Genomic DNA, 56526 nt, shown 5'->3' on the forward strand with positions numbered 1-56526 from the left:
AAGCGCCGGGGGCGTGTTTCGCTGCGTTGGTCAGTCCTTCTTGGACGATCCGGTAGCAGGTTCGTCCGACGACGTCGGACGGAACTCCCGTCACGGTGGTGGTGAACGTGACGTCCAGTCCCGATGTGCGGGCGTCGGCCACCAGGTCGGGGATTCGCTCGAGGGAGGGTTGTGGCGGTTCCGGGCGGCCCGGGTCGGCCCGGAGCACACCGAGGACATCCCGTAGTTCTTCCAGGGCTTGGTGGGAGCCGTCGGCGATGCCGCGGACCAGCACGCGGTTCTCCTCGGCGGTGAGGTCGCCGCGGTGGTCCAGCACTCCGGCCTGCATGGCGACCAGGGAGATCCGGTGCGCGAGCACATCGTGCATCTCGCGGGCGATCCGGTTCCGTTCCAGGGCCCGTGCCTGCGCCGCTCGTGCGGTCTGTTCCCGTTCCGCGCTCTCCGCCCGGTCCCGCAAGGACCGCACTTCGACGCGGCGCGCGCCGATGGCCATGCCCACGGCCACCGCGATGCCCGCGGTCAGCGCCGGGAACGTGAGTTCGAGCCACCACGAGTCGGACGTGCGCTGGACCGGATAGAGCCCGCCGGTGAACTGTGACGCGGTCACGAAGGCCAGCCCGACGACCCCGCTCTCCACCGGACGGCGACGAGTGGAGAGCGAAACCAGCGCCAGAAACGCGGCGCCGGAGGCGAGTGCCGACGCGGTCGAGGCGATCGCGACCGCCATGGCGACGGCGAGCGGGAACCGCCGCCGCCATATCAGCGCCGTCAGGCAGCCGAGAGCCACCAGCGGATCACCGATGAGGAACCACGAGCCCGTTTCGCCCGTCTGCCTCCGCATCAGCACACCGATGGAGAGCCAGAACGGTATGCCCGCTGCCGCTGCCGCCGCGAGCCGCCAGGTCTGCTGCCACCACCCGAGCCGTGGCGCGACGTCCGTGTTCACCTGGTCATTATCGCGAGACCGTGCGGCCGGTGAATCAGACCCAGGGGTGGGTGCGCCCTCGACCAGAGTCGAATCACCACCTCGCCTCAGGTCGCAGACGGTTCGAACCGCCGGGCCGATGTGCCGACCGCGCCGCGCGAACAGACTCGTTCACGTGCCGAGACAACCGGACACGAGACGGAGAGACGCGATGCGCCAGGGTGGCTATACGGCCCTTGAGGCGGTCGGGTTGGTGATCACAGCCCTGGCCGCCCAAACGGTGATCCGCGGTTTGCTCGACCACGACTCCGAGCTGCTGTGGGGCATCGTCGACTGGGTCCCTGGCGGCCTTACCGGCCGGCTGATCCTCCTCGGATGCATCGCGCTCGTCGGAATGGTGGCCAGTGGCTGGGCACACACCCGCCAGCGACCGAACACCGGGCTCTTCGGTAATTCCGCGGGTGGCCGCGGCCGAGGAAAGCTCTGACGGCATCCGTGACGCCCCGGCTCGCCCCTGCGGCATGTGCGCCGACGCGCTCCGGGGAGCGGACTCACCGTGCTCGCGCTCAGCCCGGCCGCCCTCGGCCTCCACACCCTCGCCCGGATCGACGTGCTGGTCCGCAGGAACGGCCGGCGGCGGGGCCGTAGCCCGCCCATTCCGGCGCCCCCGTGCGCCCCTCAGGAGAACAATCAGATGCGTAGAAAAACTTTGCCCCTCGCCCTCGCCGCCGCCACGGTGGCGACGACCGCGGTGGCGCTGACCGTGATTCCGGAAGTGTCGGTGGCGACGCCGGACGCGGCGACGACGCCGGACACCGTGCGGTGGGGCCCGTGCTCGGAGAAGGCCGACTCACCCCGTACGGCCGCCCCATCCCGCCTCGAATGCGCGACACTCAAAGTCCCGCTGGACTACCGCAATCTTGACGGCCGACAGATCGAGATCGCGATCTCCCGGCTGGCGAGCGCGAAATCCTCGCAGCGCCGCGGCGTACTGCTGACCAATCCAGGCGGCCCCGGCATCACAGGACTCGGTTACCCGGCCGCTCTCACCGCCTCAAAACTGCCGCAGGAAGTGCTGGACTCCTACGACGTGATCGGCTTCGACCCGCGCGGCGTCGGCCGCAGCACGCCGGTGACCTGCGATCTGACACCGGAGCAGCGCAAGCGCGGCAATCTCCCGCCGTACGCGCACACCGCGGCCGATGTCGCGCGGGAGGCGGGGCACGCGCGGACGATCGCCGAGCAGTGCGCCACCTCTCGGACGGCGTGGATGCACCCGCACACCACCACCGCGAACACCGCGCGCGACATGGACCGTATCCGGGCGGCGCTGGGCGAGCCGAAGCTCTCGTACCTCGGTGGGTCCTACGGCTCCTACCTCGGTGCGGTGTACACGACGCTGTTCCCGGGGCGCAGCGACCGGATCGTGCTCGACAGCAACCTGGGCCCCGGCGGTTACGACGTCACGGCCACGCGGTCGCTCGCCCGGGGAATGGAGGACCGGTTCCCGGACTTCGCGGCGTTCGCGGCCGCGCACCCCGAATACGGTCTGGGCACCACACCGGGCCAGGTGACCGCGAAATTCTTCGATCTCGCGGAGCGGTTGGAGGCGAAGCCGGTCCGGGGCATCGACGCGACGTTGTTCCGCGGGATCACCTTTGACCGCCTCTACAGCGATGCGTCCATGCCCTTGGTGGCCGAGATGTGGCAGGCGCTCGACAAGGATCGGCCATTGCCGCCCGACACCCCGCCGTCGATGGAAGACATGGAAAACTTCATGTCCGCCCGCTTTGCGGTGATATGCGGCGATAATCGCTGGCCGGAAACGGTCCGCGAGTACCAGCGGAATGTCGCGGTCGACCGGCTGACATACCCGATGCTGGGCGGGTCCTCGGCCGGTATCGGACCGTGCGCGTTCTGGCCGGACAAGCGGGACGAGCCGCCGGTGCGCATCGGTGACCGGGGCCCGTCGAACGTGCTCATGGTGCAGAACGAGCGCGACCCGGGGACACCGCTGGCCGGCGCCCGGAAGCTGCGGCGGGCGTTCGGGAAGCGGGCCACGATGGTGACGGCCGACCAAGGCGGGCACGGTGTCTATCCGTTCGGCCCCAACACGTGCGCGAACGACGCGGTGACGGCATTCCTGACCACCGGACAGCGTCCGGCGCAGGACCTCGCCTGCGCGGCGGAGCCGAGCAAGTAACGGGAGTCGAGGCATGTTCAAGGACTTGCGGCATCGTCGGGCCGTCCAGCGGGTCAAGCCCGGGGATGGGCGAGCACTGAAGCGTTTCCGCTGGTGGCAGATGCTTTCCCGGGCACTGTTCCATCTTCGGCTGAAGAACGACGACGGCCGACAGACGGTCTACGCCGTCGACGTCAGGCATCAGAAGCACTCGTCCTCGTCCGGCAAGGTCATAGCCCACCTGTACCTCGATGGCAGGCATCACGCCGAGTCCACAGTCCCTGCCGTCTTCCCCGTCCAGGGCGGCACCGTCGAAGTAAGGGCGAGCACCTTCGGGCTCAAGCGCTGCCACTACGTCACCGCCGAGGGGGCCGAGTACCCACTCGCCCCGGACCCCCACTCCGCCGAAGGCCGCCGCGCCCGCCTCGACCGATCGCACCCCGCACTGAGCCGCTGGATCGGTTTCCTCTCGGTGACCGTGCTCGCGATCGGCCTGGTGCTCCTGGTCCTTCAGCTCACCGAACAGGTCACCCGGGCTCCGGAGGGCGTCGCCCAGTACGTCGGCACCTTCACCTCGCCCATCGATCTACCGGCCTGGGGCAACACCGTGGTCGGGCTCTGCACCGTGGCAGCCAGCACCGAGCGGGCACTGCGGCTGCGTTACCACTGGCTGCTGGATGGCGGGGCGGGATGAGGCAGTGAACAAAGCCCCGTACCGATCGTGGTACGGGGCTCCGTCGATTGGTCAAACACTATGGGCGCAGACGGGTTCGAACCGCCGACATCCGCCTTGCAAGGCTTCCAGCACTGTCACTGGGCGGCGTGCTCGTCACCGGTGAGACCGCTGGGCTCGGCGTGCTCGGCGTCGGCGGTCTGCTGGAGTTCGATGGGTCTGTCGGGGATTTCCACGGCCGGATCATAAGCCGGTCGTCCACTGCTTCCTGGTCTTGTCCTAGGCTGCCTGCATGATCCGCGCTGTGGCCCTCGACGTTGGCGAGACCCTGATCCGGGATGACCGTGGGTGGGCTACCTGGGCCGACTGGCTGGGCATTCCCCGGCACACGCTCTCGGCCCTCGTCGGCGCGGTCGTCGCTCAAGGGCGCGACAACGCGGATGCCCTCCGGCTCATTCGACCGGACATCGACATTGCCGCGGAGAGGTCCGCCATGGAGGCCGCTGGGCTGGGTGAGCAGATAAGCGAAGAAGATCTTTACCCGGACGTACGTCCAGCCCTTGCCGCTCTCCGCAAGTCAGGCGCGCGAGTCGTGATCGCAGGCAACCAGACGGCGCGCGCCGGGAAGCTGCTGCGAGCACTGGACCTCCCGGTCGACGAGATCGCGACCTCGGGAGAGTGGGGCATCGCGAAGCCGGACCCGCGCTTCTTCGCCCGTGTTCTGGACCTGGCAGGAACCGCACCCGATGAGATCGTGTACGTAGGCGACCATCCTGCGAACGACACCCAGCCAGCAAAAGCCGCGGGCCTGCGCACTGCGCATCTACGCCGTGGGCCGTGGGGTCACCTGTGGGCGGACACGGCCGAGACGGCCGCCGCTGACTGGCACCTCGATTCGCTGCACGATCTCGTACCACTCGCCACGCCATGAGCCGAGCGGCCCCACCGTAGTGGGAAACCGCTCGCTACCGTTCGGAGTGGACGCCCGAACGGAGCATCAGTATGCCCAAGGATCTTGGCAAGCGCGTGGCCTATCAGCGCCGCATCGCTCGCATGACGCAGCAAGAACTCGCAGACGCCGCCGGGGTACACGTCGGCACCTTGCGGAAGATCGAACGCGGAGCGCGGGGTGCTGGCGACAACGTGATGGAGTCCCTCGCCGCTGCTCTAGGTGTCGACCCATCCGTCTTGCTGGGCAGTCGAGACCGGGCGGACGCCCGCGTCCACGCCGCTATGCCGTCCCTGTCCGCCGTCATCGCTGCGTACGAGGGGCCAGACGACGGGCCAGTGCGGCAACTCGGAGAACTCCGCGCAGCAGTGGATGAGGTAGTGACCTGGCGCCTGGCCTCGCAATACGTCCGGATCACACGCCAACTACCCCTACTCATCAGCGAACTAATCCGCGCCTTCCACCTTGCTCCGCCCGAAGAGCAATCCGAGGTGGCCAGCCTGCTAGTTGCCGGGCTGCGAACGGCTGACGCTGTGGCGTACAAGTACGGCGCCCGAGATCTGTCTGCTCGCCTGGTAGATCTGATGCGCTGGGCAGCACCATACGCGGACAATCCACTGTTGGACGCCACTGTCGCCTACGTGCGCACCGAGACCTTCTTCGCCGCCCGTGCTCACACTGCTGGACTGCGGATGCTGCAGACCGCGATCGACAGGGCACCTGCCGGTCGCGATGACGCGGAGACCGCCGCTCAGGGTGTCTTGCATATGCGGGCAGCGGTGATCGCTGGCCGCGCCGGTCTTGCCGAGGCTGCAGACCAACACCTCGCGGAGGCCCTGCGCCTAGGGGACGCTGTGCCAGAGGACGTCTACCACGGAACGGCGTTCGGTCCAGACAACGTCCGCATCCATGAGGTGTCTGTCGCGGTCAGCCTCGGCCGCGATCACGTTCACCGAGCACTCGATATCGCCAACGAGTGGGCGCCGCCAAGTGACCTGCCTGCAGAGCGCCGGAGCGGTTTCTACATCGAGGTAGCCCGCGCCCAACTGTGGTCGGGGCTCCCGCGGGATGCGTTCGAGTCCTTGAAGGTCGCTCGCCATATCGCGCCTCAGCACACGCGCGATCACCCATGGGTGCGGGAGGACGCCGCCACGCTCCGTCGCCTGCGGCGCGCCGACGCGGAGAGCCTCAGCAACTTCGCTGAGTGGTGCCATGCAGGCGAGTGACCCTGGCTGACCCTCGCTGGGTCACTTGTGGCCCTTCCAGCGGAGAACCATCTACCTGTCCACACCGACCAGGCAGATGGGACAGCACCAGCCATGGCCGACCCCTTCAGGGTGCCCGTCAGCGAGCACATCAGCATCGCGCGGCTCCACGGCAAGGCGTGCTTTCGCTGCGGAGCCGTCGCCCGGACGCTGTACGCCGCCGGGCACATCAGCCTCCCCGGCCGGGATCGTGTGTGGCCTGTCGTCGTCTGTGAAGACCACCGCGACCAAGGCGAACCGAATGGCAACTGACTCCTTCAAGTCCCCATCATGGACACCACCGCCCGCTGTGGACGTCGAGGCGTTACCCGCGGGCAAATGGTGGGACGCCGTGCGGGCCGCCCCGACCGTCGGCGAGCGCGCGTTGGAACTGCTCGGTGACGAGACCGGGGCCGTCATCCAGGACAAGCACGGCCCCCTGTACTGGCTCGTCGCCGTGGGCTCCGCTACGAGCTGGCACCTGCGGCAAGTCCGCGTCCTTACCCAGCTCGCGGACGAGAGCACCTACCTCGGCGTACCGCCCGCCTCCTGGACCGAGGGCCCCCGCACCCACTGGCGCGTTCCGCTGTCGGCCGATCACTACCTGACCGACGCCTCCAGGCTGTGGGGCGCATTGGCCGAGGCTGACCGCGCCGAGTACGGGCGCGCGCCCGAGGGGCGCCAACTCTGCTACCACTGCCAGCTGCCCACCGACGAGCCCATTCCGGTCGAGGTGGAGCACAGCAGCGACGTCGGCCGCACCGTCTACGCCTGCCCCCCGCACGCGCCGCTCTACACCAGGCGCCAGCCGCGCAGCCTCACCAGTGCGGCCGCGGCCGCGCACGAGGGGCGGCCCCGATGACGCCCTGCCAGCAGCCCTCACTGCTCCCGGGCATCGAGCTGCCGGACCCCGACACGCTGACCGGGCCCCAGCTGCAGGGCTGGGACTGCGCTCTGTGCGGGCGGCGGCTGTATGCCGACCAGCTGCTCGGCCCGGTCAAGTGGAACAGCGGCAGCACCACCGAAGTGGTCGAGCTGTGGGTGTGCCGACCGCTGTGCAAGGAGGCCACCGGTGCCGCGTAGAGCCGTCATGTACGCGTTCCGCGTTGCTCGCGCTGGCGTGGTCGTTGGCGCAGGGCTGGCGCTGCTCGCGCTCGTCGTCGTGCTCTGCATCGCGGGCACGCCGGCCCCGTAGGCCGGGTGGGCCGTTGGCGCCTGGGGATCCCCCGCCCCGGGCTGGACTTCGTCGCTGACGGCCCACCCCCCAGACACCCTGCGGCCGGTGAAACCAGGCACTGCCGCCCGCCGCAGGGCAGGGACTCCGGCCCCGAAATGGGACCGCGGGGCCGGAGTCCCCTCACAGAAGATCCGCACACGAATGGAGAACCCCGTGGCACTGACCATGGAACGCACGCAGACCCACCCCGTGAGGCCGTTCGGGCTGTCCAAGGCCGTACCCGTCGCCGATGAGACGCTCACCCTGCCGGCCCTGCACCGCTGCCCCGAGCGGCAGATCAGCGTGACCGCCGTGGGGGTGCCGTTCATCAACGAACCGTCCATGAAGACGCAGCTCACCACGACCACGCAGACCAAGGAGGACAGCCAGCTGGCGACCGACACCGAGAACGACACGGACTGACGTCGGCGACCGGAGGATCCTGAATCATGACCGTCCTGGTGCTGACCCGGCCCACTGACGCGACCGCTGACCTCGTCATAGCGGAGCTCAACGAGCGATCCATACCTGTCCATCGCCTCGATCCCGGAGACTTCCCGGAGAGCTTGAGCATGGCGGCCCGGATCGGCCCCGACCACATGTCGTGGGAGGGCGCGTTACGTGGTCAGCACCGGGACGTCTCTCTCACCGACGTCCGGTCGGTGTACTACCGGCGGCCCGCCGCGCACCGCCTGCACCCAAACCTGCCCGAGCAAGACGCCCGGTGGGCCGACGCTGAGGCACGGGCCGGATTCGGCGGTCTGGTGGCCGCACTGCCCTGCCTGTGGGTGAACCACCCCCACCGCAACGCTCTCGCCGCCCTCCCGCCCGTGGCGCTGGCCGCGGCAGCCCGCAGTGGGCTCTTAGTGCCCCAGACGCTGGTCACCAACGACCCGGTCGAGGCCCGGGAGTTCGTCTGCGCGCTGCCCGGCCGCGTCGCCGCGTACAAGGCGCTCGGCACTACCCACCCCAGCGACAGAGACGACCGGCCACAGGCCCTGTGGACGACGCAGGTCCGGCCCGGCGAGATCGATGAGTCCGTCAGGCGCACCGCGCACCAGTTTCAGGAGTGGGTGGCCAAGGCGTACGAGGTCAGGCTCACCGCTGTCGCCGAGCGGCTCTTCGCCGCCGAGATCCACGCGGGCTCAGCCGCCTCCCACATCGACTTCCGGGCGGACTACGACAGCCTGACCTACCGGCCGTGCCGGGTGCCCGAGCGCGTCGCCCGGGGCGTCCACATGCTCACGTTCACGTTCGGTCTGCGATACGTCGCCCTGGACTTCCTCGTTAACCCACAAGGGCACTGGTACCTGATCGACGTCAACCCCAACGGGCAGTGGGGATTCATCCCGGACCTGCGCACACCCATCACCCGAGCACTCGCTGACCTACTGGAGAGGGCCCGTCCATGAGCATCACCGACGCACCATCCGCTGACGAGCTCCGCCACCACATGGCCGACCACCTCGTGAGGGCTGGCTGCGTCCGGTCCGAGCCGTGGCGCGCCGCCTTCCTGAGCGTCCCCCGCGAACTGTTCGTCCCCGACTTCACCGTCCGGGCGCAGGGCACGCTGCACAGGTACAGCCAGGGTGACCCCGCGTGGCTGGCCGCGGCCTACCAGGACGTCTCCCTGTTGACCCAGTTCGATCAGGACGGCACCGCCACCAGCTCGTCCACCCAGCCCTCCCTCATGGCGCGGATGCTCGAGGCCCTCGGGGTGCGGGACGGCGACACCGTGCTGGAGATCGGCGCGGGCACCGGCTACAACGCCGCGCTGCTCTCCCACCGCCTGGGCGCCGACCATGTCGTAACGGTCGACGTCGATCCCGATCTGGTGGCCGCGGCGAGGGCCCGCCTGCGCGCGGCCGGGTACGAGCCCACTCTCGTCGCCGGGGACGGGATGGCCGGCCACCCGGAGCGCGCACCGTACGATCGGCTGCTGGCGACGTGCGGAGTGGGCCGGATCCCGCCCCCCTGGCAGGAGCAACTGCGCCCGGGCGGGGTGATCGTGGCCAACATCGGCTGCGGCATCGTGCGCCTGGTGGTCGCAGCCGACCACTCCTGCGGCGGCCGGTTCCTCCACGGCCTGGCCACCTTCATGAACGCCCGGCCCACCCCCGACACGGTGGGCACCACCGCGGGGAACCTCGTGCAGCCACTGCTGACGTGGTCCGGCCAGACCCGGGAGATCACCCTCCCCGCAGTCCTGGACGCCGTCGGACCGCAGTTCCTCACCTCGCTGCTGCACCCCTCGGTGGCCGACTTCGCTCTGGTGGATGACGAGGGCCGGCAGATCCGGTGTCTCTTCGACCCGGAGAGCTCGTCGTGGGCGCGCATCACCATGACCGGGACCGGAGTCATGTCCGCTCGGCTCGACCACGGCGGTCCGCGTGATCTGTGGGCCGAGCGGGAGCCGCTGCTCACTCAGTGGCGGGATGCCGGGCGGCCGGGGCATGAGCGCTACGGCCTGACCGTCTCCCCGGGCGGGGCTCATGTGTTGTGGCTGGACGAGCCGGACGGCATGAGCCGGCGGCTGCCGGACTAGGTTCACGCGCGGCGTGTCTGAGGGTGCGCCTCGTCTGATCGATGTCATCTGCGGATGTCAAAGACCCCCAACCGGGACCGGCTGGGGGTCTTTTCGCTGGTGGGCGCAGACGGGTTCGAACCGCCGACATCTGCCTTGTAAGGGCAGCGCTCTACCGCTGAGCTATGCGCCCTGGGGGAGCTGTCAGCCTACAGGGTCCCTGGGGTGGTGCCGCAATCGTGAAGCCGGCCCGGGGAGGAGCCCATATCCGGGGCTCGGGCGAGAGAAGTCCGCAGATCGCGAACCGAACCGAGCGCTGTGCTCGTCAGTGTCGGGTGGGAGAATGACATTCGGACCTGGGCGATCCATCGGGAGCGGGTAGTGGCGGCGACATCTGCAGAGTCTGCGGGTCCATCGCGGGAGTCTGCGCGTCCGGGAGCCCGTGTGCGTCGTTCGCGCCGTCCCTCCGTGCTCGGGCTGATGTTGCTGCCGGTGCCGTTGTTGGCGTTGGTGGGGTCGCTTTCGATCGCTGGTGGGAGCGGGGGGCGGCGATGGTTCGGGGGGCGGGGGGAGAGTCAGCGGGCCGAGGCGCAGGCGGCCAAGGACGCCGCGGCGGCGGCGTTCTATGAGCTGGACACGGCGCAGCGGGATCTGCGGATCTCCATCGAGACGATCACCGCCGTGGACGATTCGCCCGCCGCGCGCCGGACGGCGGCCGACTTCTCGGCGCTGGGGCAGCGGATCGACCAGGTCAGCCGGGACTACATCACGGCGGTGGACGCGCATGATCTGGATCGGGACGATCTGGACTCGGCGACGGCCTCCCGGGCCCGCGCCGATCTGACCAGCGCGAAGGACGCGCTGGAGCGCACCAAGGCGGATCTGGACCGGTTCGCGCAGGGGCTGGGGCCGCTGCTGGAGCAGGCCGAGACGCGGCTGGCGCGGCTGGCGCCGGCGGTGGAGCGGGCGCGGCAGGCGCTGCTCGCGGCGAGTAACGCACTGGACGCGGTGCGTGCGTCGGGGCTGCGGGCGGACGATCTGGCGGCCCGGCTGGCGGCGCTGTCGCCCGAGTTGACCAAGCTCAACCAGGGGGCCGGGCAGCACGGTGTGCAGGAGACCCTGCGGCGCGCCGATGACGTGCTGCGCAGGGCGGAGGCGGTGCGCGGGGAGGCCGAGCGGCTGCCGGAGCGGTCGGCGGAGATCGACAAGCGGCTGGTGTCGCTGCGCACCCGCGCCCAGGCGATCACCACGCGGGCCGCCGGGGTCGAGCCCGTCCTCAGCGAGCTGCGCCGCCGCTACACCGCGGCCTGCTGGCAGGATCTGCAGTCGGTCCCCGCGCAGGCGGCGCGGGATGTGGCGCAGGCCGAGGAGAAGCTCAAGGAGGCGCAGGCGGCGCGCGAGGAGCAGCGCTGGCCGGACGCCACCGCGCTGCTGGCCACCGTACGGGCGCTGCTGAACAGCACGGACGAGGCCGTCTCGGCGGCCGGGGACCGGCTGCGGCGGCTGGACGAGGTGTCGTTCGACCAGCAGAAGGAGATCGAGCGCACCCGGTTCGCGATCCGCGACGCCCAGCGGCTGGCCATGGCCGGGCGCTCCACGCCCGATCCGCGCCACGCCCGCCCGCTGGACGACGCCGTGGAGCGCCTGGAGCGGGCCATCGCGGGGCTGGAGGGGCGGCATCCGGACTGGTGGCACTTCCTCTCCGAGACGGAGGCCGTACGGCAGACCGCCGCCCGGGTCGTCCAGGGGATTCGGGAGGAGCGGGGCAGCGGGCACTGAGCGCGCGCGCCAGGGGCCCTGTAGTTCGGGGGGCTGACCTGCGGTTCGGTGGTTATGCTCCTGCCATGCCTCGCTACGAGTACCGCTGCCGCGCCTGCGGCACCACCTTTGAGCTGAACCGGCCGATGGCCGAGTCCTCCGCTCCCGCGTCCTGCCCGGACGGGCACGGCGACACGGTGAAGCTGCTGTCCACCGTGGCCGTCACCGGCGCCTCGTCCTCCTCCGCCTCCCCGGCCCGGCCCCCGTCCGGCGGCGGTGGCGGTGGCGGCTGCTGCGGGGGCGGCTGCTGCGGCTGAGGGTGCACCGGTGTTGAGCTGAGGATCAGCCCGTGTTGAGCTGCGGTTGAGCCGACGGGGGCGGGGGCGGATCCTGGGAGGTACGTACCCGTGCCGCGCCTCCGTACGTACGCGACGCACCCGGATGTGCGCGCGTACGTCGTGTACGCGACGGTGGCGTGGCGTCCGCGGGTACCGCCTCGACCGCGAACAGCGCGAAGCCGAGGTCCGGCGCCAGCAGAAGGAGGCCGGAGATGGCTATGGGCCGCCCCTCCCCCATCGGTCCTCACCCCGCCGGAGTCGCACGGCACTTCCCGGAGCGGATCGGTGCGCACACCTCGCTCGATGAGCATCTGCCGGTCGATCACCGGCTCAGCAAGTTCTATCGCATCGGCGCCGGGCTCATGGGGCTGGTGCTCGTCGCCTTCGGCATCCTGGGCCTGATCGACCAGGTCGGCTTCTTCGACATCGGCGGTGACACGGTCGCCGGGCTGAACACCAACGGCGCGCTGAGCGTGCTCTCCATCGTCATCGGGCTGCTGCTGTGCGTCGGCATGGTCATCGGCGGCAACTTCGCCTCGACGCTCAACATGGTGCTCGGGATCCTCTTCCTGCTGAGCGGGTTCATCAATCTGGCGGTGCTGGAGACCACGTTCAACTTCCTGGCGTTCCGGATGCAGAACGTGCTGTTCAGCTTTGTGGTGGGGCTGCTGCTGATGTGGTTCGGCATGTACGGACGGGTCAGCGGCGGGCTGCCGCATGACAATCCGTACTGGGTGACCCGCCACCCCGAGCAGGCCGAACGCGAGGCCGTCCACGCCCGGGAGCTGATCACCGCGCGCGGGCGTGCCGCCGAACAGACCGGTATGGCCGCCCCGCCCGGCACCCCGCTCACCCCTGGTGCCCCGGGCGGGCCCGTTACGGCCGGTGCGGGGGCAGAGGGTGGCCGTGAGTCCACTGAGCGACGTGGCGAATCCGCTGAGCGCCGTGGGCCCGACGAGGAGTCGGGGAAACGGCGTGGTCAGCCGCCCGGTAAGTGGGGCAAGCTGGATCAGCCCGGCGGCGCCGAGCCCACCGACAAGCCCGGGAGCCGCCGCTGGGCCCGGTTCTTGCGGCGCCGCCCTCGCAGTCGGTGACGCGGGCGGCCCGGCCCCCGTGACGCGGTCGGCCCGGCCCGTGTGACGCGGTCGGTCCGGCCGCCTCAGCCGAGTCGGCGCGCGAGCGTCAGGCCGTCGGCGACGGTGAGCATGACCGCCTCCATCCGGACGTCCGCCGCCACATGATCGTTGAACGCCTGGATCGCGGCGCCCGCGGCCGACGGCGTCGGAGCCGTGACGGCCCCGTGGTAGAACACGTTGTCCGCGACGATCAGACCGCCGGGGTTCATCCGCGGGACCAGCTCCTCCCAGTACGGGATGTAGTTCTCCTTGTCCGCGTCGAGGTAGGCGAGATCGATATGGGGCTCGGCGGGCATCGCGCGCAGGGTGTCCAGCGCCGGCGCGATCCGCAGGTCGATGCGGGCCTCGACACCGGCCTTGGCCCACGCCTTCCGCCCGTACGCCGTCCACTCCTCCGACACATCGCAGGCGATCAGCCTGCCGTCGGCGGGCAGCGCCTGGGCCATGGCCAGCGCGGAGAAGCCGGTGAAGGTGCCGACCTCGACGATGTGGCGGGCGCCGACCAGCCGGACCAGGAAGGCCAGCAGCGGGGCCTGCTCCTCGGCCGACTGCATACCGGCCTGCTGGGGGAGGCTGCGGTGGGTGACCTCGACGAGCTCGCGCAGTACGGGGTCGAGCGGCGGATTGTGCCGCAGGACGTAGTCGTACAGCTCGGCCGTGATCGGTGTGCTCTTGCTCTCGGCCATCGCGGCCCCCTTCGGTCTGCTCGGCTTCCCGGGCGATGTCGCACATGCCGACGTGGTGACTGTAACCCGACGTCACGACAGCGCGGGAAGTTCCGAAGGGGGCCCTGGGCGGGTGGCGGGACGGATCAGTCCCGGCCGCGGGAGACGGCGCGGATGACCTGGCTGCGGGCGCGCGCCCAGGTGACGGAGGAGCGTTCGCCCAGGGCGCGGACGATGGCCTCGCCCGCCGCGACGCCCGTCTCCTCGACCACGGTCACCTGAGGCGCCGTCCAGCCGGCGTCGGCCAGCTCGCCGTGGCCGGGGCGCCAGGCGCGGTCGGCCGCGAGCAGCAGATCGGTGTCGAGCAGCGAATCGCCCGCGGCGAGCACCTCGTCCGCTCCGGTGCGGTTCCTGATCTCGGCGACGGCCGCGCTCTTGGTGAGCGGCTTGGGCACGGCGTAGATCTTGCGGCCCTGCAGGGAGACCGTCCAGCCGCGCGGCTCGGCCCACTGCGTGAGCTCCTTGACGTACCCCTGGGGCAGCAGCTCCCGTTCGACCACGAGATAGGCGAACAGCTCCTCGGCCACCCGCTCCTTGAGCAGCCAGGCGGGGTCGGCGGTGGCGCTGAGGTGGGCGCGCACCTCCTCCAGGGGGGCGCAGGCGTCGCCGAGGGCGGTGCGGACCCGCTGGTTCCAGTCGGTGTCGGGCTCGCCGTTCACCAGCAGCTGGCCGCCGTTGGCGCAGATCGCGAAGCGGGGGGCGGGGCCGGGGAGGCGGATGCGGCGGTACTGCTCGACGGTGCGGGTGGTCGTGGGGACGAAGACGGAGGTGCGGACCAGCTCGGCGAGCAGCCCGGCGGCGGTCTCGGTCATGTACGACAGCGGTCGGCCCTCGTACGTCTCGACGCACAGCAGCCGCGGGGCCTCGGCGTCCGGCATGTCGAGGCCGAGCGCGGCCGCGGAGTAGATCAGGGTGCGGTCGAGATCGCTTGCCACCAGGACGCTCATCGTGCGGCCACCGTTCTTTCGTCTCTGTTGGCGATGCCCGCCGTGTTCGCCTCGTGTTCCGTGCCTGTGGTGTCTGTCGTGCCTGCCGTGGTTACTGCTTTTCCGTCGGCGCCGGTGGCGCCCCGGGTGTAGCGCGGGTGGATCAGACCGACGCAGGTGTACGGGAGCCCGTCGATCTCCTCGACCGGCACTCCGCGCTGCTCGGCGAGCAGCCGCACATGGTCCAGGTCGGCGCCCGCGCCGCGCTGGGCGAGGATCTTCCACGGGACGCGGCGCAGCAGCACCCGGGTGGTCTCGCCGACGCCCGGCTTGACGAGGTTGACGTCGTGGATGCCGTACTCCTGGCTGATCCGCTCGACCGCGGCCCATCCCTCCCAGGTGGGGGTGCGGTCGGTGGCCGCGAGCTGCCCGGCGTCGGCCATGGCGGCCTCGGCGACCTCCGCGAAGCGGCCCGAGACGGTGTCGAGGAAGTATCCGGAGACATCGGAGCCGGCGAGTTCGCGGTAGTACTTCGCGCCGTGGAAGTCGTTCGGGCCGACCAGGTCGGCGCGGAGCACGGTGCGCGATATCAGCCCGGAGACGGTCGAGTTGAGACACGCGGAGGGGACGAGGAAGTCGTCCCGGGTGCCGTAGGTGTCCACACAGCGGCCGGGGTCGGCGAGGACCGCGATCCGCGGGTCGAAGTCCGGATACGGGGCGAGGGCGTCCGACAGCTCGCGGGTGATGGCGCCCTTACCGGTCCAGCCGTCGACGAAGACGACGTCGGACGGGTCGTGGTGGTCCGCCAGCCAGCGCAGCGCGGCGGTGTCGATACCGCGGCCGCGCACGATGGAGACCGCGTAGTGCGGGAGATCGAGCCCATGGGCGTGATGCGCCCAGCGTCGCATCAGCACCCCGACGGGCGTACCGGCGCGGGCCAGCGAGACGAGGACGGGGCGCGGGGAGCGCTCGGCGAGCACGGTCTCGGTGACCGCGCCGACGGCGCGGGCGATCCGGGCGGCGGAGGCGTCGAGGGCGGCCCGGAAGAGCTCCTGGTAGCGCTCGTTCGGCTGGTACTCCACGGGCAGCGACTCGGCGTAGTGCGCGCCCCCGCTCTGGATCGCCTCCTCCCGCTCCTCGGTGGGCGCCTCGAGGGTGACGTGGGAGAAGTCCTGGAGCAGCCAGCCGACCTCTTCGGGCGCGTAGGACGAGAAGTCCGGTCCGCGCAGGGGCTCGTACGACGGTTGGTGCATGGGCGGAGCCTGTCGTTCGGGGGCGGTGCGGGGGGCGGGTGGGGTCTGGGGGCGGTACGCCGGCACCACGGCCAGGACCAGCCGGTCCGTGTGCGCGCTCAGCGCGGCGAGCAGCCCGCCGGGGGCGTGCAGCGCGGGCGTGTCGGCGGTCGAGTCGACGACGGCGACGACAGCGTCGAAGCGGCGGTCCGGATCGGCACCGGGCGCCACGTTGTAGGCGTAGCGCGGCCCGGGGCCGTCGGCGGGCTCGTCGTGCGCGGGGAAGGTCAGCCGGGTGCGGATGGCGTACCCGGGGTCGTCCACGGCGAGCACGGGTGAGCGGGTGGTCGTCGAATACCGCACTTCGGCGCCGTCGAGGACGTCGTCGAGCGCCTTCGCGATACGCAGCGGCGCGTACATCAGCTCCTCGAACCCGAGGACGAGGACGCGGCGGGAGGAGGGGCGGGGCGGCCGGGGCCGGTCGGTGGCACCAGCGCCACCGCCGCCCGGCCCGCCCGGGGCGGCCGGAGCGGGTGCGGTCCGGCACGGGGCCGCGACGGGGTTGTCGGCTGGCGCGGCGGTGTCGTTGGCGGGCGCCGCGGTGCGGCCTCCGGGGGACGCGGGGGCGCCGTCGGCGGGCGGGGTCGGGTCGTCCGGCGCCTTCGGCAGCGCGTTCGCGAGGTTCGGCGCCTGCGCCAGCGCGTTCGCGAGGCGGGTGGCCATGGTGGGGAGTGTCGCTTCCAGGCGGGCGCGGTGGGCGGGGGTGAAGCCGTGGCGGCCGCCGTCCGGGAGCCCTTCGGGCCAGCCGAGGTCCACGCGGGTCACCGCCGGGCCTGCGTCGAGGGTGGCGCCTGCCGGGGGTGCCGTGGGGGCGGCACCTGCCGGGGGTGCCGTGGGGGCGGGCGCGCCCTCGTGGTCCGGGGCGGCCGCCTCGTGTGCGGCCACCAGCTTCGCGCCGCGCTCCAGGACGTCGTCGGGGAGGTGCACCGCTCCGGCCGCGGCGGCGACCAGGTCGACGCGGGCGCCGAGGTCGGCCGCGAAGGCGTCCAGGCGGGCGCGGTCCTCGGGCGAGCGCATGTCCACCAACGCGACCACCACATAGTGGTCGCGGGGGAAGCGGCGGTGGAGGGCGGCGATGGTGTTCAGGACCGTACGGCCCGTGGAGAACTCGTCGTCCACGAGGACCAGGGGGCCCGTCGAGGCCAGGAGCCCCGGGTCCTCGGGGAGCAGCAGATGGGAGGTGGCGTGGCTGTGCTCCTCCTCGAAGCCGCCCACCGTGGCGACGCCCGGGACCGGGCGGCGGGTGGAGTGAAGGTAGGGGGCGAGGGCGAGACCGTCGGCGACGCTGTGGCCGAGCCCGGTGGCGGTCTCCGCGTACCCGAGCACCACCGAGCGCGCCGCCGCCTCGTCGCCCAGCAGCTCACGCACCCGGCGGCCGAGCCGCACGCCCGCACCGTGGACGATGGCGGGGCGCTGCGGGACATGCTTGCCGAGCACGTTGGAGACCAACAGATGCGCCCGCTTGGGGTTGCGCCGCAGGGCGAGCCCCAGCAGCTCACGCAGCTCGGCGCCGCCGTCGCCGCCCTGGCCGCTGGCGTCGTTGCCGGCCTGGCCGCTGTCGTTCCGGCCGCTGACGCCGTTCCCGCTGCTGACGCGGTCGCCGCCCTGACCGCTGACGCCCTCGCCGCCCCGCGCGTCGCCGCCCCGGCCGCCGTCGCCCTCGCCCTCGCGGAGCGCCTCGGCGCCCCAGCCGCCGTCCAGCCGTACTCCCAGCCGGTCCGCGACCCACTGTCCCGACCACACCTTGCCCACGCTCACGCCGCCCTGCGCCTCGTTTCCATCGTCGCTCGTCCGGGGTCCGTCCCGGACCCGGTTCGCTCTACGTCCGCAGGCTTGCCGCCAGCAGTTCCACGAAGCTCACATCCTCCCGGGCCACCCCGAAGACCTCCGCGCGCCGCAGGGTCCGCTCGGCCCACGCCCGGTGCGGCTTCACCTCGTTCATTTTGTTGGTGTACGAGGAACGCAGCACCCCGCCCCCGCAGCGCTGGGGCTCCAGGATGTCCACCGCGTCGCTGAACTCCTCGTGGCTGACGACGGACAGGGCGTGCACGGGGGCCACATGGGTGGGGTGGATGCAGGTTTTGCCCTGCAGACCGTTGGCCCGGTCCAGTTCGATCTCGCGCAGCAGCCCGTCCATGTGGTGCTCGATCAGCGCGGTGCGCAGGGATTCGGCGCGGCCGCTGCTGAAGGGGCTGATCCGTAGCTGCGGTTTGAACATCCGCTCATGGGGCTTGAAGTACTCCCACACCGGTCCGGTGATCGTGAAGCCCGTGCCGTCGGCCCGGCCCAGCATGTTCACCACGTCCGCGATCACGGACGCGATGAGCTGGACGTCGTAGGCGGTCATGTCCGGCGCCCTGCGCAGCCCGTACGCCGAGCACAGATCGGTGACCCCGAGGCGCAGCGCCAGCACCCGCTCGCGGTACTTGTCGACAATCCGGCTGATGCCGCTCAAGGTGTCGGTGCGCGTCTCGCGGTGCATCAGCTCGGGCGATTCGAGGACCGGCATCGCGAAGAGCCGTCGTCCGCCCAATGCCTCGGTCACCTGGGCGTTTTCGGCCGACATCAGCGCCTCGAGGAAGGCCCCGCCGCGCTCCTCGGTGAACTTCGGCAGTACGAATCCGGACAGCAGCCGCACCCCCGCTCCGAGCCGGGTGAGGAGATCGACGATCTGCTCGGGGGTGCGGACCCGGATGAAGAGCAGCGGCAGCGGGGTGCCGGGGCCGAGCCCGGACAGCTCCGCGAACTGCCGTATGAGGTTCTCCTCCGCCCCCGGCACCTCGGCGTCGTCAATGGAGTCCTCCAGGCACAGCACCATGGACACCACGCCGCGACCTGCCTGTTTGACGATGTCCTCGGCGAGGTTGAGCCGGGTCGCCGGGCAGTACAGGGTCGCGCCGAGCGCGACGGCCAGCGTCCGGGCGGGCGAGTCCACGCTGAATTCACCGGGCTCCTGATGAAAGACGCTCGCCCGCACCTCATCCGTCAGATGTCCGAAATGCCGCATCTAACTCCCCGTACTGCCGGTACGCCGCCTCGGCCACACTGACCCGCGGTTGGCCGATAATCGTACGTGCGGCCCTGGGTCAAAAGTTCCCCAAGGGCGTGAAAATCACGTAACCCATGTGCGTCCGCGTGGTGTCCGGCATACCCGCCCCGCCGCCCCGTACCACCTCCCCGCCACCACTCGCCCCGCACCCTGCGTTGTCCCAGCACCCACTGGGAAGGCAGGATTGCCGCCATGACGCAGGCGATGCTGAAGGGATCGAACATCCCGCTGGAGGCCACGGCCATACGCGCGGTGTTGCGCTGGACCCCCGGCACGGACGTACCCGACGTGGACGCCTCGGCGCTGCTGCTGGACGCGGACGACCGGGTGCGCTCGGACGAGGACTTCGTCTTCTACAACCAGCCGAACCACCCCTCGGGGCTGGTCCGGCATCTCCCCAAGAAGCCGAACCAGGGCGCGCTGACGGACACCATCGAGGCCGAGTTCTCCGGGCTGGAGCCCGGAGTGCGCCGGGTGGTGCTCGCCGCGTCCGCCGACGGCGGCACCTTCGGACAGGTGAGGGATCTGAGCCTGCTGCTCTACGACGCCTCGTCCGGTGCGCCGCGCGAGGCGGACGCCGAGCCGATCGCGATCTTCGCGGTGCTGCCGGAGACCGGTAAGGAGGCCGCGCTGATCTGCGGTGAGCTCTACCGGCGCGGCGACGCCTGGAAGTTCCGGGCCCTGGGGCAGGGCTATGAGACGGGGCTGGTCGGGCTGGCCACGCAGTACGGGATCTCGGTGGAGGACGGCGAGGCCGCGGGCGGCTCGGACGGCGACGGAGCCGCGGCCCCGGCCGGGCCGGAAGGCGGCGCCACCCCGGAGCCCCCGGCCACCCCCGCCCCCGAGCCTCTGACCGCTGCCGCTCCGGAGCCCCTGGCCGCCGCCCCCGAGCCTCTGGCCGCCCCCGAGCCCCCGGCCACCGCGACACCCGCGGCGCCCCCGTCCGCCGCCACCCACGCACCCCCAGCGGCCCCCGGCACGCCGCCCCCGTCGTCGTCCGATGCGCCGACCCGGCCCCACTCCCCGTCCCCGGCGTACGGCTACCCGCACGCGGCGTCGCCCGACCCCTGGGACCCGCACCGCACCCAGCCCATGCAGCCCCCCACGGCACACGGCGACAGCGGCTTCGGCTATGTGCCGCCGCAGGCCCCGCCCCAGCCGCCGCAGGCCCCGGCCGCGGGGTATCCGCAGCAGCCCGGCCAGCCCCCGGCGCAGCCCGGCTACGGCTATCCGCCCCAGCAGCCGACGTACTCGACGTACGGCTATCCGCAGCCGCCCGCGTACGGCTATCCGCAGCAGGTGCAGCCGACGGGGCCGGTGTCGCCGCCCCCGCTGCCGATCCCCGTCCAGGTGCCGGACCCGCACTTCGTCCTGCCGCCGCAGGGGCCGCAGTTCCAGAACAGATAGCCCCAGAACAGATAGCTCCGGAACGGACGGGGCGCAGGGCCCGGGACGGGCGGGTCACACCGTGACCCGGCCGCACCGCGGGCAGGCCGGTCACACCTTGGACTTGTAGCCCCGGCCCCACTGGAGGCCCCATCCGTACAGCCGGTCCAGCTCCGCCTGGAAGCCGTAGACGTACTTCACCTCGCGGCGGACCATCATCTCGCCCTTGACGTTCTCGATCAGCACGACGGCGCAGGAGCGGGCCTGCGGGGCCCGCTCGTCGAGCGCGATCTCCACCCGCGGCCCATTGCTCGGATAGAGCGTGACCAGGCCGTGGGTGCGATCGAAGGCGGGGGTGCCGTCGTAGATGTAGACGAAGACGAGCAGTCGCTTGATGTCGTCCTTGTGGTCCATGTTGACGTAGACCGTCTCGCCGGATCCGGAGCCGAACCGGTCGTCCCCGCTGAGCTTGACGTACGGCGCCTCGTTGAGATTGCCGAAGAATTCCCCGAGCGGCTGCACCACACCCTTGGAGCCGCTCTTCAGCTCGTACATCACCGCGAGGTCGAGGTCGACATTGACCATCGCGGGCCCCTGCGCCTGCACCGGCTCGGGCTTGAACATCCGCAGCGGGTGGCGCAACGAGCCGCGCCCCGCCCTGCTGTTGAAGTCCGAGGTGCGCATCTGCCAGGAGAGATTGATCCGCAGATTGCCGCTGGCGGCCCCCTGCTTGGTCAGCGAGATCGTCGATTGCCGCTTGGTCAGCTCGACCACACCGGACGCGTCGCCGCTCTCGAACTCACGCCACGCGGACCGTCCCCAGTTGCTCCAGAACGCCATGGTGCGCACCCCCACCCTTCGTGGCTCCGCTGCCTCAAAGCCGATCAACTGCCGCGGGGCGGCCGGGAGGTCGGAAGACCTCGGCCGCCCCGCTCAGAGCGTTCCTCAAACGCCGCCGCGTCACACTCCCGGAGGTCGGACTCCGGAGGTGACTTCGGTCGGGCTCGGACTCCGGACTCAGACTCCGGAGGTGACTTCCGTCTTGGTTTCCGAGCCCTCGCCCTCGGCCGCCACCCGGCGGTTGCGCACGACCGAGGACCAGTACGAGGCGGCGATCAGCACCACGCCCACCAGGCCGGTGATGACCTCGTTGATCTCGTACTTGATCGTGACCAGCAGGATGGCGGCGAGCGCGCCGATCGCGTAGTGCGCGCCGTGCTCCAGGTAGACGTAGTCGTCCAGGGTGCCCCTGCGGACCAGGAAGACGGTCAGCGACCGGATGTACATGGCGCCGATGCCCAGACCCAGCGCCATCTCGAAGATGTCGTTGGTGACCGCGAAGGCGCCGATGACCCCGTCGAAGGAGAACGACGCGTCGATGACCTCGAGGTAGAGGAACAGGAAGAACGCGGCCTTGCCGGCGAGGCCGGCCACCGAGGCACCGCTGGAGCCACGGCCGCCGCTGCCGTTGAGCTGGGCGTTCGCGGCACTCTTGGCGTCCTCGCCGTCCTCGTCCGCACCCTTGGCCTCGTCGGCCTCGTCGTCGTCTTCCTCCTCCTCTTCGAGCTTGTCCTCGAAGTAGCTGGAGATGCCGCCGACGATCAAGTACGTGACCAGTCCGGCGACCCCGGCCAACAGGACGGTGGCGCTCTTGTCACCGCCGCCGTGGGCCACGTCGGTGGCCACGGTGGTGGCGGAGATCAGCAGCACGACCAGGGCGACCACGACTGAGAACGTGTCCAGCCGGCCCAGCTTGGCGAGCGGCTTCTCCAGCCACCCCAGCCACCTGATGTCCCGGTCCTCGAAGATGAAGTCGAGGAAGATCATCAGCAGGAAGATCCCGCCGAAGGCCGCGATAGCCGGATGCGCCGCCGTGACCAGGTGCTCGTACTTGTCCTTGTCGTTGATCGCGAGATCGACGGCCTCGATGGGACTCAGCTTCGCCGTGATGGCGACGATGATCACCGGGAAGACCAGACGCATGCCGAAGACAGCGATCAGAATGCCGACCGTCAGGAAGATCTTCTGCCAGAAGGCGTTCATCTTGCGCAGAATGCCCGCGTTGATGACCGCGTTGTCGAATGAGAGCGAAATCTCCAGGATCGAGAGGATCCCGACGATCGCGAGCCCCTTCCACCCCCAGAGGACGCCGGCCAAGGCCAGACCGATCACCGTAACGGCGAACGACCAACCAAAGGTTTTGAGGAGCACTGCCAACCCATTCCTTCGTCGTAAGGTCTCCCCCGCGCGCTGTTACGCGGCTTTACGAAACGTTGACTCCGAAGTCTAGAGCGATGCCGCGCAGACCCGACGCGTACCCCTGCCCCACGGCCCTGAACTTCCACTCGCCCCCATAGCGATAGACCTCGCCAAAGATCATCGCGGTCTCGCCGGAGGCGTCCTCGGAGAGGTCGTAGCGGGCCAGCTCCTGGCCGTCCGCCTGGTTCACCACCCGGATGAAGGCGTTGCTCACCTGCCCGAACGTCTGGCGCCTGGTATCGGCGTCATGGATCGAGACCGGGAAGACGATCTTGTCGACCTCGGCCGGGACCTTGACCAGATCGATCAGCAGGGACTCGTCGTCGCCCTCGCCCTCACCGGTGAGGTTGTCGCCGGTGTGCTCGACGGAGCCCTCGGGGCTCTTGAGGTTGTTGTAGAAGATGAAGTACTCATCGCCGAGCACCCGCCCCGACTGGCACAGCAGCGCGCTGGCGTCGAGGTCGAACGGCGCTCCGGTGGTGGAGCGCGCGTCCCAGCCCAGGCCGATGAGCACGTGCGTGAGATTCGGAGCGGCTTTGGAGAGGGAGACATTGCCCCCCTTGGCGAGTGTGACGCCCATGATGCTGATTCCTCCCCGGGTGGTGCGTGGGTGATGCGCGTCCGGCGCCGCACCCCTGCCTCTGGGGCGCGGGGGTGCGGCGCCGGAATGGCCTCGCGCGGAGGCCGCATGCGGCCTCGTACGGGCCCCTGAACAGCCTTGGACGGCCTGTGAAGGCCCTCGACGGCGCTCGACGGCTCGCTCAGACGTTGACGCCGAAGTCCTGCGCGATACCGCGCAGGCCCGAGGCGTACCCCTGGCCGATGGCGCGGAACTTCCACTCCGCCCCGTTCCGGTACAGCTCACCGAAGACCATGGCGGTCTCGGTCGAGGCGTCCTCGGAGAGGTCGTAGCGGGCCAGCTCATTGCCGTCGGCCTGGTTCACCACACGGATGAAGGCGTTGCGCACCTGGCCGAAGCTCTGCTGCCGGGTCTCGGCGTCGTAGATCGACACCGGGAAGACGATCTTGGCGACATCGGCGGGGACGCCCGCCAGGTTCACCTTGATCTGCTCATCGTCGCCCTCGCCCTCACCGGTGATGTTGTCACCGGTGTGCTCCACGGAGCCGTCGGGGCTCTTGAGGTTGTTGAAGAAGACGAAGTTCTGGTCGTTGCCGACCTTGCCCTCGGCGTTGGTCAGCAGGGCGCTGGCGTCGAGGTCGAAGTCAGTGCCCGTGGTGGTGCGGGCGTCCCAGCCCAGACCCACGACCACCGCGGTCAGGTTCGGGGCTTCCTTGGTCAGCGAGACATTGCCGCCCTTGCTGAGGCTGACTCCCACGAGTCCTCCCAAAAAGGTTCGTCAGGAGCACTGCGTGCCCCTTCATCAAAGGTTTCCCATCAGGATCAACGCGTCGATCCTAGTGAGCGGTTCCCAGCCGCTACAGGGTTTCGAGGGCCTTGACGTAGTCGTTCAGGTCCCGGGCGTCGGGCAGACCGTTGACGATCGTCCAGCGCACCACGCCCTCCTTGTCGATCACGAAGGTGCCGCGCACCGCGCAGCCCTTGTCCTCGTCGAAGACGCCGTAGGCGCGGCTGGTCTCGCCGTGCGGCCAGAAGTCCGACAGCAGCGGGTACTCCAGCCCCTCCTGCTCGGCGAAGACCCGCAGGCTGAAGGGCGAGTCGTTGGAGACCGCCAGGAGCTGGACCTCGTCGTTGACGAACGTCGGCAGCTCGTCGCGGAGCGCGCACAGCTCGCCGGTGCAGACGCCGGTGAAGGCGAACGGATAGAAGAGCAGCACGACGTTCTTCTCGCCCCGGAAGTCGGAGAGCCTGACCGACTCGCCGTGCTGGTTCTTCAGCTGAAAGTCGGGGGCCTTCGCGCCGACCTCTATCGCCATGGGGACATCCCTTCGCTCACGTTCGGAAGATCACGTTCGAATGATCATGTGGTGCGCGTCCACCCTACGTGCAGAGCCCCCCTCCGAAAGGGAACGGAGGGGGGCTCTGAGGTGTGGATCCGCCGGCCTCAGCGCTTGCCGCTGCGAGCGGCCTTCGGCGTGACCAGACGGCTGCCCGTCCAGTCCTTGCCCGCGTTGAAGCTCTTGGTCTGGGACAGGCCCGCGGTGGTCGCAGCCTCATTGATGTCGCTCGGCTCGACATAGCCGTCACGGCCGGTCTTGGGCGTCAGCAGCCAGACCGGTGCGCCGTCGTCGATCATCTGGATGGCGTCCACCAGCGCGTCCGTCAGATCGCCGTCGTCCTCTCGGAACCACAGCACAACGGCATCGGCCACATCGTCGTACTCCTCGTCGACGAGCTCCTGGCCGGTGATCTCCTCGATGGACTCGCGGAGCTCCTGGTCGACATCGTCGTCGTAGCCGATCTCCTGGACCACCTGTTCGGGCTGAAAACCCAGCCTCGCGGCAGGGTTGGTCCGCTCCTCCGCGTGGTCCGCGGTCGCGCTCACGGATTGCCTCCTGTCATCTTGCATTCACTCTTCGAGTCTGTGGGGCCCCGCGCGCGTACGCGAGGGCTTGGGCGTAGTCCACACGGGCCGGGCGGATCGCGCAAGTACCCGGCCAGCGATCCCGCCCAAACGTTGACGTGTCGCCGCAACTCCCATCATGGAGGAACGACACGCAACGGCGCGCGGCCGACCGGATTGCCCGAGGATGTCCGGCTTACGTGTGTGTCTAGCCACCCTACGCCGCCCCGGCGCCGAACGGCCGTACGCAGACGACCCCGGTCGTGGGCGTAAGGTTGCGATTCGGCCGTCGCACGCCGAACGGCCGCCGGAGCGCCCGTCTCACCTGGTGATGGTTACCACTCGGTAGAGGTGACGTATCCCGTACCCGAGGTACACGATGGAGAACGGCGCTACAGCAGCAGAGCACGAATCCATGTGCGTGCACAGCACGACCGAAAAGCGAAGGAATAGCGTGGCTTCCGGATCCGATCGCAACCCGATCATCATTGGCGGCCTTCCCAGCCAGGTCCCGGACTTCGATCCCGAAGAGACCCAGGAATGGCTCGACTCGCTCGACGCAGCCGTCGATGAGCGAGGCCGGGAACGTGCCCGCTACCTGATGCTTCGCCTGATCGAGCGCGCCCGCGAGAAGCGTGTCGCCGTGCCCGAGATGCGCAGCACGGACTACGTCAACACCATCGCCACCAAGAGCGAGCCGTTCTTCCCCGGCAACGAGGAGATCGAGCGCAAGGTCCTCAACGCGACCCGCTGGAACGCGGCGGTGATGGTCTCCCGGGCCCAGCGTCCGGGGATCGGGGTCGGTGGTCACATCGCCACCTTCGCCTCGTCCGCTTCGCTGTACGACGTGGGCTTCAACCACTTCTTCCGCGGCAAGGACCACGACAGTGGCGACCAGATCTTCTTCCAGGGCCATGCCTCCCCCGGCATCTACGCCCGGGCCTTCCTGCTGGACCGCCTGACCGAGGACCATCTGGACGGATTCCGTCAGGAGAAGTCCAAGCTCGGTCACGCACTGTCCAGCTATCCGCACCCGCGGTCGATGCCGGACTTCTGGGAGTTCCCCACGGTCTCCATGGGCCTGGGCCCGCTCGGCGCGATCTTCCAGGCGCGGATGAACCGCTATATGGAGGCACGCGGCGTCGCCGACACCTCCAACTCCCACGTCTGGGCGTTCCTGGGCGACGGCGAGATGGACGAGCCGGAGTCGCTCGGTCAGCTCTCCCTGGCCGCGCGCGAGGGCCTGGACAACCTGACCTTCGTGGTCAACTGCAACCTGCAGCGGCTCGACGGCCCGGTGCGCGGCAACGGCAAGATCATCCAGGAGCTGGAGTCGCAGTTCCGCGGCGCCGGCTGGAATGTGATCAAGCTGGTGTGGGACCGCACCTGGGACCCGCTGCTGGCGCAGGACCGGGACGGGATCCTGGTCAACAAGCTGAACACCACGCCGGACGGTCAGTTCCAGACGTACGCGACCGAGACCGGTGGCTACATCCGCGAGCACTTCTTCGGCGAGGACCAGCGGCTGCGCAAGATGGTCGAGGGCATGACCGACGACCAGATCCTGCACCTGGGCCGCGGCGGCCACGACCACAAGAAGATCTACGCGGCGTACGCGGCGGCCAAGGCCCACAAGGGCCAGCCGACGGTGATCCTCGCGCAGACCGTCAAGGGCTGGACGCTCGGCCCGAACTTCGAGGGCCGCAACGCGACCCACCAGATGAAGAAGCTGACGGTCGACGACCTCAAGCGCTTCCGCGACCGGCTGCACCTGCCGATCCCGGACCAGGAGCTGGAGTCCGGCCTGCCGCCGTACTACCACCCGGGCCGGGACTCGGAAGAGATCCAGTACATGCACGACCGCCGCAAGGCGCTGGGCGGCTACGCGCCGACCCGTGTCGTGCGCGCCAAGCCGCTGCAGCTGCCGGGCGACAAGACCTACGCCGCGCTCAAGAAGGGCACCGGCCAGCAGTCGATCGCCACCACCATGGCGTTCGTGCGGCTGCTGAAGGACCTGATGCGGGACAAGGAGATCGGCAAGCGGTTCGTGCCGATCGCGCCCGACGAGTACCGCACGTTCGGCATGGACTCGCTCTTCCCCTCGGCGAAGATCTACTCCCCGCTGGGCCAGACCTACGAGTCGGTCGACCGTGAGCTGCTGCTGGCCTACAAGGAGTCGCCGACCGGACAGATGCTGCACGACGGCATCTCCGAGGCGGGCTGTACGGCCTCGCTGATCGCGGCGGGCTCCGCGTACGCCACGCATGGCGAGCCGCTGATCCCGGTCTACGTCTTCTACTCGATGTTCGGCTTCCAGCGCACCGGCGACCAGTTCTGGCAGATGGCCGACCAGCTAGCGCGCGGCTTCGTCCTGGGCGCGACCGCCGGTCGTACGACCCTGACCGGTGAGGGTCTGCAGCACGCGGACGGCCACTCCCAGCTCCTGGCCTCGACCAACCCGGCGGTCGTCGCGTACGACCCGGCGTACGGCTTCGAGATCGCGCATATCGTCCAGGACGGTCTGCGCCGGATGTACGGCGAGAACAGTGAGGACGTCTTCTACTACCTCACCGTCTACAACGAGCCGATCCAGCACCCGGCCGAGCCGGAGAACGTGGACCGCGAGGGCATCCTCAAGGGCCTCTACCGCTACCGGCAGGGCGAGAAGGGCGCCGTGCCGGCGCAGATCCTCGCCTCCGGTGTCGCGGTGCCGTGGGCCATCGAGGCCCAGCGCATCCTCGCCGAGGACTGGAACGTCAAGGCGGACGTCTGGTCGGCCACCTCCTGGAACGAGCTGCGCCGCGACGCCGTCGAGGCGGAGGAGCACAACCTGCTCCACCCGGAGGAGGAGCAGCGCGTTCCGTACGTCACCCGGAAGCTGGCGGACGCGGAGGGCCCGAAGGTGGCCGTCTCCGACTGGATGCGCGCGGTTCCCGACCAGATCGCGCGCTGGGTGCCCGGCACGTACCAGTCCCTGGGCGCGGACGGCTTCGGCTTCGCCGACACGCGTGGCGCCGCGCGGCGCTTCTTCCACATCGACGCCGAGTCGATCGTGCTCGGCGTGCTGACGGAACTGGCCCGTGACGGCAAAATCGACCGCTCCGCCCTGAAGCAGGCGATCGACCGCTACCAGCTGCTCGACGTAGCCGCGGCCGACCCGGGCCCGGCGGGCGGCGACGCGTAGCCGTCTGCGACGGCAGTGACCCCGACGCGGGGGCGGGCTGGTTTCCCAGCCCGCCCCCGCGTTTTCGTGTACCCCGCCGCCCCGGGCGGACAGGGCGGTTGAGCGCGGGGGCGGAGCCCCCGCACCCCACCCGGGTCAGGGGCTCCGCCCGCACCCCCGGCCCCAGGGGCTCCGCCGAACCTCGGCCTCGGAGCCCGGCCTGGCACTCCGGCCGGACCCCGCGGGCGGCAGAGCCGCACCGGGGTGGCCGCCCGACGGACGGCGATGGTGACCACCCACCGCCGTCCGCACGACGCGTGAACACACACCCGAACGGCACCCGGTGTCCAGGGCGAAGCCCCTGGTTCGGGAAGGGGCGGGTAGGCACCCGGGCCCCGGACCGACGCCCAGCGGCCGCGCTAGGACAACCCACCCGACCGGCGTCAGGCGAGGCCCCGGGGCAGCGGAGCCCCACCCGATCGCGGCCCGCCCCAACGGACAACGGCCGGACCACCCACCGCCGTCCGCACGACGCGTGAACACACACCCGAACGGCACCCGGGGTCCAGGGGCGAAGCCCCTGGTTCGGGAAGGGGCGGGTGGGGGAAACACCCGGACCCCGGAGCGGCGCGCGTCCGTCTGACCGGCATCTGGCGAAGGCTGCGGCGGGATCCGGTGCGGGCACCTGCCAGGTCAGCGTTCCCAGATTTTGAAGGCCCGTACCTGGTACGGGGTTTCGGGGGCCCAGGAACCCGTGGGGTAGGTGCGGAACTCGGCCGTCTCCGCGCACTCGCCGCTCTGATACGCCGTCACCGGACGGCCCGTCCGGTTCGCCAGCGAGGCCGCGGTCGTGCCGGACGGCAGGGGGACACAGCTTTCGATGTCGACGCCGGCCAGTTCATGGGTCTGGCGCGCCCCCGTGAATCCGCCGCTCCGCCACAGGCACAACTGACCGGCGGCGCAGTTCCCCAGGCGCGGTGGCCCGGCGACGGCCCGGGCCGTCGCGGCCGTCGCGGCCGGGGCGAGGGTGGCCGCGAGAGTGGCGGTGAGGGCCAGAGCCGAAACGGCGGCGGCCGTAGTGATCTTGCGCATAAACGCTTTCGCTCCCCGTGTGGAAACTGTGGAAAGAACAGAACGGGAGCCAGCGTGTCCGCCGGCTCCCGTTCGCCACCATGGGGTCGATCAAGCTCCACCCTGATAGGGGGTTGACCGCGAGGGGTCAGATGTGGACGCTCCCGCCGGCCGCCTCCGCGTTCTCGCCGCGCTTGGTGAAGCCCGCGACCAGCGCCGCGACCACCGAGACGACAGCGGCCACGGTGAAGGCGAGGCCCATCCCTGACACGAAGGTGTCATGCGCGACGGCCGTGATCTTCCCCGCGATCTCCGGCGGAGTGCTCTTGGTGACTGGGGCGATGCCGACCTCGACGGCGTCCGACGCCTTGGACTCCGCACCCTTGGGCATCGGCGGCAGCCCGGCGTCGGCCCACTTCTGCGGCAGCGTGTTGTCCACCCTGCCCGCCATGACCGCGCCCAGGACGGCCGTGCCGAGGCTGCCGCCGACCTGCATCGCGGCCTGCTGGAGGCCGCCGGCGACACCGGCGTGCTGGATCGGGGCGTTGCCGACGATGACCTCGGTGGCGCCGACCATCACCGGGCCGAGGCCCAGGCCCAGCAGGGCGAACCAGATGGACATCTCGAAGCCGCCGCTGTTCACGTCCAGCCGGGAGAGGCCGAACATCGAGACGGCGGTGATCACCATGGAGGTCACCAGCGGCATCCGCGGCCCGAACTTGGTGATCAGCGCACCGGCCAGCGGCGAGGCGACGATCATCATCGCGGTGAGCGGCAGCAGCCGCAGCCCGCTGTCGACGGGGCTCAGCCCGTGCACGTTCTGCAGATAGAAGGTGACGAAGAACAACCCGCCCATGAAGCCGAAGGCCATCAGCACCATCAGCACGGTGCCCGCGCTCAGTGCCACCGAACGGAACATGCTGAGCGGCAGCAGCGGCTCCCGCGTCCGGCTCTCCCAGAAGACGAAGACGACGAAGCAGACCACCGACAGGCCCAGGAAGAGCAGCGTGCGCTGGTCGGTCCAGTGCCAGTCGGCGGCGTTGATCAGCGCCCAGATGAGGCAGAACATCGCGCCCGACAGCAGCACGATGCCGGGGAGGTCGAAGGAGCGCGGGGCCTTCTCGGCGCGGTGGTCGACCAGCAGCAGCAGCCCGAGGACCAGTGCCAGCACGCCGACGGGCGCGTTGATGAAGAAGACCGACTGCCAGTTGACGTGCTCGACGAGCAGCCCGCCGACGATGGGTCCGGCGGCGGTGGAGGCGCCGATCACCGCGCCCCAGATGCCGATCGCCATGTTGAGCTTCTCGGCGGGGAAGGTGGCGCGCAGCAGTCCGAGCGCCGCGGGCATCAGCAGCGCGCCGCACAGGCCCTGCAGCACCCGGAACACCACGACGAGCGACACCTCGCCGGAGAAGCCGATGGCGGCCGAGGAGATGGCGAAGCCGATGACGCCGATCAGGAAGGTCTGGCGGTGGCCGAAGCGGTCACCCAGCTTGCCCGCCGTGATCAGCGCGACGGCGAGGGCCAGCAGATAGCCGTTGGTGATCCACTGCACATCGGCGAGCGAGGCGCCGAGGTCCTTCTGGATGGCCGGGTTGGCGATCGCGACGATCGTGCCGTCGAGGGCGACCATCGTCACGCCGAGGGCGACGGTGAGGAGCGTCAGCCATGGATGACCCCGAAGCCCCTTCGGGGGATCGGTTATGGGAGGTTCCGGCGCCGAATCGGCGACGGTGGTCGAAGAGGTCATAACCGGAGGCTAATGTCAGCCTCTGACAATTGACAAACCGATTCATCCGCCGGTAACTGACGTTTGCGTCACAGGTATCCTGAGCAGCCGCAACGCGGCCCCGAGCCGACAGAAAGCGAGCCGATAGGTGACAACGGACGAGGCAGTGGCGGACACGACGACGCCACCACCGCCCGGGCTGCGCGAGCGCAAGAAGCAGCGGACGCGGAACGCCCTGGTGCGCTCCGCGCTGGAGTTGTTCACCCGTCAGGGATACGAGCACACGACGGTCGACGAGATCGCCGAGGCGGTCGAGGTCTCCCAGCGCACCTTCTTCCGGTACTTCGCCAACAAGGAGGAGGTCGCCTTCGCCAGCCAGGAGTCGGCCGAGTGCCACTTCTTCGCCGCCCTGTGCGGACGCCCCGCGGACGAGGCACCACTGGCGGCACTGCGCGGTGCGGTGCTCGACGCCTGGGGGAGCATCGGGGACGCGATCGAGCAGATGGTGCCGCCCGAGCTCCATATGCGGATGTACCGGGTGATCGAGTCGACGCCGAGCCTGCTCGCCGTGCATCTGCGGCGCACCGCCGAGATGGAGGAGCGGCTGGCGAGCGAGATCGCCCGCCGCGAGGGGCTGGACATCGACGCCGACCCGCGGCCGCGGCTGGTGGTCGCGATGTTCAGCGGAGTGATCCGGGTGTCCGGGAAGCTGTGGGGCGAGGGCGAGGAGGACAGCATGGTCACGTTGCGAGACCTCACCGCGTTCCATCTTGATTACGTGGGCCCCACCCTTGCCGAACAATGGGATAAATAGCATCAATTCCGACATAGCTCCCAAGGATTCCCGCTGTCAAACGTGAGATGAATCACGGCATTTGGCACCTGGCACCACCCGTCTCCTAGGGTGTGCCGCGGTGACTTCCTTCTCGGAGCTCGGCTCCCCCTCCCCCGGTTCCACCGCTTGGCGCGCCCTGCTCGCGCTGGCGGTGGTGTTCGTTCTCCTCGCCACCACCGGGTGGACGGCCGTACGGAGCCACCGAGGAGCCCCGGACGCGCTCTCCGCGTCGATCAGCGCCTGGCGCCACGGATCGCTCGGCGGCCGCGCGCTGCCCGATCCGTACGGCTCGCCGCGCGCCCTCGGCCGCTGGTTCGACTCGCTCACCAAGGCCCAGACCGACCGCCTGGTGCGGCGCTATCCGCTGGCCGTGGGCAATCTCAACGGCGCGCCGGTGGCCCTGCGGTTCCGGGCCAACCGCGTCGCCCTGACCCAGGCGCGCGCCGATGAGCGCAAGCGGATGCACGACGCCCGGCTCACGCCGATGGGCCGCTCGGACGCGACCCGCCGGATGAACCGCTACCAGGACCTGCTGGGCACCGGGCGGCAGATCCTCTCCTTCGATCCGTCGGGCGCCGGGCGGGCCGCCGAGGTCTTCGGCGACCTCGCCCACGCCAACCGGGTCTCGATCGTGGTGCCGGGTGTGGACACCGACATCCTGACCTTCCAGAAGTCCGGACGCCCGTACACCGCCACGGTCGGGATGGCCCACGCGCTCTACGAGAACGAGCGGGCCGACGCCCCGGACGCCAAGACCGCCGTCATCGCCTGGGCCGACTACACCTCCCCGGCCGGGATCGGCATGGACGCGGCCACCGGCAAGCTGGCCGCCCAGGGCGCGGTGCGGCTGCGCGCGCTGGTCGACGCGCTGCCCGCGCTCTCCCGGGTCTCGCTGATGTGCCACAGCTACGGCTCGGTGGTGTGCGGGGTCGCCGCCCGCGATCTGCCGCCCAAGGTCACCGATATCGCGGTGGCCGGCAGCCCCGGAATGCGCGCCGACCACGTCTCCGACCTGGGCACCAGCGCCCGGGTGTGGGCGATGCGGGACTCCGGCGACTGGATCGGGGACATTCCGCATCTGGAGGTCGGCGGGCTCGGCCATGGCGCGGACCCGGTCTCCTCGGGCTTCGGCGCCCGGCTGCTGTCCGCGGACGGGGCGGATGGACACGCCGGATACTTCGAACCGGGCACGACCAGCCTGGACAACTTCGCGCGGGTGGGAATCGGTGCTGTCCAGTCCGTGAGCTGCGGCGACGGCGACGACTGCACCGCGGGGCTACGCTGACGGCCGGCGCAAACACCGGAAACTCTAGTGACGCGCGTAGCCTCAAAGGGGGACGGGCGGGCCACCGCCGCATACGATGAGCCGCATGGGTGATGTGCTGGCCGGTTTTCAGACCGTCTGGGAGTTCGACACCGACTCCATGCTCATCCGCTTCGAACGGGGGATCCGCACGCCGAAGCTGCTCCAGGCGCTCGGCGAACGCCGCATCCCCTTCGAGGCGCTGTCCGGAGTGGAGCTCGCTGTCGGCAAACGGGGAACGGTGGTGCTGCGCGCCGTGCCCAGACCAGGCGCCGACCCCCTGATGGACGCCGCCGACGGCCAGCTCAAGGAGGCGTACGACCCGTACCGCCTGGTGCTGCCGGCCGAGCGGGAGACGCTCGCCGACTACTACGCCGAGCGGATACGCGAGTCCCTCTGCCCGGACGCGGACGTCCCCGCCGAGGCGCATCTGGTGACCGTGCCCCCGGCACCGCTGTCCTTCAAGGCGTACGACGGCAAGGCGTCCTTCGACGGCAAGGCGATCTCCTTCCGCTGGTTCTGGACCGGCGCCTCCTCGGAGAAGTGGAAGGTCGGGGACCAGCGGTTCCGGATCGACGAGCTGACCGGTGTGGAGTGGCGGTCCCCGGAGAGCCGGGGCTCGGCGGGCACCGCCCCCAAGGACAGCTCCGCCAAAGGCACTTCGGCCAAAGGCGGTTCCGCCAAGGACGGCACGGCCAGGAACGGCACCGGCAAACCCGCCCCCAAGGGCGGTGGCCACGGCTATCTGCGGCTGCTGCGGCGCTCCGCCGAGGACCAGCCCGCCGGCCGCCCCGACCAGGACCCGGCGGCCGTCGTCTTCGGGATGGGCTACGGCCTCGTCCACCAGTCGCTGCCGTTCGCCGCTGCCGTCCTGGAGGCGATACGGGCCTCCTCCCCGGTGCCGTGCGCCGAGGGCGCCCCGTCCTCGAACCGGGCCGGGGCCCCGCGCCGCGACCCCGCGGACATCGCCGAGCGCATCCGTCATCTGGGCGAGCTGCATACGGCCGGGCTGCTGACCGACGACGAGTTCAGCGCGAAGAAGGCCGAGCTGCTGGCGGAGCTGTAAGTGTCCGGTCCCTCCTCCGCACCGGCCGGCGCGGCCGCCGGCCCGGCGTCCACCGCCGCCTCCTCCACCGCGCACGAGAGCCTGCCCAAGGCCGCCCGACGGCAGGCGGGCGGCCTCGCCCGGGCCCTGGTCACCCCCAGCTACCCGGCGACACCGCTGTTCGCCCAGTCGCCCCGGCGCTGGCTGCGCCGGGTGCCGTACGGCGTGGCGATGATCCTCACCACGATCCTGGTCCCCACCTCCGCCCAAGTCCTCTCCACCGACTACGGGGTGGGCGGCGGCGTGGCCACGCTGATCGGCATCGCCCAGAGCACCCCGCTGCTGCTGTCCGTCACCCGTCCCCTGCAGGCGTGGTGGATCGTCTTCCTCTCCGACATCGTCTGCGCCCTGGTGGTGCTCAGCACCGCCGACCACCTCGAGAACCGGGTGTGGCCCTGGCTGCCGGGCCCCATCATCGGCTATCTCTTCCTGCTGCTCGCCCTCGCGCTGCGCGAACCGCGCCGCACCCTGGTGGCGGTGTGGCTGGTCACCGGCACCGCCGGACTCTCGCTCGGCATGGCCTTCCCGGACAAGAGCAACGGCAGCAATGTGGTGCTGTTCGTGCTCAGCGGAGTGGTGCTGCTGGTCGCCGGGGCGCTGCGGGAGCGCGGCGACGCCCAGCGGCGGCTGGCCGAGCAGGAGACGATCAGCGAGGCCGAACGGGCCCATCGCACCCTGCTGGAGGAGCGCACCCGGATCGCCCGCGAGCTGCACGACGTGGTCGCCCACCACATGTCCGTGATCACCGTGCAGGCCGACAGCGCCCCGTACCGGATCGGCGGTCTGCCGTCCGAGGCGGAGCGGGAGTTCTCCACCATCGCCGCCACCGCCCGGGAGTCCCTCGCCGAAATGCGGCGGCTGCTGGGCGTGTTGCGCAGCGAGGAGACCCGCGGTGAGCGGGCGCCGCAGCCTGGGCTGCGGCAGGTGCCACAGCTGGTCGAGGCGACGGTACGGGCCGGCATACCCACCACGCTGACCATCGCGGACGAGGTGGCCGGGCTCGAACCGCTGCCGCAGGCCGTGGGTTTGTCCGCGTACCGCATCGTGCAGGAGGCGCTGGCCAATGTGGTGCGGCACGCGCCGGGCGCCGCCACCCGAGTGGCCATCTCGGCGGCCGAGGACCGCTCGGCGCTGACCCTGCTGGTGGTCAACGGCCCGCCGGTCAGCGCGCCCACCAAGCCCCTGGAGACCAGCGGCACCGGCCATGGCCTCGTCGGCATGGTCGAACGCGTACGGCTCGTCGGCGGCATGCTCGACACCGGCCCGCTCCCCGACGGCGGCTTCCGCGTCGCGGCCCGGCTTCCCCTGGTAGACCTCGAAGAGACGGACCCGTCATGACCATCAAGGTGATCATCGTCGACGACCAGGCGATGGTGCGGGCCGGGTTCGCCGCCCTGCTCGCCGCGCAGAGCGATATCGACGTCGTCGGCGAGGCGCCCGACGGGCGGGAGGGCGTGGAGGTCAGCCGGCGCGCCCACCCCGATGTGGTGCTGATGGACGTCCGGATGCCCGAGATGGACGGGCTCGAGGCGGCCCGGCAGCTCCTGGACCCGCCGCGCGGGGTCATCCACCGGCCCAAGGTCCTGATGCTCACCACCTTCGATGTGGACGACTACGTCTACGAGGCGCTGCGCGCCGGGGCCAGCGGCTTTCTGCTCAAGGACGCCCCACCGGCCGATCTGATCTCCGCGGTCCGGGTGGTCGCGGCGGGCGAGGCGCTGCTCGCCCCGTCCGTCACCCGCCGGCTGATCGCCGACTTCGCCCGCCAGCGCCCCGCCCCGCGCCGAGACGGCCCGGCCGCGCGGCGCAGCGGGCTGACACCGCGTGAGACCGAGGTGCTGGAGCTGATCGCGCGGGGCCTGTCCAACCAGGAGATCGCCGAGTCGCTGGTGCTCGCGGAGCAGACGGTGAAGACGCATATCGGCCGGGTGCTGGCCAAGCTGGGGCTCCGCGACCGCGCCCAGGCGGTGATCTTCGCTTACGAATCGGGCCTGGTGACGCCGGGTCACTGACCTGGGCCGGGCCGCGACCCCCTACTGGGGTATGACATCCCACTTGGTACCGGGGGTTGACGTACCGCCACCCGACGGCTCTCTACCTTTCCCTCCGTCACCGACGGAAGAGGGAAACCCCGGCCATGTCCCAGACGCTACGCACCAGGCACTACGCGCGACGCCTGATCACCGCGGCGCTCACCATCACCGTCATGGCGGGGACGGCAGGCTGGACCGTGGCCCACGAGGAGCAGGCCATCACCGGCCCGCCGCCCGGCACCGCCGCATGGCTGTCGGACCATTCGCTGGGCGGGGCGGGGCGCGAGCTGCCCGATCCGGCCACGACCTCGCCCGCCGAGATCGCCCGGTTCTTCGGCCGGCTCACCGACGTCCAGCGAAAGGCGCTGGTCATCCGGCATCCCGAGGTGGTGGGCAATCTGGACGGCGCACCGCTGAGCCTGCGGTACGAGGCCAACTCCCGGGCGATCCGGGCCGCCTGGCACAAGGAGCGGACGGCCGACCCCGGGAGCCCGCTCGTCGAGCGGTACGCGGCGCTGCTCGCACCGGGCCGCCAGATCCTCGCCTTCGATCCGCGCGGGCGCGGCCAAGTGGCCGAGGTGTACGGGGACTTGGCGACGGCCCGGCGCACGGCCGTGATCGTGCCGGGCTCGGACATCGACCTGAACGCCTTCGACCGCACGGGCGACCCGTACGGCGCCCCGGCCGGGATGGCGCGGTCGCTGCGGGCGCAGATGGCGAAGGACGCGCCCGCCACCCCGGCCGCCGTCATCGCCTGGGTCGGCTACACGACCCCGGTCGGGCTGGGCCCGGACGCCGCCACCAGCCGGCTGGCCAGGGCGGGCGCGCCCCGTCTGGACCGGTTCCTGGCGGGGCTCGCCGTGACCACCGCGGCCACCGCCGACGCCCCGCCCGCCGTCTTCTGCCACAGCTACGGCTCGGTGGTCTGCGGGCTGGCCGCGTCCGCGATGGACCGCGCCCGCGTCTCCGACCTGGTGGTGCTGGGCAGCCCGGGGATGCGCGCGGACAGCGCCGACGGCCTGCAGACCGGGGCCCGGGTCTGGGCGGCGCGGGACCGCACCGACTGGATCCGGCGGGTGACCGGCTATGACTTCCTGGGCCTGGGCCACGGCGACGACCCGACCGATCCGTCCTTCGGCGCCCGGGTGGTCTCCTCCGAGAGCGCCCAGGGCCACACCGGCTACTTCGCGCCGGGGACCGACTCGCTGCGCAACTTCTCGCGGATCGCGCTCGGGGACTTCGACGATGTGCGATGCGCCGAGGAGGACGGCGGCAGTCCGGGCACGGGGCCGGACTGCCGCCAAGGTCTCATCTGAGCGCGGCCATCGCGCACGGACCACGCTGTGCGTGTATCTCTTGGACCGGACCGGACCGGACCGCCCGGACGAGGGCGCGGGCGAGGCGACGGGCGCGACCCGCCGGGCGGCGGCGACGCGCCGGACCCACCAGGCGTGCTGCGACGCGCCGCCGAACCCGCGCCGCTGAGCCGAGCGCAGCTACTCGCGGCCCGCGCTCGTCGCGCTCATATCGGCGTAGCGGGCGCCCGCCACCTGTCCCGCGATCGGCTCCAGCGCGGCCAGCTCGTCCGCGCTCAGCTCGATCCGCGTCGCGCCGGTGTTCTGCTCGATCCGGGCGCGGGTGCGGGTGCCGGGGATCGGCACCACCGCGAGCCCGTGGACCTGGGCCTGCTGCTGCACCCAGGCCAGCGCGATCTGGGCGAGCGTGGCGCCGCGCGCCTCGGCGATCTTGCGGATCGGCTCCAGCAGCGCGGCGTTGGCGGCCGCGTTGTCGCCGGTGAAGCGGGGCTGCAGGCGGCGGAAGTCGCCCTCGCCCAGCTCCTGCTCGGCCTGGACGAAGGAGCCGGTGAGGAAGCCGCGGCCGAGCGGCGAGTACGGGACGAGGGCGACGCCCAGCTCGGCGGCGGTGGCGGCGACGCTGTTCGCTCCGCCGCCCTCCACATCGCGGCTGAACAGCGACCACTCCGACTGCACCGCCGCGATCGGATGCACGGCGTGCGCCGCGCGCAGTTCCTTGGCCGTGACCCTCGCTCAGCCCGAGGTGCTTGACCTTCCCCTCGGCCACCAGCTCGGCCATGGCGCCGACGCTCTCCTCCAGCGGCACCTCGGGGTTGCGCCGGTGCATGTAGTACAGGTCGACATGGTCGACCTCCAGTCGGCGCAGACTGCCCTCGATGGCCCGGCGGATGTACGGACGGTCGTTGCGGATCCGCTGGTTGCCGAACGGATCGCTCTCGTCGCGCTCGATGGCGAACTTGGTGGCCAGGGTGATCCGGTCGCGGTGGGCCCGGACGAAGGGGGAGATGAACTCCTCGTTCCGCCCGAAGCCGTAGACATCGGCGGTGTCGAAGAGCGTGACGCCCAGCTCCAGGGCCCGCTCCAGCGTGGCCCGCGCCTCCGCCTCGTCATGGGTCGGTCCGTAGCCCCAGCTCATGCCCATGCAGCCCAGGCCCTGGACGCCGACCTCCGGCCCGCCGGCCCCGAGGCCGACGGTCGCGATGGTCTCATTGGTGCTGTTGCTCATACCGGGTCAAACCTCTCCGACGCCCTTCGGGCGTCAGCGTAGACATCGATCTTGAAGTCGAGGACTTCGAGCGTGCTCTGGAGCTCGGCGATCCGCTCCCGCACATTCGCGCGGTGCGTGGTCAGCAGCTCCTCACGCTCGGCGAAGGTGTGCTCGCCCTCGCGCACCAGCTCGGCGTAGCGGACCATGTCCGCGACCGGCATCCCGGTCAGCCGCAGCTTGCCGACGAGGTCGAGCCAGTCGAGGTCGCGGTTGGTGAAGCGGCGCTGGCCGGTGTGCGTACGGTCGACATGCGGCATCAGCCCGATCCGCTCGTACCAACGCAGGGTGTGTGCGCTCAGCCCGGTATGGGCGACCACCTCACTGATCGTGTAGCCGTCCTGTCCGCTGGGCCGGGGGTGCCTGCCCCTCCCCGCGCAGGTGCGCACCTTCACCGGGGCGCTCTCCATCAGGGTCATGCCGATTCACCTCTCGCAGGTCGCCGATCCGCACACCTCATCGACGTCTTCAACGCTATTGACTTGGAGTGCACTCCAAGCAAGCGAAGATTTGGCGGAACCTTGGGTGCCGTGAGTCCGCGCGACGCCCGCCACTAGGCTCGGGGGCATGGAGAGCCTGCGGATGATCGAGAACTGGCCGGTCCCGACGGCGGCGGCCGCCGTCGTACGCGCGGACGGCACCCTGGCCGGATCGTACGGCCCGACCGGCCATCGCTTCCCCCTCGCCTCGGTCACCAAGCCGCTCGCCGCCTACGCCGCGCTGCTCGCCGTCGAGGAGGGCGCGGTGGAGCTGGACGAACCGGCCGGGCCCGAGGGCTCCACGGTGCGCCATCTGCTGGCGCACACCTCCGGGCTCGCCTTCGACGAGCACCGCTCGGTCGCCGCGCCCGGCAACCGCCGGCTCTACTCCAACGCCGGGTTCGAGGTGCTGGGCGATCACATCGCCAAGGCCACGGACATCCCGTTCCCGGAGTATCTGCGCCAGGCGGTGCTGGAGCCGCTCGGCATGACCGCCACCGAGCTGACCGGCTCGCCCGCCAAGGACGGCGTCTCGACCGTGGACGACCTGGTGCGCTTCGCGGCGGAGCTCCAGGCCCCGCGGCTGCTGGCGGCCGAGACGCTGGCCGAGGCCACCTCCGTGGTCCACCCGGGTCTCACGGGTGTGCTGCCCGGCTACGGCCATCAGCGGCCCAACGACTGGGGGCTCGGCTTCGAGATACGCGACGGCAAGTCGCCGCACTGGACCGGCGCCTCCTCCTCGCCTCGCACCTTCGGACATTTCGGCCAGTCCGGGACGTTCCTGTGGGTCGACCCGGACGCCCGCGCCGCCTGCGTCACCCTGACCGACCGGGCCTTCGGCCCCTGGGCCGTCGAGGTCTGGCCCCCGCTCACCGACGCGATCCTGGCCGAGCTGAACGCATAGCCCCCTCGGCCATAAACCCCTCAGCCGTAGACCGGCTCCGCGTGCATCTCCCAGATCAGCAGCTCGGCGGGGCCCTCGGCGCGTGCCTCCAGCCCCTCCGCATCCGAGATCCGGGCCGCGTCGCCGGGCCCGAGGGTCTCCCCCTCGATCCGTGCCGCGCCGCGCACCACATGTGCGTACACCCACGGCGCGTCCGGCAGCGCGGTGCGCTCGCCGTCCGCCAGCCGCCGCACATGCAGCACCGCCTCGGTGCGCTCCAGTGCGTACGGGGTGCCGTCGGCGATGCCGCGCACCACCTCGTACCCGGGGTCCTTCGCTCTGCCCGGGCTCGGCACCAGCCACATCTGGACGAAGGTGAGGGGTTCCGTGCCCGCGTTGCGCTCGGTGTGACGCACTCCGCTCCCGGCGCTGAGCCGCTGCACATCGCCGGGGCGCACCACGGTCCGCGCGCCGGTGGAGTCCTCGTGAGTGAGCTCACCCTCGACGACCCAGGTGACGATCTCCATATCGCGGTGCGGATGCTCGGCGAAGCCCGCACCGGGGGCGATCCGCTCCTCGTTGCAGGCGACGAGGGACCCGAACCGCACGTTGCCGGGGTCGTAGTACCCAGAGAAGGAAAAGGCGTGGCGCGTCTCGATGCCCGCGCCCTCCCCACCCGGATACCGTGCACCGGACCGCTGTATCCACATCACCCGGTCCACGGTAGTGCGCCCCGACCCGTCCGCCCCGGCCCCGCCCCTACCCCCGCGTAGCCTCCCGCCCCCAGCGCTCACCACCCGATAAGGCAGTCTTGTCCTCGTGCCTGAACCAGCCTCGAACACCCCGCATCCGCACAGTGCCACCCTGCGCCGACTGGAGAAGTCCTCCGGGAAACTCGCCGCCAACGCCATCGCGCGCATGGACGAGCAGCTGCCGTGGTACCGCGCGATGCCGCCCGAGAACCGCTCCTGGATCGGGCTGGTGGCGCAGGCGGGCATCGCGGCCTTCACCGAATGGTTTCGCCACCCCGAGGCGCCCCAGGCGATCAGCACCGATGTGTTCGGCACCGCCCCGCGCGAGCTGACCCGGGCGATCACGCTGCGGCAGACCGTGGAGATGGTCCGCACGACCATCGAGGTCATGGAGTCGGCGATCGACGACGTGGCGGCCCCGGGCGATGAGTCGGTGCTGCGCGAGGCCCTGCTGGTGTACGCGCGGGAGATCGCCTTCGCCACCGCCCAGGTGTACGCGCAGGCCGCCGAGGCCCGCGGCGCCTGGGACGCCCGGCTGGAGTCACTGGTGGTCAACGCGGTGCTGTCCGGGGAGGCGGACGAGGGGGCGCTGTCCCGGGCCGCGGCGCTCGGCTGGAACTCCCCCGAGCATGTGTGCGTGGTGCTGGGTACCGCCCCCGACGGGGACAGCGAGCTGACGGTCGAGGCGATCCGGCGGGCCGCCCGCCACGCCAAGCTGCAGGTCCTCACCGGGGTGCTGGGCGACCGGCTGGTGGTGGTCGCGGGTGGCTCGGACAATCCGCTGCAGGCGGCGAAGGCGCTGATCGGGCCGTATGCCCCGGGCCCGGTGGTGGCCGGTCCGGTGGTCTCCGACCTGCTGGCCGCGACCCGCTCGGCGGGGGCGGCGGCGGCCGGGCTGAAGGCGTGCACCGCCTGGCCGGACGCGCCCCGTCCGGTACTCGCGGACGATTTGCTGCCCGAGCGCGCGATGGCCGGGGACCCTGCTGCCCGCGAGCAGTTGGTGGAGGAGATCTACAGACCGCTGGAGGAAGCCGGTTCGGCACTGCTCGAGACACTGAGTGTGTACCTCGAACAGGCGAGCAGTCTGGAGGGGGCGGCCCGGATGCTCTTCGTTCACCCGAACACCGTCCGCTACCGGCTACGACGTGTGACGGACGTCACCGGATGGTCACCTTCCGACGTCAGGTCGGCGTTTACTCTGCGCATAGCCCTGATCCTGGGCCGTCTCGCCGACGCGAACATATTGCCCTGACCGTTTGTTGGACCTCCACAATTCCCCTGACGGTTCTTCGTCCTTGTCCTCACGGGCGAGTCGGACCATCCACAAGAGAGAGTGTGAGAGTGCTCGTACTCGTCGCTCCCGGCCAGGGCGCTCAAAAGCCCGGCTTCCTCACCCCCTGGCTCGACCTGCCCGGCGTCACCGAACGTCTGACGTGGTGGTCGGCCGTGTCCGGGCTGGACCTCATCCACTACGGCACCAAGGCCGACGAGGAGGAGATCCGCGACACCGCGGTGGCCCAGCCGCTGCTGGTGGCCGCCGGTCTGGTCTCCGCCCACGCGCTGTTCGGCGAGGGCATCGAGGGCGCGACCGGTCTCGCGGAGCTGCCGAGCCGTATCGGCGCGGTCGCGGGCCACAGCGTCGGCGAGATCACCGCGGCCGTGGCCGCCGGTGTGCTCACCGACGAGGCGGCCATGGTGCTGGTCCGCCGGCGCGGGCTCGCCATGGCGGAGGCAGCGAGCCGCACCGAGACCGGAATGGCCGCCATACTGGGTGGTGAGCAGGACGATGTCGTCGCCCATCTCGACAAGCACGGGCTGACCCCGGCGAACGTCAACGGCGCCGGGCAGATCGTGGCCGCGGGCACCGCCGAGCAGCTGGCAGCGCTGGCCGAGGACAAGCCCGAGGGAGTGCGCCGCGTCGTACCGCTCAAGGTGGCCGGCGCGTTCCACACCGATCACATGGCCCCGGCGGTCGCCGCCCTCGAGGCCCTGGTCGCGGGCGTTCCGGTGGCCGATCCGCGCACCGCTTACGTCTCCAACCGTGACGGCGGGGTCGTGACGTCCGGGGCCGGGGTGATCGAGCGGATGGTCGCCCAGGTGTCCAACCCGGTGCGCTGGGACCTGTGCATGGAGACCTTCCAGGAGCTGGGCGCCACCGCGCTGATCGAGGTGGCCCCGGGCGGCACGCTCACCGGCATCGCCAAGCGTGCCCTGCCGGGCGTCACCAACCTGGCGCTGAAGACTCCGGACGATCTCGACGCGGCCCGTGCGCTGATCGAGGAGCACGCCATTCCCGCCGTCGCCACACCGGCCGAAGAGGAGCTCCGAGAAGCATGACCGCGAAGATCAAGCCCAGTAAGGGCGCCCCGTACGCGCGCATTCTCGGCGTCGGTGGCTACCGTCCGACCCGGGTGGTGCCGAACGAGGAGATCCTCAAGCACATCGACTCCTCGGACGAGTGGATCCGCTCCCGCTCGGGCATCGCCACCCGGCACTGGGCCGGTCCGGATGAGACGGTCGCCGCCATGTCCGTGGAGGCGGGCGGCAAGGCCATCGCCGACGCCGGCCTGAGCCCGGAACAGATCGGCGCCGTGATCGTCTCGACGGTCTCGCATTTCAAGCAGACCCCGGCGATCGCGACCGAGATCGCGCACCTGCTGGGCACCGGCAAGCCGGCCGCGTTCGACATCTCGGCGGGCTGTGCCGGCTTCGGCTACGGGCTGACCCTCGCCAAGGGCATGGTCACCGATGGCACCGCGGAGCATGTGCTGGTCATCGGGGTCGAGCGGCTTTCGGACCTGACCGACCTGGAGGACCGCGCGACGGCCTTCCTGTTCGGCGACGGCGCCGGCGCCGTGGTGGTCGGCCCCTCCAAGGAGCCCGCGATCGGCCCCACCGTCTGGGGCTCGGAGGGCGACAAGTCCGACACCATCACCCAGACGCTGCCCTGGGACGTCTACCGCGACCAGGACGCCGCCGAGGTGCGCTACCCGGCGCTGCGCCAGGAGGGCCAGGCGGTCTTCCGCTGGGCCGTCTACGAGATGGCGAAGGTCGCCCAGCAGGCCCTGGACGAGGCCGGGGTCGCCCCGGCCGACCTCGACGCGTTCATCCCCCACCAGGCCAATATGCGGATCATCGACTCGATGATCAAAACCCTCAAGCTGCCGGAGCATGTCACGGTCGCCCGTGATGTGGAGACCACCGGCAACACCTCGGCCGCCTCCATTCCGCTCGCCATGGAGCGGCTGTTGGCGACGGGGCAGGCGAAGAGCGGCGACACCGCGCTCGTCATCGGATTCGGAGCGGGTCTCGTCTACGCAGCGACGGTCGTTACCCTCCCTTAGGCTCCATAGTCCATATCCACGCAGCTCGGCAGAAGTCGGACGCTGCGCCACCACCGCAACACACCGAAGAAGGAGCGCCGCAATGGCCGCCACTCAGGAAGAGATCCTCGAGGGTCTCGCCGAGATCGTCAACGAGATCGCCGGTATCCCGACCGAGGACGTCCTGCTGGACAAGTCCTTCACCGACGACCTGGACGTCGACTCGCTGTCCATGGTCGAGGTGGTCGTCGCCGCCGAGGAGCGCTTCGACGTGAAGATCCCGGACGACGACGTCAAGAACCTCAAGACCGTCGGCGACGCCGTCGACTACATCCTCAAGCACCAGGGCTGAGCCCCCTAAGGCCGTTGTCGCCACCCATGCGGTGGCGGGTCCAGCACCTTCTACACGTGGAGTAGGAATTCCTGTGAACTCGACCAATCGCACCGTGGTCGTCACCGGTGTTGGTGCCACGACGCCGCTGGGTGGCGACGCCTCAACGACCTGGGAGGCCCTGCTGGCCGGCCGGTCCGGCGTCAACCTCCTGGAGGAGGAATGGGCGGCCGAGTTGCCGGTCCGCATCGCCGCGAAGATCGCGGTGGAGCCGGGCACCGTCATCCCTCGCCCGCAGGCCCGCAAGCTCGACCGATCGGCGCAGTTCGCCCTGATCGCGGCCCGTGAGGCATGGGCGGACGCGGGCTTCACCGCCAAGGCGGGCGAGGACCCGTCGGTCGACCCCGACCGCCTCGGCGCGGTCGTGGCCTCCGGCATCGGCGGGGTGACCACCCTGCTCGACCAGTACGACGTGCTGCGCGAGAAGGGCGTCCGGAAGGTCTCCCCGCACACCGTGCCGATGCTGATGCCCAACGGCCCGGCGGCCAACGTGGGCCTGGAGGTCGGCGCCCGCGCCGGCGTCCATACGCCGGTCAGCGCGTGCGCGTCCGGCGCGGAGGCCATCGGCTACGCCATCGAGATGATCCGCACCGGCCGCGCCGATGTGGTCGTCGCGGGCGGCACCGAGGCGTCCATCCATCCGCTCCCCATCGTCGCCTTCGGCAACATGATGGCGATGTCCAAGAACAACGACGACCCGCACGGCGCCTCGCGCCCGTTCGACGTCGACCGCAATGGCTTCGTGATGGGCGAGGGCTCGGGTGCCATCGTCCTGGAGTCGGCGGAGCACGCCGCCGCGCGCGGCGCCCGGGTGTACGCGCAGGCGGTCGGCCAGGGCATCTCGGCCGACGCCCACCACATCACCCAGCCGGAGCCGTCCGGCAACGGCATCGCGCACGCGCTGCAGAACCTGGTGCAGAACACCGGCCTGACCGGCACCGAGATCGTGCATGTCAACGCCCACGCGACCTCGACGCCGCAGGGCGACGTGGCCGAGATCAAGGCGCTGCGCAAGGTCTTCGGTGACGATGTGGACCAGATGGCGATCTCCGCCACCAAGTCCATGACGGGACATCTGCTGGGTGGCGCCGGCGGTGTGGAAACGGTGGCCAGCGTGCTCGCGCTGTACCACCGGATCGCCCCACCGACGATCAACCTCGTCTCCCCGGACCCGGAGGCGGACGCGGACTTCGTGACCGGCGAGCCGCGGTCGCTGCCGGGTCAGGGCCCGCTCGTCGCGCTGAACGACTCGTTCGGCTTCGGCGGCCACAATGTGGTGCTGGCCTTCCGCACGGTCTGACGCGCGGACGGCCTGACGGCCTCACGGTTTGATGCGCTGTCCGACGCGCTGATACGCGGGTGTGGCCCGCCTCCGGCTCCGGCCGGGGGCGGGCCGCTCGTGTGTCAGGGGGCCTCGCCGTCGAAGCTGGCGAAGTACGAGGCCACCATGTCCTCGTCGCCGTGGCCCGCCTCGATGGCGCGGCGGAACCGCTCCCGGCCCGCGGCCGCCAGGTCCAGCCGCACTCCGGCGCGCTCCCCTGCCTCCACGATCAGCCGGGCGTCCTTCTCGGCGGTCCTGGTCGCGAAGCTGGGCTCGAGGTCGCCCCGGAGCAGCTGGCCGGACTTGACCCGCATATAGCCGTTGTCCAGCGGTCCGCCCTCCACCCCGTCCAGGAAGCCCTGAAAGTCCACGCCCAGCCCCTTGGCGAGGGCGACCGCCTCGGCGGTGGCGTGGGTGACATTGAGGACCCAGCTGTTGAGCACCAGCTTGAGCCGGGTGGCGGCGGCGCCCTCCGCGCTGTCGCCGACCCACACCGTACGGCTGCCGATGGCGTCGAAGACCGGCCGGACGACCGGGCGGACGGGGTGGGGGCCGGCGGCCAGCACCAGCAGCTGTCCGCTCTCCGCGGGCTGCTTGGTGCCGAGGACGGGCGAGTCGATGAGGCCGAGGTCCTTCTCATGGGCGAACGCGGCGAGCGATTCCATCGCCTCCAGCCCCGCCGTGGTGGCCTGGGCCCATACGGTTCCGGGGCGGAGGGCGGGGGCGGCCTGCCGCATCGTCTCGAGGGCCGCGGCGCCGTCGTAGAGGATCGTCAGGACGACATCGGCGCCGTCCACGGCCTCGGCCGGGGTGTCGGTGACGCGTACGCCGTCCTGGCCGAGCGGCTCGGCCTTGGACCGGGTGCGGTTCCACGCACGGACGTCGAGCCCGGAGCGGGCGAGGTTGCGAGCCATGCCGGAGCCCATGATGCCGGTGCCGAGGACCGCGACGGACGTTGCCGGGAGTTGTTCGGTCATTCCGCCACGCTAAGACCTGAAGTGCGCTCCGGGACAAAGGGGTGGCGGCGCGTCAGGCGCTCAGACGACCTGGTGCAGCCAGCGGACGGGGGCGCCCTCACCCGCGTAGCGGAACGGCTCCAGTTCGTCGTCCCAGGGCTTGCCGAGCAGCTTGGCGATCTCCGCCTCGAGGTCGCTCTCGCCGCGGACGGAACGGGCGAGGGCGGCGCGCAGCCGGTCCTCGGGGATCAGGATGTCGCCGTGCATTCCGGTGACGGCGTGGAAGATGCCCAGCTCGGGGGTGGAGCTGTAGCGCTCGCCCTCGGCGGTGGCGCAGGGCTCGGCGGTCACCTCGAAGCGCAGCAGATGCCAGCCGCGGAGGGCGGACGCCATTTTGGAGGCCGTGCCGACCTCACCCTGCCAGGAGAACTCGGCACGCCAGGTGCCGTTCGCCGCGGGCTGCTTGATCCAATCGAGGGTGACACGCACGCCGAGGACGCCCGCGATGGCCCATTCAACGTGCGGGCACAGCGCGCGCGGAGCGGAGTGCACATACAGAACTCCACGTGTCGTCACCGGTGCCTCCTGTGCGGTTCGAGGTGCGCCTTCCCCAGCGGCCTCGCGCCCGTACCGGTCCCGCCCGGCACATCGGATCACATTCTGCCCTAGTGATCACTCCCACACCAGTCCCGACGTCACCTTCAGTGAAATTTATCGTGCAGAATTCTCTCGAAAATGGACAGGATGTGACGGAGCGTAATGTGCTGGTACCGCATAGCGCGCCTTGCCGCCGGGACGACGCTCATCAGGCACAAGAAAAACGTACCGTGCGATCCAGCCGGAGGAGTGACGTACCGTCGGTCAGGATAGATATCACCCAACAGCCGGAGGGGGAACAGCCATGCGGGTCAGCGCGACACGCCGGAAGCGATCGGCGGCCGCTTCCTCGACCACGCGTACGGTCGTGCGCCCGACCCCGCGCACCACTTCGCGCACTGGCCGCCGCACGGCCGGGCGCACCGCCGGGCGCACGAGCGTGGTGCTGTTCACCACCGCCGCCGTGCTGAGCTCGGCGGGCTGCTTCGGCAGCTCGGACGACCCCTCCCGGCACGGTCCGACCCGCGCCGGGAAGACCCCCGGCGCCAAGCGGACGATCGTCTGGAACACCCGGCCGAGCTCGATCGCCTCCCTGGGCGACTCCATCACCCGCGGCTTCGACGCCTGTTCGGTGCTCTCCGACTGCCCCGAGGTGTCCTGGTCCACCGGCACCGATGTGCAGAGCCTCGCCCAGCGGCTGCTGCCCGCCACCACCGCCCGCTCGGGCACCCACAGCTGGAACTTCGCCAAGACCGGCGCGGTCGTGGCCGACCTCCCCGGCCAGATCGAGGCGGCCGCGGCCCGCAAGCCGAAGCTGATCACCGTGATGATCGGCGCCAATGACGCCTGCCGGGATTCGGTCGACGAGATGACCTCCACCGAGCAGTTCCGCTCCACCTTCACCTCGGCGCTCACCCGGCTCCGCCGTGACCTGCCGAAGACCCAGGTGTATGTGGCCAGCGTGCCGGATCTGAAGCGGCTGTGGTCGGAGGGGCGGAAGAATGTCTTCGGCAGGCAGATCTGGAAGCTGGGCATCTGCCCGTCGATGCTGAAGGACTCCGAGCACCTGGACGCCGCCTCCAACGACCGCCGCCAGCGGGTGGCGGACCGGGTGACGGAGTACAACAAGGTGCTGAAGGACGTCTGTGGTCGCGATGTGCTGTGCCGGTACGACCCGGCGGTGCACGAATACCGCTTCACCACGTCCGAGCTGAGCAAGTGGGACTGGTTCCACCCCAGCAAGGCAGGCCAGCAGCAGCTCGCCGAAATGGCCTACCGCCGCATCACCGCATCCACGTCCTGATCATCCCCCGGGCCCCGCCGTCGGCGGCCGGGGCCGGGGCCGGGGCCGGGAGACCAGACGACCCGACCGGCTTGGGCGGGGCCCCCACCGGTCCGGGCGGCCTGGCCAACCGGGCGAGTCTCGCCCGGACCGGGCGAGGTCGACTGCCCGACGGAGGCCGACAGCCCCACCGAGCACACGCGAGCAGCCTCGCCACGCCCCGGGCCGGAGCGGCCCCACCGGACGGGGCACGGCCCCACGCCATGCGCGAGGCGGCCCACCAACCCACGCGCCTGCAACCTCACCGCACGCCGGGCCTGAACGGCCCCACCGGACGGGGCACGGCCCCAAGCCCCCCGTCGGCGGCCTCGCCCCGCCCTCCGCGCGGGAGCGGCCGCACCGGGCGGGGCCCGCGCGGGGTGGCGCCACCCCATCGAGTGAGCACGGCCCACCAGGGCCGGAGGGCACGAGTGGGCCGTGGGTCAGCGCGGACGACCGGTCACACGAGCAGCTGCGGCACACGACTCACGGTGGCCCGGGCCGCCGCGGCAGCGTTGTGCTGGGTGGGCTCAGGTTGTCGGCGGGACCGGTACCGGGGCCGACAGGCGGCGGTCGGCGGCGCTGTGGGCCGCCTCTGCCGCGTAGGCGCCGGGGATCAGGCGCCAGGTGCTCTGCGTCTCGTCCCAGATCTCCGCCGCCCGGCGGGGCAAGGGGATGGACACCTCCGCCGTCTCCCCCGGACCCGCCGTGACCGAGGCGAAGCCCGCGAGGCGCCGCACCGGCCGCTCCTCGCCGTCGTCCTCGGGCACGGTGAGATAGAGCTGCACGACCTCGCGCCCCGCTCGGGGCCCGGTATTGCGGACCCGCACGGTCACGGTTCCCAGCGCGCCGTCGGCGGCCTCCCCGGGGGTATCCACCGGGGTGAAGTCCATCGCCTCGTAGGCCCAGTCGGTGTAGCCGAGGCCATGCCCGAACCAGTACGCCGGAGCGATCCCCTCCCGCCGCTCCCACGCGCGGTAGCCGATGAACACGCCCTCGTCGTAGACCAGTCGGCCCTCGCTCGGCGTCACCGCGCTGACCGGGGCGTCCTCGAGCCGCTCGGGCCAGGTCGTGGGCAGCCGTCCGCCGGGCTCCTCCGCGCCCAGCAGGACATCGGCGAGCGCGGCGCCCGCCTCCTGGCCCGGGAACCAGCTCAGCAGCACCGCGGCGACCTCCTCCCGCCAGGCCATCTCGACGGGGGAGCCCGCGTTGACCACCACCACGGTGGGGGTGCCGGTGGCGGCGACCCGCCGCACGAGCTCGTCCTGACGGCCCGGCAGCTTCAGATGCGCGCGGTCGAACCCCTCGCTCTCGACCCTCTCGGTGGTGGCGACCACCACCACGGCCACCTCGGCCGCCGAGGCCGCGGCGACGGCCTCCTGGAGCAGCTCCTCGGCGTCCCGCTCCGGGGCCCGGTGCAGCAGGCTGAAGCAGACGGCGTCGAGAAGGGCCTCCTCGGGGCGGGCCACCGCGCAGGTGAGGCTGACCTCCACCGGCTCGCCCGCCGTGAGCTCCACCTGGCCCCGGGGCACCGGCGAGCCCATGAACGCCTCGAAGGGGTCGTCGACGTCCGGCGGGAGCTGCTCCCCCTCGAACAGCACCGTTCCGTCCACGACCAGCCGGAGGCCGCCCAGGCCCCGGGTGCCGAAGGAGTGCGCGCCGCTCTCGCGGGGGGTGAAGGTGCCGACGGTCTCGACGGTGTGCAGCTCCTCGTAGCTCACGCCCTCGGGGAAGTCGCTGATCCACTGCACCTGTCCACTGGCCAGCCGGGACTCCCCCAGCACCCGACCGTCGGCGGCCCGGACCACGGCGCGCAGCTCGAACCCCTGTGCGGCGGGGGCGAGTTCGTCGGTGGGGTCGGCGCCCACGGCGTAGCTGAACCGCACCTCCGGCGGCAGAGCGGCCCGGAGCCCGTCGAGCGGTGAGACCACATGGTCGGGGAAGACCACCGCCGAGCCGCCGCCCAGCACCCGGGCGTCGCGCGCCGCGGCCCCGATCAGGGCCAGCGACCGCACCCCGCCGGGGGCGCCGGCGTCGAGGGGCAGCACCGCGCCCCGGCCGCCCGCGCCCTCGTTCCGCAGCAGTACGAAGGACCGCCGGGCGATCTCGCGGGCCAGCGCGTCCCCGTCGATCGGGCCGGGCCGGTCGGCGGGGGCGACGGCCGGGGCCGCGCCGTCCAGGACGCCGACCCGGGCGGCCAGGGTGAGCAGCCGCCGCACCGCCTCGTCCAGCTCCGCCTCGGTCACCCGGCCGTCGCGCACCGCGGCGGCCAGCGCCTCGCCGTAGACGGTCCGCGGGCCGGGCATCGCGACATCCAGCCCGCCCTTGAGCCCCCGCACGGTGTCGCGGGCCGCCATCCAGTCGGAGACGATGAAGCCGTCGAAGCCCCACTCCTCGCGCAGCACTCCCTGCTGCAGCTCGCGGTGCTCGGTCATGGTCGAGCCGTTGACCCCGTTGTAGGCGGCCATGACGCCCCAGGGGCGCGCGTTCTTGACGATGGCTTCGAAGGGGGCGAGATACAGCTCGCGCAGCGCCCGCGCACCGATCTCGTTGTCGACGGTGAAGCGCTCGGTCTCGGCGTCGTTGGCCACGAAGTGCTTGACGGTGGTGCCCACTCCGCCGTCCTGCACACCCGTCACATAGCCGGTGCCGATCTCGCCGGTGAGATACGGATCCTCGCTGTACGCCTCGAAGTGCCGCCCGCCCAGCGGGGAGCGGTGCAGATTGACCGTGGGAGCGAGCAGCACATGGACGCCCTTGCGCCGCGCCTCCTGCGCGAGCAGCCGACCCGCCCGCCGGGCCAGCTCCGGATCCCAGGTGGCGGCGAGCGCGGTGGGGCTGGGCAGGGCGATGGAGGGGTCGTCGGCGGTCCAGTGGACGCCGCGGACGCCGATCGGGCCGTCCGACATCACCAGCGAGCGCAGCCCGATCGCCGGAACGGCGGGCAGGCTCCACATGTCCTGCCCGGACAACAGTCGTGCCTTGGTGTCCAGATCCAGCAGGCCGAGGGCCTTCTCCACGGCCTCGGCCGTGCCGTCGTCGCCGATCGCGTCCGCCATCGCTCGCCCCTCCCGGTGCGGGTCCTGTCCGGTCCTCGTCCGGGGCCATCCTGGACCCGAGTACCTGTCACCAGGTAGGTACCGTTATTGATTCGTTATCAAACATGCTCTACGGTACGAGCATGGACAGGGCGATGGAGCGCGGTACGCGACGCGGTGCGGAACGACGGGCGGAGATCGTCCGTTCCGCGCTCGAAGTGATCGCCGAGCGCGGCTACCGGGGCGCGACCCTCGGGGCGGTCGCCGAGCGGGTGGGGCTCACCCAGCAGGGGCTGCTCCACTACTTCCCCACCAAGGACTCCCTGCTCATCGCCGTGCTCAAGGAGCGCGACCAGTGGGACACCGGCTCCGCGCGGCGCGACGGCGGGGACGTATGGCCGCTGGACCTGCTCACCTCGCTGGTGGAGTACAACGCGATGCGTCCCGGCATCGTCCAGACCTTCTCCGCGCTCCTCGGCGAGAGCGTCACCGACGAGCACCCGGCACGCGGCTTCTTCACCGAGCGCTACGAGAAGGTGCGCGCCGACATGGCTGCCACCCTGCGCGGCGAGTTCGGCGACCGGCTCCCCGGCGGGCTCACCCCCGAGGCCGCAGCCCCGCTGGTGGTGGCGGTGATGGACGGACTGCAGTTCCAGTGGCTGCACGACCGGGACGCGGTGGACATGCCCGCCCTCTTCCGAGCCTTCGTCTCCCTGCTGGGACAGGGAGACGAAGAGGCCGAGGGGTGACGCGGCGATGCGCACGTCGCGGGCGGGCCGTCTCGTGACGGCGGCTCAGCCCTGGCCCGCCACCAGCCTGACCTCCCGCTCGACCCCGACCGCATTCCTCGGCAGCGGCACGAAGGCGGCGTCGGCGGCGGAGGAGACGTCGGCGGTGTCGAACCTCAGCAGCGTGCCCTCGGCCTGCGCCGATCCCGGCTCATACGGCCCCACGTCCACCGCGTCGATCACCCAGCGGTGCCGCTGGCCGTCGCAGACCGCGCTGTGGCCGCCGAGGCCGTGCCGCTCCCGGCCCTGGGTGAGGGTGACGAGAACGCTGGCCCGAGGGTTCTCCGCCCCTTCCCGGACACACCGGTAGCTGCCGTACAGCGTGACGGACCCGTCCGGGGTGACGTCCCCGGTGCGGTCGATGACCAGATCGTCGGTCCAGGGCAGGGGCAGATGCGGCCGGGCGAGCCGCTCTCCCCGGGTGGTCAGGCCCGAGCCGGGGCCCAGCTCCGGGCGGTCGGGCCCGGCGGGCGCGGCATGGGCGGCCGGGGCCGCCACGAGGAGAACGGTGAGGGCGCCGAGGGCGCGGCGGTTGCGCATGGACGTACATACCTCCTGGGACGGAGAGCGGATGCCCGCCGCGGGCTCCGTCGCGTCCTCCCGAGTGGAGTCGCCGGACGGATGCCCGTGAGCGGGTGCTCATTTCTCCGTACAGCTACCGGGCCCTCGAACCCGCCCGGGGGAACCTCACCCCCGGGCGGCGTGTCCGGCACCGCCCATCGGGTGGCCACCGGGCGCCCGGTTGACCCGGCAGCGCCCTTACGGTGCTCGTGAAGCGCACCTACGGCGCTAGTGAAGCGCCCTTACCGCGCTCGCCCAGCGCCCCTACCGTCCTCACGCAGCTCCCTTACCGTCCTCACGCCGCGCCCTTACGGTGCTCGCTCCTCCGGGGCCGCCTCCTCGAACTTCCCCGCCGGTGGCCACTTGGCGCGGCGCCGCCGGATCGCCCCGCAGCCCCGGGGCCAGAGCCAGCGTGACGGCGACCGAGACCGCCGCCATCGTGGCCATCGCCACGGCCGGCGAGGTGGGCTGGGCCAGCGCGCCCGCGAGGGCGGCGGACACGCCCTGCATGGTGAGCATGCCGGAGGAGTGCAGCCCCAGGGCCTGGCCGCTCATCGCGTCCGGGGTCAGGGCCATCAGCCGCTGCTGGAGCGGCAGCGTGGCCGAGAAGCCGATCGAGGCGAGGGCGACGGCGGCCAGTGCGAGGGGCAGCGGCGGATGCACGGCGAAGACCAGATACGGCGCAGCGAGCAGCAGCCGCAGGGGCGCCGCGAGCCGCTCCCGCCGGTGCGGTGGCAGCAGCCGTCCGGTGAGCAGGTCCCCCATCAGCATGCCGAGGGAGCCGACGGCGAAGAGCAGTCCGGCGTGCCGGGGCGCGTAGGGCACGAAGAGGGATTCACAGCCCACGATCAGCCCGTTGGGCACCCAGAGCGCGTAATAGACGTGGCGGCGGGGCGCGGAGGACCACAGCCGTGCGTTGACGCGCCAGGTCTCGGTGACCGAGGGCCGTCCGCCGGCCCGGGCCGGACGCCCGCTCAGGCCGAACCGGGCGGCGGCCGCGGCCAGCAGATACAGCGCGGCGGCGGCGAGCAGGGTGCCGCGCGCCGAGAGGGCGGTCACGAGGAGGCCACCGGCCGCGTAGCCGCCGATCTGCATCGTGCCGCCCGACATGTTGATCACCGAACGGCCCAGCAGATAGCCCTCCTTGGGCAGGATCTCGGTGAGCAGTCCGTAGCGGACGGCGCCGCCGAGGGCGGCCGCGGCGCCCATCCCGAACACGAGGGCGAAGACGGCCGCCACGGGCAGCCCGGGGAGGGCCAAGGCGGCGGTCCCCAGGGCGAAGAGCACCGCCAGCCCGGACAGCGCGGCGCGCGGCGGCATCCGGTCGGCCGCCGACAGCAGCGCCAGCGCGCCCGCCACTTGGGCGAGCGAGGGCCCGAACATGCTGAGCGCCGAGAGCAGCGGTGAGCCGGTCGCCGCATAGACCAGGGTGCCGAGGGCGAGCCCGCTCGCCGTCGAGGCGGCCACCTGTGTGGCGGAGATCAGGAACAGCGGGGTGAACTCCGGGGTGCGGAACACTTCTCGATAGGTGCGCATGGCCTTCAGGCTCGGGAGTCTCCGCGCGGTGGCGTTAATGTTTCGCGCGGACGCGAAACCACGCGAAACCACGCGGTGGCGGCGGGGGGACCGGATGGGGCTGTGGCTGGTCGACGCGGATACGCTCGCGCGCAGCCGGTTCGTCCGCTCCGCCCTGGCCGAGACCACCGCGGCCCTGGTCACCCTCGAGCGTGCGAGCGCCGCCCACCCGGGCGAGCGGGCCTGGCTAGACGCCCATCTGCCCGCCTACCGGGCGCGGTTGGCCGACGACCCGGTCACCGCGCTGCTCGTCCGGGCCGCGCTGGGCCGGACCTGGCTCGCGGACTTCCTCACCCAGACGCCGGGCGAGGGCGAGCCGTCCCTGGAGGAGGAGCTGGCCCGGATGCGCGCGACGTCCCCCGCCGCCGCGCGCCGCGACCTCACGGTCTCCCTCGGCCGATCCCCGCTCCCGGCCGCGCTGTGCCGCGACGATCTGCCGGGGCGGCTGGCGGATCTGCTGGAGTGGGTGTGGACGGAAGCCGTACGGCCCTCCTGGCCGCGCCGCCGCCGGATCATCGAGACCGATGTGGTGGCGCGCACCGGCCGGGTGGGCCAGGGCGGTTGGGCGGCGACGCTGGACGGCCTGCGGCCGGGGATGCGGTGGCTGGGCGGGAGCCGGCTGCAGATCAACGGCCACGACAACCCGCCCCGCGCGGTCCACGGCGCTCAGTTGCTCTTCGTCCCCGTCACCCCCGCCACCGGATGGGTCTCCTGGGACGCGCCGCACCGCTACGCCGTGATCTACCCCTGCGCCGGCGCCCTGACCACCCCCAGCCCTCCTCCGGTCCCCGACTCCCTGGCCCGCCTCCTCGGCCCGGCCCGCGCGAGCGTCCTGGTCCTGCTCGACACCCCGAAGAGCACCACCCACCTGGTGGCCCTGACCGGCCAGACCCTGGGCTCGGTCGGCCGCCATCTGCGCGTCCTGCGCGAGGCCCGCCTGGTGCGGCGGCGACGGGCGGGACGTTCGGTTCTGTACGACCGGACGACGGCGGGCGAGGTGCTGGTCGAGGCCCAGCGAAGCGCCTAGTCCTCGCACAAGCACAGCAACGAACATCCCTGGACCCATGTTGTCCAGTGAGATGATCGGTCATGATGGTTCTTGATCGGTCATGATGGTTCGTCACGTTCGAATGTCATTCGACGCACAACCATTGACACCCCTGACGGGGGCTGGCTACGGTCACGCCAAGATTTCGAACGTGTGACGAAATATCGAACATCGCGAAGGGTCGATTGCTGTGCGCATCACCGGTATCAGTACGCATGTCGTCGGCACCCCCTGGCGCAACCTCACCTATGTGCAGGTCCACACGGACGAGGGGATCACCGGGGTCGGCGAGACCCGCATGCTCGGGCGGACCGATGCGCTGCTGGGCTATCTGCGCGAGGCCGAGCTCAATCACCTCGCCGGGTCGGACCCGTTCGCGGTGGAGGACCTGGTCCGACGGATGAAGTACGGCGACTACGGCCGGGCGGGCGAGATCGTGATGTCCGGGATCGCCTGTGTGGAGATGGCCTGCTGGGACATCAAGGGCAAGGCGCTCGGGGTGCCCGTCTGGCAACTGCTCGGCGGGAAGGTGACGGACAAGGTCAAGGCGTACGCCAACGGCTGGTACACCGTCGAGCGCACCCCCGAGGCGTTCCACAAGGCGGCCTC

At 71.2% G+C, this 56526-nt stretch carries 52 protein-coding genes, 1 tRNA gene and 2 pseudogenes (2 of these 55 running past the window's edge); 33 read left to right on the forward strand and 22 right to left on the reverse strand.

The window, feature by feature from the left end:
* Positions 1-946, reverse strand: the 5' portion of a protein-coding gene (locus tag ACFYOY_RS31520; RefSeq protein WP_351882879.1) for a histidine kinase. It extends 236 nt beyond the left edge of the window; 946 of the gene's 1182 nt are visible here — the first part of the coding sequence; the start codon lies at positions 944-946; its stop codon lies off the left edge, out of view.
* 190 nt (positions 947-1136) lie between these two features.
* Between ACFYOY_RS31520 and ACFYOY_RS31525 the strand changes: the two genes are divergently transcribed.
* The 11 genes from ACFYOY_RS31525 to ACFYOY_RS31575 all read left to right on the forward strand — a co-directional run bounded on the left by ACFYOY_RS31525 (position 1137) and on the right by ACFYOY_RS31575 (position 9734).
* Entirely contained in the window at positions 1137-1412 is a 276-nt protein-coding gene (locus ACFYOY_RS31525) for a hypothetical protein (protein WP_351882877.1), read from the forward strand.
* A gap of 207 nt (positions 1413-1619) precedes the next feature.
* Positions 1620-3128, forward strand: coding sequence for an alpha/beta hydrolase (locus ACFYOY_RS31530; RefSeq protein ID WP_388590883.1), 1509 nt, complete (start codon positions 1620-1622; stop codon positions 3126-3128).
* A 13-nt stretch (positions 3129-3141) separates the two neighbouring features.
* Positions 3142-3801 (forward strand): hypothetical protein, encoded by a 660-nt coding sequence (locus ACFYOY_RS31535; RefSeq protein WP_351882873.1) that lies wholly within the window; start codon positions 3142-3144, stop codon positions 3799-3801.
* Between the two features lie 271 nt (positions 3802-4072).
* The gene (locus ACFYOY_RS31540; protein ID WP_351882872.1) at positions 4073-4711 is read left to right on the forward strand and encodes an HAD family hydrolase; all 639 of its coding nucleotides are present in this window, start codon (positions 4073-4075) and stop codon (positions 4709-4711) included.
* Positions 4712-4782: 71 nt separating this feature from the next.
* Entirely contained in the window at positions 4783-5955 is a 1173-nt protein-coding gene (locus tag ACFYOY_RS31545; protein WP_388590885.1) for a helix-turn-helix domain-containing protein, read from the forward strand.
* Positions 5956-6048: 93 nt separating this feature from the next.
* On the forward strand, positions 6049-6246 hold the full coding sequence (locus tag ACFYOY_RS31550) for a hypothetical protein (protein ID WP_351882870.1): 198 nt from the start codon (positions 6049-6051) through the stop codon (positions 6244-6246).
* Positions 6236-6835: a hypothetical protein gene (locus ACFYOY_RS31555; protein WP_388590887.1), complete on the forward strand. Its 600-nt coding sequence runs from the start codon at positions 6236-6238 to the stop codon at positions 6833-6835. Before ACFYOY_RS31550 ends, ACFYOY_RS31555 begins: the two co-directional genes overlap by 11 nt.
* Complete coding sequence (locus ACFYOY_RS31560; RefSeq protein WP_351882867.1) at positions 6832-7056, forward strand: hypothetical protein; 225 nt, start codon at positions 6832-6834, stop codon at positions 7054-7056. Before ACFYOY_RS31555 ends, ACFYOY_RS31560 begins: the two co-directional genes overlap by 4 nt.
* A 307-nt stretch (positions 7057-7363) precedes the next feature.
* A complete protein-coding gene (gene tgmA, locus ACFYOY_RS31565) occupies positions 7364-7612 on the forward strand; it encodes a putative ATP-grasp-modified RiPP (protein ID WP_388590889.1) in 249 nt (82 codons plus the stop codon).
* A gap of 26 nt (positions 7613-7638) precedes the next feature.
* Positions 7639-8601, forward strand: a complete 963-nt coding sequence (gene tgmB / locus ACFYOY_RS31570; RefSeq protein WP_351882863.1) for an ATP-grasp ribosomal peptide maturase — start codon at positions 7639-7641, stop codon at positions 8599-8601.
* Entirely contained in the window at positions 8598-9734 is a 1137-nt protein-coding gene (locus ACFYOY_RS31575) for a methyltransferase domain-containing protein (RefSeq protein WP_351882861.1), read from the forward strand. Before tgmB ends, ACFYOY_RS31575 begins: the two co-directional genes overlap by 4 nt.
* Positions 9735-9831: 97 nt before the next feature.
* Here the strand turns inward: ACFYOY_RS31575 and ACFYOY_RS31580 are convergent.
* A tRNA-Val gene (locus ACFYOY_RS31580) sits at positions 9832-9906 on the reverse strand.
* A 287-nt stretch (positions 9907-10193) separates the two neighbouring features.
* On the opposite strand from ACFYOY_RS31580, the gene ACFYOY_RS31585 reads away from it, so the two are divergent.
* The 3 genes and pseudogenes from ACFYOY_RS31585 to ACFYOY_RS31595 form a co-directional block, all read left to right on the forward strand.
* The gene (locus tag ACFYOY_RS31585; RefSeq protein ID WP_351883098.1) at positions 10194-11492 is read left to right on the forward strand and encodes a hypothetical protein; all 1299 of its coding nucleotides are present in this window, start codon (positions 10194-10196) and stop codon (positions 11490-11492) included.
* A gap of 65 nt (positions 11493-11557) precedes the next feature.
* Positions 11558-11788: a zinc ribbon domain-containing protein gene (locus tag ACFYOY_RS31590; RefSeq protein WP_237510712.1), complete on the forward strand. Its 231-nt coding sequence runs from the start codon at positions 11558-11560 to the stop codon at positions 11786-11788.
* Between the two features lie 239 nt (positions 11789-12027).
* Positions 12028-12576 (forward strand): annotated as a pseudogene (locus ACFYOY_RS31595) (DUF4383 domain-containing protein); the annotation flags it as partial.
* Positions 12577-12968: 392 nt separating this feature from the next.
* Here the strand turns inward: ACFYOY_RS31595 and ACFYOY_RS31600 are convergent.
* The 4 genes from ACFYOY_RS31600 to ACFYOY_RS31615 form a co-directional block, all read right to left on the reverse strand.
* A complete protein-coding gene (locus ACFYOY_RS31600) occupies positions 12969-13631 on the reverse strand; it encodes a class I SAM-dependent methyltransferase (RefSeq protein WP_351882859.1) in 663 nt (220 codons plus the stop codon).
* Positions 13632-13756: 125 nt separating this feature from the next.
* Positions 13757-14617, reverse strand: a complete 861-nt coding sequence (locus ACFYOY_RS31605) for an HAD family hydrolase (protein WP_351882857.1) — start codon at positions 14615-14617, stop codon at positions 13757-13759.
* Positions 14614-17646: a phosphoribosyltransferase gene (locus tag ACFYOY_RS31610; protein ID WP_388590893.1), complete on the reverse strand. Its 3033-nt coding sequence runs from the start codon at positions 17644-17646 to the stop codon at positions 14614-14616. Before ACFYOY_RS31610 ends, ACFYOY_RS31605 begins: the two co-directional genes overlap by 4 nt.
* A 61-nt stretch (positions 17647-17707) precedes the next feature.
* Positions 17708-18895, reverse strand: a complete 1188-nt coding sequence (locus ACFYOY_RS31615; RefSeq protein ID WP_351882855.1) for an HpcH/HpaI aldolase/citrate lyase family protein — start codon at positions 18893-18895, stop codon at positions 17708-17710.
* Positions 18896-19129: 234 nt separating this feature from the next.
* On the opposite strand from ACFYOY_RS31615, the gene ACFYOY_RS31620 reads away from it, so the two are divergent.
* Positions 19130-20344 carry a TerD family protein gene (locus tag ACFYOY_RS31620; RefSeq protein WP_351882853.1) on the forward strand — a complete coding sequence of 405 codons (1215 nt, stop codon included), beginning with the start codon at positions 19130-19132 and terminating at the stop codon, positions 20342-20344.
* A 90-nt stretch (positions 20345-20434) separates the two neighbouring features.
* On the opposite strand, the gene ACFYOY_RS31625 is transcribed toward ACFYOY_RS31620, so the two are convergent.
* The 6 genes from ACFYOY_RS31625 to ACFYOY_RS31650 all read right to left on the reverse strand — a co-directional run bounded on the left by ACFYOY_RS31625 (position 20435) and on the right by ACFYOY_RS31650 (position 25047).
* The gene (locus ACFYOY_RS31625) at positions 20435-21163 is read right to left on the reverse strand and encodes a Tellurium resistance (protein WP_137965592.1); all 729 of its coding nucleotides are present in this window, start codon (positions 21161-21163) and stop codon (positions 20435-20437) included.
* A 177-nt stretch (positions 21164-21340) separates the two neighbouring features.
* Positions 21341-22534, reverse strand: coding sequence for a DUF475 domain-containing protein (locus tag ACFYOY_RS31630; RefSeq protein WP_351882850.1), 1194 nt, complete (start codon positions 22532-22534; stop codon positions 21341-21343).
* 52 nt (positions 22535-22586) lie between these two features.
* Complete coding sequence (locus ACFYOY_RS31635; protein WP_059146703.1) at positions 22587-23162, reverse strand: TerD family protein; 576 nt, start codon at positions 23160-23162, stop codon at positions 22587-22589.
* A 181-nt stretch (positions 23163-23343) separates the two neighbouring features.
* The gene (locus tag ACFYOY_RS31640) at positions 23344-23919 is read right to left on the reverse strand and encodes a TerD family protein (RefSeq protein WP_009718272.1); all 576 of its coding nucleotides are present in this window, start codon (positions 23917-23919) and stop codon (positions 23344-23346) included.
* A 100-nt stretch (positions 23920-24019) separates the two neighbouring features.
* Positions 24020-24478, reverse strand: a complete 459-nt coding sequence (locus tag ACFYOY_RS31645) for a peroxiredoxin (protein ID WP_059146704.1) — start codon at positions 24476-24478, stop codon at positions 24020-24022.
* A 128-nt stretch (positions 24479-24606) separates the two neighbouring features.
* Positions 24607-25047 carry a DUF3052 domain-containing protein gene (locus ACFYOY_RS31650; protein WP_014060347.1) on the reverse strand — a complete coding sequence of 147 codons (441 nt, stop codon included), beginning with the start codon at positions 25045-25047 and terminating at the stop codon, positions 24607-24609.
* A 472-nt stretch (positions 25048-25519) separates the two neighbouring features.
* On the opposite strand from ACFYOY_RS31650, the gene aceE reads away from it, so the two are divergent.
* Positions 25520-28249: a pyruvate dehydrogenase (acetyl-transferring), homodimeric type gene (gene aceE / locus ACFYOY_RS31655; RefSeq protein WP_351882847.1), complete on the forward strand. Its 2730-nt coding sequence runs from the start codon at positions 25520-25522 to the stop codon at positions 28247-28249.
* Positions 28250-28921: 672 nt separating this feature from the next.
* On the opposite strand, the gene ACFYOY_RS31660 is transcribed toward aceE, so the two are convergent.
* Together ACFYOY_RS31660 and ACFYOY_RS31665 are read right to left on the reverse strand one after the other, a co-directional pair.
* Positions 28922-29320: a peptidase inhibitor family I36 protein gene (locus ACFYOY_RS31660; RefSeq protein WP_351882845.1), complete on the reverse strand. Its 399-nt coding sequence runs from the start codon at positions 29318-29320 to the stop codon at positions 28922-28924.
* A 127-nt stretch (positions 29321-29447) separates the two neighbouring features.
* On the reverse strand, positions 29448-31049 hold the full coding sequence (locus tag ACFYOY_RS31665) for an MFS transporter (protein ID WP_388590897.1): 1602 nt from the start codon (positions 31047-31049) through the stop codon (positions 29448-29450).
* A 145-nt stretch (positions 31050-31194) separates the two neighbouring features.
* Here ACFYOY_RS31665 and ACFYOY_RS31670 point away from each other — a divergent pair, with 145 nt between their 5' ends.
* The 7 genes from ACFYOY_RS31670 to ACFYOY_RS31700 all read left to right on the forward strand — a co-directional run bounded on the left by ACFYOY_RS31670 (position 31195) and on the right by ACFYOY_RS31700 (position 37789).
* Positions 31195-31842 (forward strand): TetR family transcriptional regulator, encoded by a 648-nt coding sequence (locus ACFYOY_RS31670; protein ID WP_388590899.1) that lies wholly within the window; start codon positions 31195-31197, stop codon positions 31840-31842.
* A 100-nt stretch (positions 31843-31942) separates the two neighbouring features.
* On the forward strand, positions 31943-33148 hold the full coding sequence (locus ACFYOY_RS31675) for an alpha/beta hydrolase (protein WP_388590901.1): 1206 nt from the start codon (positions 31943-31945) through the stop codon (positions 33146-33148).
* Between the two features lie 85 nt (positions 33149-33233).
* Positions 33234-34232: a DUF4429 domain-containing protein gene (locus ACFYOY_RS31680; RefSeq protein WP_388590903.1), complete on the forward strand. Its 999-nt coding sequence runs from the start codon at positions 33234-33236 to the stop codon at positions 34230-34232.
* A complete protein-coding gene (locus tag ACFYOY_RS31685) occupies positions 34233-35609 on the forward strand; it encodes a sensor histidine kinase (RefSeq protein ID WP_351882835.1) in 1377 nt (458 codons plus the stop codon).
* Entirely contained in the window at positions 35606-36283 is a 678-nt protein-coding gene (locus ACFYOY_RS31690) for a response regulator transcription factor (RefSeq protein WP_351882833.1), read from the forward strand. The genes ACFYOY_RS31685 and ACFYOY_RS31690 overlap by 4 nt, the downstream gene beginning before the upstream one ends.
* 125 nt (positions 36284-36408) lie before the next feature.
* Positions 36409-37620 (forward strand): alpha/beta hydrolase, encoded by a 1212-nt coding sequence (locus ACFYOY_RS31695; protein WP_351882831.1) that lies wholly within the window; start codon positions 36409-36411, stop codon positions 37618-37620.
* 31 nt (positions 37621-37651) lie between these two features.
* Positions 37652-37789, forward strand: coding sequence for a hypothetical protein (locus ACFYOY_RS31700; protein WP_388590906.1), 138 nt, complete (start codon positions 37652-37654; stop codon positions 37787-37789).
* A 140-nt stretch (positions 37790-37929) separates the two neighbouring features.
* Here ACFYOY_RS31700 and ACFYOY_RS31705 read toward each other — a convergent pair.
* Both ACFYOY_RS31705 and ACFYOY_RS31710 read right to left on the reverse strand, forming a co-directional pair.
* Positions 37930-38845: pseudogene (locus ACFYOY_RS31705) on the reverse strand (aldo/keto reductase); the annotation flags it as partial.
* A complete protein-coding gene (locus tag ACFYOY_RS31710) occupies positions 38842-39303 on the reverse strand; it encodes a MerR family transcriptional regulator (protein ID WP_351882827.1) in 462 nt (153 codons plus the stop codon). The pseudogene ACFYOY_RS31705 and the gene ACFYOY_RS31710, both read right to left, overlap by 4 nt.
* A gap of 148 nt (positions 39304-39451) precedes the next feature.
* Here ACFYOY_RS31710 and ACFYOY_RS31715 point away from each other — a divergent pair, with 148 nt between their 5' ends.
* Entirely contained in the window at positions 39452-40267 is an 816-nt protein-coding gene (locus tag ACFYOY_RS31715) for a serine hydrolase domain-containing protein (protein ID WP_351882825.1), read from the forward strand.
* 20 nt (positions 40268-40287) lie between these two features.
* Here the strand turns inward: ACFYOY_RS31715 and ACFYOY_RS31720 are convergent, their stop codons facing one another.
* Complete coding sequence (locus ACFYOY_RS31720) at positions 40288-40956, reverse strand: pirin family protein (protein ID WP_351883092.1); 669 nt, start codon at positions 40954-40956, stop codon at positions 40288-40290.
* Positions 40957-41065: 109 nt separating this feature from the next.
* Here ACFYOY_RS31720 and ACFYOY_RS31725 point away from each other — a divergent pair, with 109 nt between their 5' ends.
* The 5 genes from ACFYOY_RS31725 (at position 41066) to fabF (ending at position 46012) form a co-directional block, all read left to right on the forward strand.
* Entirely contained in the window at positions 41066-42250 is a 1185-nt protein-coding gene (locus ACFYOY_RS31725) for a CdaR family transcriptional regulator (RefSeq protein ID WP_020871571.1), read from the forward strand.
* An 89-nt stretch (positions 42251-42339) separates the two neighbouring features.
* Positions 42340-43335, forward strand: a complete 996-nt coding sequence (locus tag ACFYOY_RS31730) for an ACP S-malonyltransferase (protein WP_351882823.1) — start codon at positions 42340-42342, stop codon at positions 43333-43335.
* Complete coding sequence (locus ACFYOY_RS31735) at positions 43332-44342, forward strand: ketoacyl-ACP synthase III (protein ID WP_351882821.1); 1011 nt, start codon at positions 43332-43334, stop codon at positions 44340-44342. Before ACFYOY_RS31730 ends, ACFYOY_RS31735 begins: the two co-directional genes overlap by 4 nt.
* An 82-nt stretch (positions 44343-44424) precedes the next feature.
* Entirely contained in the window at positions 44425-44673 is a 249-nt protein-coding gene (locus tag ACFYOY_RS31740; protein WP_020871568.1) for an acyl carrier protein, read from the forward strand.
* A 73-nt stretch (positions 44674-44746) separates the two neighbouring features.
* Positions 44747-46012: a beta-ketoacyl-ACP synthase II gene (gene fabF / locus ACFYOY_RS31745; RefSeq protein WP_351882819.1), complete on the forward strand. Its 1266-nt coding sequence runs from the start codon at positions 44747-44749 to the stop codon at positions 46010-46012.
* A gap of 104 nt (positions 46013-46116) precedes the next feature.
* Here the strand turns inward: fabF and ACFYOY_RS31750 are convergent, their stop codons facing one another.
* Positions 46117-47010 carry an NAD(P)-dependent oxidoreductase gene (locus ACFYOY_RS31750; RefSeq protein ID WP_351882817.1) on the reverse strand — a complete coding sequence of 298 codons (894 nt, stop codon included), beginning with the start codon at positions 47008-47010 and terminating at the stop codon, positions 46117-46119.
* Between the two features lie 60 nt (positions 47011-47070).
* Positions 47071-47565 (reverse strand): DUF3145 domain-containing protein, encoded by a 495-nt coding sequence (locus ACFYOY_RS31755; protein ID WP_059147850.1) that lies wholly within the window; start codon positions 47563-47565, stop codon positions 47071-47073.
* 325 nt (positions 47566-47890) lie between these two features.
* Here ACFYOY_RS31755 and ACFYOY_RS31760 point away from each other — a divergent pair, with 325 nt between their 5' ends.
* Positions 47891-48889 carry an SGNH/GDSL hydrolase family protein gene (locus tag ACFYOY_RS31760; protein WP_351882813.1) on the forward strand — a complete coding sequence of 333 codons (999 nt, stop codon included), beginning with the start codon at positions 47891-47893 and terminating at the stop codon, positions 48887-48889.
* 548 nt (positions 48890-49437) lie between these two features.
* On the opposite strand, the gene ACFYOY_RS31765 is transcribed toward ACFYOY_RS31760, so the two are convergent.
* Positions 49438-51966: a glycoside hydrolase family 3 protein gene (locus ACFYOY_RS31765; protein ID WP_388590911.1), complete on the reverse strand. Its 2529-nt coding sequence runs from the start codon at positions 51964-51966 to the stop codon at positions 49438-49440.
* Between the two features lie 122 nt (positions 51967-52088).
* Between ACFYOY_RS31765 and ACFYOY_RS31770 the strand changes: the two genes are divergently transcribed.
* Positions 52089-52694, forward strand: coding sequence for a TetR/AcrR family transcriptional regulator (locus ACFYOY_RS31770; RefSeq protein ID WP_388590913.1), 606 nt, complete (start codon positions 52089-52091; stop codon positions 52692-52694).
* Between the two features lie 45 nt (positions 52695-52739).
* On the opposite strand, the gene ACFYOY_RS31775 is transcribed toward ACFYOY_RS31770, so the two are convergent.
* Together ACFYOY_RS31775 and ACFYOY_RS31780 are read right to left on the reverse strand one after the other, a co-directional pair.
* Positions 52740-53273 (reverse strand): DUF6299 family protein, encoded by a 534-nt coding sequence (locus tag ACFYOY_RS31775; protein ID WP_351882807.1) that lies wholly within the window; start codon positions 53271-53273, stop codon positions 52740-52742.
* 294 nt (positions 53274-53567) lie between these two features.
* Positions 53568-54830, reverse strand: a complete 1263-nt coding sequence (locus tag ACFYOY_RS31780; protein ID WP_351882805.1) for an MFS transporter — start codon at positions 54828-54830, stop codon at positions 53568-53570.
* A 94-nt stretch (positions 54831-54924) separates the two neighbouring features.
* Here ACFYOY_RS31780 and ACFYOY_RS31785 point away from each other — a divergent pair, with 94 nt between their 5' ends.
* Together ACFYOY_RS31785 and ACFYOY_RS31790 are read left to right on the forward strand one after the other, a co-directional pair.
* On the forward strand, positions 54925-55896 hold the full coding sequence (locus ACFYOY_RS31785) for a transcriptional regulator (RefSeq protein ID WP_351882803.1): 972 nt from the start codon (positions 54925-54927) through the stop codon (positions 55894-55896).
* 211 nt (positions 55897-56107) lie between these two features.
* Positions 56108-56526 carry the 5' portion of a mandelate racemase/muconate lactonizing enzyme family protein gene (locus tag ACFYOY_RS31790; RefSeq protein ID WP_351882801.1) on the forward strand. 742 nt of this gene lie beyond the right edge of the window, so only the first 419 of its 1161 coding nucleotides appear in the window; it begins with the start codon at positions 56108-56110; its stop codon lies off the right edge, out of view.

The sequence above is a fragment of the Streptomyces sp. NPDC007875 genome, assembly GCF_042868035.1.
Lineage (GTDB): Bacteria > Actinomycetota > Actinomycetes > Streptomycetales > Streptomycetaceae > Streptomyces > Streptomyces antimycoticus.

Excerpts from the sequence above, each read along its gene's own strand:
- ACFYOY_RS31690 (WP_351882833.1), top strand. The coding sequence starts at position 35,606 with ATGACCATCAAGGTGATCATCGTCGACGACCAGGCGATGGTGCGGGCC.
- tgmB (WP_351882863.1), top strand. The coding sequence starts at position 7,639 with ATGACCGTCCTGGTGCTGACCCGGCCCACTGACGCGACCGCTGACCTC.
- ACFYOY_RS31605 (WP_351882857.1), bottom strand. The coding sequence starts at position 14,617 with ATGAGCGTCCTGGTGGCAAGCGATCTCGACCGCACCCTGATCTACTCC.
- ACFYOY_RS31550 (WP_351882870.1), top strand. The coding sequence starts at position 6,049 with ATGGCCGACCCCTTCAGGGTGCCCGTCAGCGAGCACATCAGCATCGCG.
- ACFYOY_RS31695 (WP_351882831.1), top strand. The coding sequence starts at position 36,409 with ATGTCCCAGACGCTACGCACCAGGCACTACGCGCGACGCCTGATCACC.
- ACFYOY_RS31715 (WP_351882825.1), top strand. The coding sequence starts at position 39,452 with ATGGAGAGCCTGCGGATGATCGAGAACTGGCCGGTCCCGACGGCGGCG.
- ACFYOY_RS31740 (WP_020871568.1), top strand. The coding sequence starts at position 44,425 with ATGGCCGCCACTCAGGAAGAGATCCTCGAGGGTCTCGCCGAGATCGTC.
- ACFYOY_RS31680 (WP_388590903.1), top strand. The coding sequence starts at position 33,234 with ATGGGTGATGTGCTGGCCGGTTTTCAGACCGTCTGGGAGTTCGACACC.
- ACFYOY_RS31635 (WP_059146703.1), bottom strand. The coding sequence starts at position 23,162 with ATGGGCGTCACACTCGCCAAGGGGGGCAATGTCTCCCTCTCCAAAGCC.
- ACFYOY_RS31770 (WP_388590913.1), top strand. The coding sequence starts at position 52,089 with ATGGACAGGGCGATGGAGCGCGGTACGCGACGCGGTGCGGAACGACGG.
- ACFYOY_RS31625 (WP_137965592.1), bottom strand. The coding sequence starts at position 21,163 with ATGGCGTTCTGGAGCAACTGGGGACGGTCCGCGTGGCGTGAGTTCGAG.
- ACFYOY_RS31545 (WP_388590885.1), top strand. The coding sequence starts at position 4,783 with ATGCCCAAGGATCTTGGCAAGCGCGTGGCCTATCAGCGCCGCATCGCT.
- ACFYOY_RS31665 (WP_388590897.1), bottom strand. The coding sequence starts at position 31,049 with ATGACCTCTTCGACCACCGTCGCCGATTCGGCGCCGGAACCTCCCATA.
- ACFYOY_RS31780 (WP_351882805.1), bottom strand. The coding sequence starts at position 54,830 with ATGCGCACCTATCGAGAAGTGTTCCGCACCCCGGAGTTCACCCCGCTG.
- ACFYOY_RS31575 (WP_351882861.1), top strand. The coding sequence starts at position 8,598 with ATGAGCATCACCGACGCACCATCCGCTGACGAGCTCCGCCACCACATG.
- ACFYOY_RS31525 (WP_351882877.1), top strand. The coding sequence starts at position 1,137 with ATGCGCCAGGGTGGCTATACGGCCCTTGAGGCGGTCGGGTTGGTGATC.
- ACFYOY_RS31535 (WP_351882873.1), top strand. The coding sequence starts at position 3,142 with ATGTTCAAGGACTTGCGGCATCGTCGGGCCGTCCAGCGGGTCAAGCCC.
- ACFYOY_RS31590 (WP_237510712.1), top strand. The coding sequence starts at position 11,558 with ATGCCTCGCTACGAGTACCGCTGCCGCGCCTGCGGCACCACCTTTGAG.
- ACFYOY_RS31540 (WP_351882872.1), top strand. The coding sequence starts at position 4,073 with ATGATCCGCGCTGTGGCCCTCGACGTTGGCGAGACCCTGATCCGGGAT.
- ACFYOY_RS31530 (WP_388590883.1), top strand. The coding sequence starts at position 1,620 with ATGCGTAGAAAAACTTTGCCCCTCGCCCTCGCCGCCGCCACGGTGGCG.
- ACFYOY_RS31585 (WP_351883098.1), top strand. The coding sequence starts at position 10,194 with ATGTTGCTGCCGGTGCCGTTGTTGGCGTTGGTGGGGTCGCTTTCGATC.
- ACFYOY_RS31735 (WP_351882821.1), top strand. The coding sequence starts at position 43,332 with ATGACCGCGAAGATCAAGCCCAGTAAGGGCGCCCCGTACGCGCGCATT.
- ACFYOY_RS31555 (WP_388590887.1), top strand. The coding sequence starts at position 6,236 with ATGGCAACTGACTCCTTCAAGTCCCCATCATGGACACCACCGCCCGCT.
- ACFYOY_RS31720 (WP_351883092.1), bottom strand. The coding sequence starts at position 40,956 with ATGTGGATACAGCGGTCCGGTGCACGGTATCCGGGTGGGGAGGGCGCG.
- ACFYOY_RS31560 (WP_351882867.1), top strand. The coding sequence starts at position 6,832 with ATGACGCCCTGCCAGCAGCCCTCACTGCTCCCGGGCATCGAGCTGCCG.
- ACFYOY_RS31660 (WP_351882845.1), bottom strand. The coding sequence starts at position 29,320 with ATGCGCAAGATCACTACGGCCGCCGCCGTTTCGGCTCTGGCCCTCACC.
- ACFYOY_RS31615 (WP_351882855.1), bottom strand. The coding sequence starts at position 18,895 with ATGCGGCATTTCGGACATCTGACGGATGAGGTGCGGGCGAGCGTCTTT.
- ACFYOY_RS31710 (WP_351882827.1), bottom strand. The coding sequence starts at position 39,303 with ATGACCCTGATGGAGAGCGCCCCGGTGAAGGTGCGCACCTGCGCGGGG.
- ACFYOY_RS31750 (WP_351882817.1), bottom strand. The coding sequence starts at position 47,010 with ATGACCGAACAACTCCCGGCAACGTCCGTCGCGGTCCTCGGCACCGGC.
- ACFYOY_RS31600 (WP_351882859.1), bottom strand. The coding sequence starts at position 13,631 with ATGGCCGAGAGCAAGAGCACACCGATCACGGCCGAGCTGTACGACTAC.
- ACFYOY_RS31765 (WP_388590911.1), bottom strand. The coding sequence starts at position 51,966 with ATGGCGGACGCGATCGGCGACGACGGCACGGCCGAGGCCGTGGAGAAG.
- ACFYOY_RS31645 (WP_059146704.1), bottom strand. The coding sequence starts at position 24,478 with ATGGCGATAGAGGTCGGCGCGAAGGCCCCCGACTTTCAGCTGAAGAAC.
- ACFYOY_RS31775 (WP_351882807.1), bottom strand. The coding sequence starts at position 53,273 with ATGCGCAACCGCCGCGCCCTCGGCGCCCTCACCGTTCTCCTCGTGGCG.
- ACFYOY_RS31785 (WP_351882803.1), top strand. The coding sequence starts at position 54,925 with ATGGGGCTGTGGCTGGTCGACGCGGATACGCTCGCGCGCAGCCGGTTC.
- ACFYOY_RS31620 (WP_351882853.1), top strand. The coding sequence starts at position 19,130 with ATGACGCAGGCGATGCTGAAGGGATCGAACATCCCGCTGGAGGCCACG.
- ACFYOY_RS31760 (WP_351882813.1), top strand. The coding sequence starts at position 47,891 with ATGCGGGTCAGCGCGACACGCCGGAAGCGATCGGCGGCCGCTTCCTCG.